General features: G+C 42.0%; 43 protein-coding genes and 1 tRNA gene (1 of these 44 running past the window's edge). 31 read left to right on the forward strand and 13 right to left on the reverse strand.

Annotated features, from left to right (window positions below; all coding sequences use genetic code 11):
• The 3 genes in view from sufD to MK127_03490 are tightly spaced (each overlapping or abutting the next) and all read left to right on the forward strand, a layout consistent with a single transcriptional unit that may run on beyond the window.
• Positions 1-920, forward strand: the 3' portion of a protein-coding gene (gene sufD / locus MK127_03480; GenBank protein ID MCH2531860.1) for a Fe-S cluster assembly protein SufD. The gene continues 439 nt to the left of window position 1, outside the view; only the last 920 of its 1,359 coding nucleotides appear in the window; its start codon lies beyond the left edge, outside the window; the stop codon is at positions 918-920.
• Positions 913-2,151 (forward strand): cysteine desulfurase, encoded by a 1,239-nt coding sequence (locus MK127_03485; protein ID MCH2531861.1) that lies wholly within the window; start codon positions 913-915, stop codon positions 2,149-2,151. Before sufD ends, MK127_03485 begins: the two co-directional genes overlap by 8 nt.
• Positions 2,138-2,605, forward strand: a complete 468-nt coding sequence (locus tag MK127_03490) for an SUF system NifU family Fe-S cluster assembly protein (protein MCH2531862.1) — start codon at positions 2,138-2,140, stop codon at positions 2,603-2,605. Before MK127_03485 ends, MK127_03490 begins: the two co-directional genes overlap by 14 nt.
• Here MK127_03490 and MK127_03495 read toward each other — a convergent pair.
• Positions 2,598-5,006 carry an endonuclease MutS2 gene (locus tag MK127_03495; GenBank protein ID MCH2531863.1) on the reverse strand — a complete coding sequence of 803 codons (2,409 nt, stop codon included), beginning with the start codon at positions 5,004-5,006 and terminating at the stop codon, positions 2,598-2,600. The genes MK127_03490 and MK127_03495 overlap by 8 nt on opposite strands.
• A gap of 104 nt (positions 5,007-5,110) precedes the next feature.
• Here MK127_03495 and coaE point away from each other — a divergent pair, with 104 nt between their 5' ends.
• The 17 genes from coaE (at position 5,111) to MK127_03580 (ending at position 25,420) form a co-directional block, all read left to right on the forward strand.
• Positions 5,111-5,725 carry a dephospho-CoA kinase gene (gene coaE, locus MK127_03500; GenBank protein MCH2531864.1) on the forward strand — a complete coding sequence of 205 codons (615 nt, stop codon included), beginning with the start codon at positions 5,111-5,113 and terminating at the stop codon, positions 5,723-5,725.
• 3 nt (positions 5,726-5,728) lie between these two features.
• Positions 5,729-6,598, forward strand: a complete 870-nt coding sequence (locus tag MK127_03505) for a CbbQ/NirQ/NorQ/GpvN family protein (protein MCH2531865.1) — start codon at positions 5,729-5,731, stop codon at positions 6,596-6,598.
• Between the two features lie 12 nt (positions 6,599-6,610).
• Positions 6,611-7,228 (forward strand): CoA pyrophosphatase, encoded by a 618-nt coding sequence (locus tag MK127_03510; protein ID MCH2531866.1) that lies wholly within the window; start codon positions 6,611-6,613, stop codon positions 7,226-7,228.
• A complete protein-coding gene (locus MK127_03515; GenBank protein MCH2531867.1) occupies positions 7,225-10,419 on the forward strand; it encodes a hypothetical protein in 3,195 nt (1,064 codons plus the stop codon). Before MK127_03510 ends, MK127_03515 begins: the two co-directional genes overlap by 4 nt.
• A gap of 20 nt (positions 10,420-10,439) precedes the next feature.
• Positions 10,440-11,675 (forward strand): acyl-CoA dehydrogenase family protein, encoded by a 1,236-nt coding sequence (locus MK127_03520; protein MCH2531868.1) that lies wholly within the window; start codon positions 10,440-10,442, stop codon positions 11,673-11,675.
• A gap of 1 nt (position 11,676) precedes the next feature.
• Complete coding sequence (locus tag MK127_03525) at positions 11,677-12,765, forward strand: acyl-CoA/acyl-ACP dehydrogenase (GenBank protein MCH2531869.1); 1,089 nt, start codon at positions 11,677-11,679, stop codon at positions 12,763-12,765.
• 11 nt (positions 12,766-12,776) lie between these two features.
• Positions 12,777-14,003: a CoA transferase gene (locus MK127_03530; protein ID MCH2531870.1), complete on the forward strand. Its 1,227-nt coding sequence runs from the start codon at positions 12,777-12,779 to the stop codon at positions 14,001-14,003.
• Positions 14,000-15,211 (forward strand): CoA transferase, encoded by a 1,212-nt coding sequence (locus tag MK127_03535; GenBank protein MCH2531871.1) that lies wholly within the window; start codon positions 14,000-14,002, stop codon positions 15,209-15,211. The genes MK127_03530 and MK127_03535 overlap by 4 nt, the downstream gene beginning before the upstream one ends.
• Before the next feature lie 54 nt (positions 15,212-15,265).
• The gene (locus tag MK127_03540; GenBank protein ID MCH2531872.1) at positions 15,266-16,105 is read left to right on the forward strand and encodes an SDR family oxidoreductase; all 840 of its coding nucleotides are present in this window, start codon (positions 15,266-15,268) and stop codon (positions 16,103-16,105) included.
• Positions 16,105-17,472 carry an aspartate aminotransferase family protein gene (locus MK127_03545; protein MCH2531873.1) on the forward strand — a complete coding sequence of 456 codons (1,368 nt, stop codon included), beginning with the start codon at positions 16,105-16,107 and terminating at the stop codon, positions 17,470-17,472. The genes MK127_03540 and MK127_03545 overlap by 1 nt, the downstream gene beginning before the upstream one ends.
• A gap of 89 nt (positions 17,473-17,561) precedes the next feature.
• The gene (locus tag MK127_03550) at positions 17,562-18,665 is read left to right on the forward strand and encodes an amidohydrolase (GenBank protein MCH2531874.1); all 1,104 of its coding nucleotides are present in this window, start codon (positions 17,562-17,564) and stop codon (positions 18,663-18,665) included.
• Between the two features lie 17 nt (positions 18,666-18,682).
• Positions 18,683-19,960: an aromatic ring-hydroxylating dioxygenase subunit alpha gene (locus MK127_03555; protein ID MCH2531875.1), complete on the forward strand. Its 1,278-nt coding sequence runs from the start codon at positions 18,683-18,685 to the stop codon at positions 19,958-19,960.
• A 24-nt stretch (positions 19,961-19,984) separates the two neighbouring features.
• Positions 19,985-20,773, forward strand: coding sequence for a class II aldolase/adducin family protein (locus MK127_03560; GenBank protein MCH2531876.1), 789 nt, complete (start codon positions 19,985-19,987; stop codon positions 20,771-20,773).
• An 80-nt stretch (positions 20,774-20,853) separates the two neighbouring features.
• Positions 20,854-21,888: a glycosyltransferase family 1 protein gene (locus MK127_03565; protein MCH2531877.1), complete on the forward strand. Its 1,035-nt coding sequence runs from the start codon at positions 20,854-20,856 to the stop codon at positions 21,886-21,888.
• Positions 21,889-22,055: 167 nt separating this feature from the next.
• Positions 22,056-23,867 carry a nitrite/sulfite reductase gene (locus MK127_03570; GenBank protein ID MCH2531878.1) on the forward strand — a complete coding sequence of 604 codons (1,812 nt, stop codon included), beginning with the start codon at positions 22,056-22,058 and terminating at the stop codon, positions 23,865-23,867.
• A gap of 84 nt (positions 23,868-23,951) precedes the next feature.
• Positions 23,952-24,326 carry a hypothetical protein gene (locus MK127_03575; GenBank protein MCH2531879.1) on the forward strand — a complete coding sequence of 125 codons (375 nt, stop codon included), beginning with the start codon at positions 23,952-23,954 and terminating at the stop codon, positions 24,324-24,326.
• Positions 24,327-24,361: 35 nt separating this feature from the next.
• Positions 24,362-25,420, forward strand: coding sequence for a hypothetical protein (locus MK127_03580; GenBank protein ID MCH2531880.1), 1,059 nt, complete (start codon positions 24,362-24,364; stop codon positions 25,418-25,420).
• On the opposite strand, the gene MK127_03585 is transcribed toward MK127_03580, so the two are convergent.
• Positions 25,417-26,664, reverse strand: coding sequence for an MFS transporter (locus tag MK127_03585; protein MCH2531881.1), 1,248 nt, complete (start codon positions 26,662-26,664; stop codon positions 25,417-25,419). The genes MK127_03580 and MK127_03585 overlap by 4 nt on opposite strands.
• Positions 26,665-26,747: 83 nt before the next feature.
• On the opposite strand from MK127_03585, the gene MK127_03590 reads away from it, so the two are divergent.
• The 4 genes from MK127_03590 to MK127_03605 all read left to right on the forward strand — a co-directional run bounded on the left by MK127_03590 (position 26,748) and on the right by MK127_03605 (position 29,865).
• Positions 26,748-28,046 (forward strand): MFS transporter, encoded by a 1,299-nt coding sequence (locus MK127_03590; GenBank protein MCH2531882.1) that lies wholly within the window; start codon positions 26,748-26,750, stop codon positions 28,044-28,046.
• Positions 28,047-28,166: 120 nt separating this feature from the next.
• Entirely contained in the window at positions 28,167-28,556 is a 390-nt protein-coding gene (locus MK127_03595) for a RidA family protein (GenBank protein ID MCH2531883.1), read from the forward strand.
• A gap of 11 nt (positions 28,557-28,567) precedes the next feature.
• Complete coding sequence (locus tag MK127_03600) at positions 28,568-29,221, forward strand: RraA family protein (protein ID MCH2531884.1); 654 nt, start codon at positions 28,568-28,570, stop codon at positions 29,219-29,221.
• Positions 29,222-29,232: 11 nt separating this feature from the next.
• On the forward strand, positions 29,233-29,865 hold the full coding sequence (locus MK127_03605) for a 4-carboxy-4-hydroxy-2-oxoadipate aldolase/oxaloacetate decarboxylase (GenBank protein MCH2531885.1): 633 nt from the start codon (positions 29,233-29,235) through the stop codon (positions 29,863-29,865).
• A gap of 34 nt (positions 29,866-29,899) precedes the next feature.
• Here MK127_03605 and MK127_03610 read toward each other — a convergent pair whose 3' ends face one another.
• Entirely contained in the window at positions 29,900-30,427 is a 528-nt protein-coding gene (locus MK127_03610) for a ribonuclease H-like domain-containing protein (GenBank protein ID MCH2531886.1), read from the reverse strand.
• A gap of 80 nt (positions 30,428-30,507) precedes the next feature.
• On the opposite strand from MK127_03610, the gene MK127_03615 reads away from it, so the two are divergent.
• Together MK127_03615 and MK127_03620 are read left to right on the forward strand one after the other, a co-directional pair.
• Positions 30,508-31,287, forward strand: a complete 780-nt coding sequence (locus MK127_03615) for a hypothetical protein (GenBank protein MCH2531887.1) — start codon at positions 30,508-30,510, stop codon at positions 31,285-31,287.
• A gap of 4 nt (positions 31,288-31,291) precedes the next feature.
• Positions 31,292-31,747, forward strand: coding sequence for a hypothetical protein (locus tag MK127_03620; protein MCH2531888.1), 456 nt, complete (start codon positions 31,292-31,294; stop codon positions 31,745-31,747).
• A gap of 56 nt (positions 31,748-31,803) precedes the next feature.
• Here the strand turns inward: MK127_03620 and MK127_03625 are convergent, their stop codons facing one another.
• From MK127_03625 to MK127_03640, 4 genes are read right to left on the reverse strand one after another with little or no spacing between them, the layout of a single operon-like run.
• On the reverse strand, positions 31,804-32,913 hold the full coding sequence (locus MK127_03625; protein ID MCH2531889.1) for an AI-2E family transporter: 1,110 nt from the start codon (positions 32,911-32,913) through the stop codon (positions 31,804-31,806).
• A gap of 36 nt (positions 32,914-32,949) precedes the next feature.
• Positions 32,950-34,998 carry a thioredoxin domain-containing protein gene (locus MK127_03630; protein MCH2531890.1) on the reverse strand — a complete coding sequence of 683 codons (2,049 nt, stop codon included), beginning with the start codon at positions 34,996-34,998 and terminating at the stop codon, positions 32,950-32,952.
• 6 nt (positions 34,999-35,004) lie between these two features.
• Complete coding sequence (speB, locus tag MK127_03635; GenBank protein ID MCH2531891.1) at positions 35,005-35,871, reverse strand: agmatinase; 867 nt, start codon at positions 35,869-35,871, stop codon at positions 35,005-35,007.
• A 16-nt stretch (positions 35,872-35,887) separates the two neighbouring features.
• Complete coding sequence (locus MK127_03640) at positions 35,888-36,307, reverse strand: S-adenosylmethionine decarboxylase (GenBank protein MCH2531892.1); 420 nt, start codon at positions 36,305-36,307, stop codon at positions 35,888-35,890.
• A 149-nt stretch (positions 36,308-36,456) separates the two neighbouring features.
• On the opposite strand from MK127_03640, the gene MK127_03645 reads away from it, so the two are divergent.
• Positions 36,457-37,686 (forward strand): competence/damage-inducible protein A, encoded by a 1,230-nt coding sequence (locus MK127_03645; GenBank protein ID MCH2531893.1) that lies wholly within the window; start codon positions 36,457-36,459, stop codon positions 37,684-37,686.
• A gap of 16 nt (positions 37,687-37,702) precedes the next feature.
• On the opposite strand, the gene MK127_03650 is transcribed toward MK127_03645, so the two are convergent.
• Together MK127_03650 and lepB are read right to left on the reverse strand one after the other, a co-directional pair.
• Positions 37,703-37,777: transfer RNA gene (locus tag MK127_03650), tRNA-Lys, on the reverse strand.
• Positions 37,778-37,794: 17 nt separating this feature from the next.
• Positions 37,795-38,379: a signal peptidase I gene (gene lepB, locus MK127_03655; protein MCH2531894.1), complete on the reverse strand. Its 585-nt coding sequence runs from the start codon at positions 38,377-38,379 to the stop codon at positions 37,795-37,797.
• Positions 38,380-38,433: 54 nt separating this feature from the next.
• Here lepB and MK127_03660 point away from each other — a divergent pair, with 54 nt between their 5' ends.
• On the forward strand, positions 38,434-39,273 hold the full coding sequence (locus MK127_03660) for an SIMPL domain-containing protein (protein ID MCH2531895.1): 840 nt from the start codon (positions 38,434-38,436) through the stop codon (positions 39,271-39,273).
• 128 nt (positions 39,274-39,401) lie between these two features.
• Here MK127_03660 and MK127_03665 read toward each other — a convergent pair whose 3' ends face one another.
• The 3 genes from MK127_03665 to MK127_03675 all read right to left on the reverse strand — a co-directional run bounded on the left by MK127_03665 (position 39,402) and on the right by MK127_03675 (position 42,626).
• Positions 39,402-40,097, reverse strand: a complete 696-nt coding sequence (locus tag MK127_03665) for a hypothetical protein (GenBank protein ID MCH2531896.1) — start codon at positions 40,095-40,097, stop codon at positions 39,402-39,404.
• A 55-nt stretch (positions 40,098-40,152) separates the two neighbouring features.
• Positions 40,153-41,310 carry an MFS transporter gene (locus MK127_03670; protein MCH2531897.1) on the reverse strand — a complete coding sequence of 386 codons (1,158 nt, stop codon included), beginning with the start codon at positions 41,308-41,310 and terminating at the stop codon, positions 40,153-40,155.
• 89 nt (positions 41,311-41,399) lie between these two features.
• Complete coding sequence (locus MK127_03675) at positions 41,400-42,626, reverse strand: MFS transporter (protein MCH2531898.1); 1,227 nt, start codon at positions 42,624-42,626, stop codon at positions 41,400-41,402.
• Between the two features lie 108 nt (positions 42,627-42,734).
• Here MK127_03675 and MK127_03680 point away from each other — a divergent pair, with 108 nt between their 5' ends.
• The 3 genes from MK127_03680 (at position 42,735) to MK127_03690 (ending at position 46,749) form a co-directional block, all read left to right on the forward strand.
• The gene (locus MK127_03680; GenBank protein ID MCH2531899.1) at positions 42,735-44,072 is read left to right on the forward strand and encodes a glycine--tRNA ligase; all 1,338 of its coding nucleotides are present in this window, start codon (positions 42,735-42,737) and stop codon (positions 44,070-44,072) included.
• A 34-nt stretch (positions 44,073-44,106) separates the two neighbouring features.
• Positions 44,107-45,408, forward strand: a complete 1,302-nt coding sequence (locus MK127_03685; protein ID MCH2531900.1) for an exonuclease SbcCD subunit D — start codon at positions 44,107-44,109, stop codon at positions 45,406-45,408.
• A gap of 63 nt (positions 45,409-45,471) precedes the next feature.
• The gene (locus tag MK127_03690) at positions 45,472-46,749 is read left to right on the forward strand and encodes a Gfo/Idh/MocA family oxidoreductase (GenBank protein MCH2531901.1); all 1,278 of its coding nucleotides are present in this window, start codon (positions 45,472-45,474) and stop codon (positions 46,747-46,749) included.
• A gap of 42 nt (positions 46,750-46,791) precedes the next feature.
• Here the strand turns inward: MK127_03690 and mutS are convergent.
• A partial coding sequence (gene mutS / locus MK127_03695) for a DNA mismatch repair protein MutS (GenBank protein MCH2531902.1) occupies positions 46,792-48,130 on the reverse strand: 1,339 nt, incomplete at its 5' end.

Below are 48,130 nucleotides of genomic sequence, written 5' to 3' on the forward strand. Positions count from 1 at the left end.
GGCAGCCTTCGTCGATGGAAATGAAGCACTTTGTCGCACTAAACGCATCATTCCTAGACGATGGCGCATTCGTCTACATCCCAAATAATACTCATGTCGCAGAGCCCATTTATTTACTATTCATATCCACAGGCACTGGTGAAACTGCTTCTTATCCTCGGACTCTAGTTGTAACAGGGGAGAACAGCAGTGCTACGGTTCTACAGAGCTTCGAAGGATTAGGAAATCAATCTTACTTCACTAATGCAGTTACAGAAGTAATCGCTGGCCAGAATTCTTATCTGTCACTTTATAATTTCCAAAGAGAGAATAACCTCTCTTCACACGTATCTTCTACTTACATCGAGCAATACAGAGGAAGCCAAGTAGATTCAATAAGTATTGATATTGGCGGGCATTTAACGAGAAGAGATATCAAGTCAAAATTACTAGAGCCAGATAGTAAAATTAAGCTATATGGACTCTACTACGGGAGTGCAAATCAACACATTGATAATCACACATACGTTGAGCATATGGTCCCCTACACTTCTTCAGAAGAAGTGTATAAAGGTATCCTTGCTCAGAATTCTACTGGCGTCTTTGTAGGAGATGTATACGTACATCCTAAAGCGCAAAAAATAACTGCTAATCAAATCAATAAAAATATACTACTGTCCCAGTCTTCAAAAGTTTATACACAGCCAAAACTTCAAATATTTGCAGATGATGTGGTCTGTACTCATGGGGCGGCTGTAGGGCAATTGGACCTTGATGCAATTTTTTATATGAAAAGCCGAGGAATAAACGAACTGTTAGCAAAGCAGCTACTACTCAAAGGATTCACTTCTGATATTTTGCAGGCCGTAATTCACGATGCATTACGGCAGTACCTTGAGCAAGCAACACTAAATGCACTTGGGGAGGAAATTTATGTATGACATCAATTCTGTTCGTAAAGACTTCCCTATACTTCATCAAAAAATAAACGGCCATGATCTTGTTTACCTTGATAACGCGGCAACATCACAAAAACCTAAATCCGTAATCGATGAACTTGTAAATTATTATTCGAGCTATAATGCGAATGTGCACAGAGGTGCTCATACTTTAGCAGTTAAGGCAACGGTTGCTTACGAAGAAGCTCGGGAAAAAATCGCAGCTTTCATAAACGCCCCTTCTCCCGAAAATATCATATTTGTCAGGAACACTACTGAAGCCATTAACTTAATTGCACATACTTGGGCAATGGATAATATCCGAGAAGGTGATCGTATTGTTTCCACTGAAATTGAGCATCATTCCAATCTTGTTCCCTGGCAACACGTTGCAAATACTCAAAACGCTACATTAGAACTCATCAAGATAGACTCAAATTACGAGCTGGATTTAAGCGAACTTGACCAAATAATTAATTCAAAAACCCGGCTTGTAGCTCTTACTCATATGTCTAACGTGCTAGGAACAATTGTCCCGGTCAAAACAGTCGTGGAGGCAGCTAAAAAAGTTGATGCCAAAGTATTAATTGATGGTGCACAGAGCGTTCCTCACATGCGTGTTGATGTTCAGGATATAGGATGTGACTTCTTTACGTTTTCTGGACATAAAATGTTAGGGCCGACTGGCATTGGGGTTCTGTATGTTTCCACAACTATCTTAAAAGAACTCAATCCATTTCTTAGAGGCGGGGAGATGGTACTTGAAGTGACTTACGATCGCGCTAGCTGGGCGCCTCCCCCGATGAAATTTGAAGCAGGCACACCCAATATTGCTGATGCTATAGGCTTAGGAGTAGCAGTAGATTACCTAAATGAAATAGGTATAGACATGGTCCGACAGCACGAAGTATCGATCACTAACTATGCTTTAGAACGCTTTCATGAATTGGAAGAAATCACGACCTATGGTCCAAATGATACTAATATCAGAGGAGGTGTGATTTCATTCTATATTGACGATGTACATCCGCATGATATAAGCCAAGTTCTTGATAGTTTAGGGATTGCGATTCGAGCCGGCCATCACTGCGCCATGCCTCTGGTAAAAAGCAAGCTGCATGTACCTGCAACTGCAAGGGCAAGCTTCTACCTTTACAATACTGAAAGAGAAGTTGATCTATTAATTGATGGGCTCAAAAAAACGATGGAGTATTTCAGTAATGCAAATTCCTGAGGGCTTGGATGACTTGTATCAAGAAGTAATTCTTGATCATTACAAAAAACCTCGACATAAAGGATCTCTTGTTGCTCCTGATCTGAAATCAGAAGGTTTTAATCCTTTTTGCGGTGATCAAGTCATACTGTCTATAAAGCTATCAGATACTGGAAGTGTCAGTGAGATTGCTTTTGACGGTGAAGGTTGTTCAATAAGCCAAGCATCCGCTTCAATGCTTGTTAGTAACATCTATGGCAAACACTTGAGTCATGCAGAGACATTGATTACAGATTTTAAAAATATTATGCAAGGTGCAGATTTAACCACAGACCAAGAAGAAAATATGGGAGAGTTACTAGCTCTTCAGGGAGTAAGAGAATTCCCAATTCGAATAAAATGCGCCCTCTTAGGATGGACAACTTTACAAGATGCAATTTCTGAGTACAAAGCTCAAAGAAATTTCATTATTTAGAAGATGGAAGCGTAATTTCTGTAACTCCTTCACCTCCTTGCGGCCTAGAAGCAAATCGATAATCATCAACAAGCTCGCTTTGAGCTAAATATTCCCAAAGAATTCTTCTGAGAGTACCGCTTCCTTTACCGTGAATAACTCTAATCTGAACAAGTCCATCAGTGATTGCGTGACTCAGGAACCCTAAAAATGCCTCCAGTGCCTCATTAGAGTCCATACCGCGTACATCCAATTCGGTTTCTACGGAATTACCTGAGTAAAAATCTTTGCCTCTAGAGGTTACTAATTTCTGATTAGGCAGAGGTTTTTTCTCTGTCAATTTCAAATTGCTCATATGCAATTTCAGTTTTGCAGAGCCAACCAAAACCAAAGTGTTTCCGTGTTCATCAGGTTCCTCAAGTAACTCACCCACAAAACCCAAAGGCTCAATTTGTACAAAATCCCCAGTCTTTATCTCAGGTATGACATAGGCCGCACTAGGTTGTTTTTCGAGCCATTTTTTAGACTTCAGAGCTCGTTTTGTTTGGTCTAATTCTGCAAATGCATCATCAATTAGATCATTATCAAATCTTGAGCCAGACAATTTTAACCATTCGGCAAACGACGATGCCTTTTTCAGCTTAATCGTGACAGCTCGAACCTGTTCTATTAGTTGTTTCTTTGTTTCTAAAATCAAAGTTTCTTCTGACTTACTTATCTGCTCAATTTTGCGCCTGAGTTCATCTTCCAAATGCGCTGCCGCAATCCTTTGATTCTCTGCTTCTTCTAACTTCTTGCGCGTTGCAAAGCGTTCATTCTGAATATCTAGAAGAAGTTTCTCTGTCTCCTGATGTACGGGTGATAAAAATCTCAAAGCGTAATTGATTATCTGAAGGGGTAAACCTACCCTCTTAGCAGTTTCAATCGCATAACTTCGACCAGGAATACCTTGCGTTAGTTTATAAGTAGGCTCTAGCGTTGCGGGATTTAATTCAACACTAGAATTCTCAATTCTCTTGTGCTCTGTAACGTAAGAGGCAACCGAGCGATGATGTGTGGTAATTACAGAAAATGCCCCAATAACGTCAACTAAGTGCGACAGCACTGCAATTGCTAAAGCCGATCCTTCTTCTGGGTCCGTTGAACTGCCCAGTTCATCAAGCAATACGATCGAAGATGAAGTTGCAGATGAAATAATTTCTTTTATCGATAATAAATGAGAACTAAATGTAGAAATCGACTTCTCTAAATCTTGCTGATCCCCGATATCAGCAAAAACACCATCAACTATAGGTAGGCGTGAATTTCGATCACAAGGAATCATCAGCCCAGCCTGGCGCATCAAAATTAGTAGCCCCAATGTCTTCAGTGATGCAGTTTTACCTCCCGTGTTCGGTCCAGTTATCGCGATAGACATAATTTGCCCAGAAAATCTAAACGAAACTGGTATCGCGGAGCTCCCTAGTAGTGGATGACGTGCTTCAAGTAGCTCAATGCAATCAGATGCTTCAGTCAAGCCAACACCTTGATAAGTCATTGCGTAGCGTGATTTTGACAATGCCAAATCTAAACGCCCCGCAATATTTAACGCGGCAAGGCACTTAGATGCAGTACGAGCAATTTCCGTTGTTAAGTTCCGTAGTATGTGTTGAACTTCATCTTGTTCTGCCGCGTGCTTCTCTTTCCAATTATTCGTGGAATTAACAGCAGTAAACGGCTCCACAAATAATGTAGCACCAGAATCAGATACCGCATGAATAATTCCAGGAATTTGACCTTTATACTCAGCTTTTATTGGGAGTACCAACCTATCTGAGCGAAGAGTGACGATGTCATCTTGTAATGCTGTTCTAGCTTGCTCAGAATTAATCATTGATTCAAGTTTTTTCTCAGCTGCCTTGAACGCAGCTCTGCTTTCAAAACGTAACTGCGACAAACGAGGAGTTGCTTGATCAAGCAACTCTCCGTGGGAAGAAAGGCAATTCCTTAATTTTTGTTCGATAGCTTTGAAATCAGCGATGTTTCTCGTGAGGTCATACAACAAGGGAGTGTCAGTTCGAAGTTTTGATCCGAGGGATTTTGCTTGGCGTACATGCGAATATCCATCAGCCACTATTATCAGTTCCTCACCGGAAAGAATTCCTCCTTTAAGAGAACGTAAAAGTGCCGGCCTAGGATCTCGTGAGAGCGAAAAATTTTGAGCAAACTCAAGTATCCTATTTGCTTCTAAAGTTTCTCTCTGCAAATATAGAACTTGATCTGTATCAAATCTTGGCAAAAGGCTATAAGCAAGCTCGCATGACACAGGCGATCTAGTATGGGTACTCAACATTTCAATTACGCGAGGAAACTCAAGCGCCAATATTGATTTTTCTTGGACACTTAAATTTTCTCGGGCTGTAGGTTGGTTTGTCTGTTCCATAGGGGAATTTTACTAGTTTAATGCAATGATGGTACACCTGAACTACGCATGCTAGAATATTGCATTGGCCAGAGCATCTGAAATTGAAAATGAACGGAGTTTTCATGTTGGTCATAGGCCTTACAGGTGGTATAGGAGTTGGGAAAAGCGAAGTTGCGAATGTACTTTCAAGCTTCGGTGTACCGATAATTAATGCTGATAAAGAAGGGCATAAAACTTACGAGCACGGAACCATTGGCTGGCGAAGAATTGTAGAGCTCTTTAGCAGCGAGATACTTGGAGAGGATGGTGAGGTCGATAGAAAAAAACTTGCAGCACTTGTATTTAACGATTCAGATGCTCGCGCTTGGCTTAATGCTGCCATTCATCCGTTAATTCGAGAACAAGTAAGTAACGTTATTGGCTTCTACGAAAAGGTAGAAAAAAAGAAAATAGTAATTCTTGATGCAGCGCTTTTGTACCAAGCAAACTGGCATGATTTATGTGATGAGGTATGGTTAATTACCGCAAATCCTGTAGATTTGATATACAAGAGACTTGCCAAGAGAGGGCTCACATCTGAAGAAATCAAAAAACGACTCGATTCTCAGGGCGACTATGAAGCACTCATTGACCGCGCAGATGTTCATATAGAAAATTCTTTTTCTGTTAGAAATTTACATAAGACTGTGCACTCAATCTGGGCTGACAAAATCCAAGCATTACAGAAGGAAGATTAATCCATGGCAGAAAAAACTAAAGATTTGTACCAGCAACACAACATAGAAGAATATTTCGTCGAAGATGAACCTTATTATTTGCCTGTCGGTGATGAAATAGAAATCTTTGAAGCAGCTTATGCTCAGCGCGTTCCCATCCTTTTAAAGGGACCAACCGGCTCCGGTAAAACAAGGTTCGTAGAGCATATGTCCTGGCGCCTCAATGATACTCGCAAAAAAAATGATAAAGGCGTTCCAATCTCTCCACTAGTAACAGTTGCGTGCCATGAAGATCTCACTGCAAGCGATTTAGTCGGTAGGTATTTATTAGAACCTGAAGGAACAAGATGGATTGATGGTCCTTTAACTAGAGCCGTAAAGCATGGGGGTATTTGCTATTTAGATGAGGTAGTAGAAGCTAGAAAAGATACAACAGTATTAATCCATCCACTTGCTGACCATCGAAGGCTTCTCCATATCGAAAAAATTGGTGAGGTACTTGAATCACATCCTAATTTCCTTTTAGTTATCTCCTATAACCCCGGATACCAAAGTGCGCTAAAGGATCTAAAACATTCCACTCGTCAAAGATTTGTAGCAATAGAATTCGATTTTCCTCCTAGAGAGCTTGAAGGCCCCATTATTGAACATGAAAGTTCAATTGAATCATCTATTGCTAGTCAATTAGCGCTACTAGGCGAAAAAATCAGGAACCTTGTTGGTCAAGGATTGCAAGAAGGAGTAAGTACTCGACTATTAATTTATGCAGGGAAATTGATACAACAAGGCATTTCTCCCAGACGGGCGTGTGAAGTTGCCGTGGTATGGGGTTTAACCGATGACCATGAAACTCAGGCGAGCGTAATGGAAGTAGTTACCTCAATATTTCCATAAAAGATAAATTTCATGTCCATAAGTACTGAATCAGAAATTTTTATTGCATCATTGAAACATGCTCTTGCCAACAGGGAGTCCATTTTTGATGCAATCGATGGAGCAAAGCTAGCTTCAATTTTGATTCCGCTGCAATTCCATGACAACAAATGGCATGTAATTCTCAACGTACGATCGCAGAATGTAAGCCTCCATCAAGGTGAAATTGCTTTCCCTGGAGGAAAATTAGAAGACGATGATGAAAATATGTTTTCATGTGCACTAAGGGAAACTTGGGAAGAAATGGGAATCTCACCAAATACAGTTGATGTCTTAGGGAATTTAGATGGAGTTTTGACAAGAACGAACTATCTCGTGTTCCCTGTAGTAGGAGTTATTCCTCACCCTTATGAGTTTGATACTAAATCAAAGGAAGTAGAGGAAATCATAGAAATCCCCTTACATTCTTTAATGGATGACGAGGTTCTTCGTTATGAAGCGCGCCTTAATCCAGACGGAAGCTTGCTCAAGCGAGTGGCTTTCGCGCATGAAAAGTATTTGGTGTTTGGTGCAACAGCTTGGATTCTCAGTCAATTTGTAGAAATTGTTAAATCTATGAACTATATTCGACCATTACAGGAGATTAAGTGACGAACGACCACGGTCAATTAATTAGTGAGCTTAAAAAGCACCCTTCTGCATTAATATCTGCATATGAAGGTGCAGTAGATTCAGTTTCCAAAACTCTAGGACCAGCACCGACCATGCGTTGGGCCCAAGACGGTGTCCGTATTGCCCAGCAGGGTCCTCGTGCGTGGGAAGCAGCTACAGAATATTTCAGAGCATCTTCCGACGTTGTAAAGTTAATCGGCTTTCCTCAATTTGAACGGTGGGTTGAGAGCGGGATTGAACTAACCGTCGAAGCTCCAGTTATAGCGGCTGCATTTTTCAGAGCCAGTCCAAACGTACTTCCAGTATTAGCTCCCAGGCATATCTCTGGTTGGGCTTCGTTAGGGCGAGGTCTTTCGAGAGGTACATGGAAATCTTCAAGTCTGGCTGCCAGGTTTTTTGATATAAGTGATGAGTTAGTCCAAAACGTCAATTTCCATGAAATGCAGCTTTTCGTCGCACTGGTACAAAAGCTTGCCTCACGTTCCTATGACCTTGCTGCTGAAGCTTTAGTGCTTGGGCAAAGAGTGTTGCCCAACGTCACAGAAAAAGAAGAAGTTATTTCATTAGCAACAGTACTTGCCGAGACTAGTTGGCGCGAGGTCAGGGGCTCATTTGAAGCAGCTAGTCGAGTTACCCTGTCGATTGAAAAGCGTCTGCGGCCGAGGTATTTTGCATTGGCAGAAAGATTAGCGCAGAACGGGCTAGTTAACGTCGCCGGATTCATGGTAGATAGTTCCCAATCATTAGCTAAATTACCGCAAGACGAGCAATCTCAAGTACTAGAGCGAGCTGAAGTGCTAGCCGATTCATCCGCAGAAGCTGTAAGTGCATTTCTAAGAACCGCACCTCATGTGCTAGACCGAATTAGCCTCGCGCAGTTGGAAATATGGTTCAATCGAGGCCTTGAATATTTAATCGACAATCCTGATGCTGGAGTAGCTTATTTCAAATTAGAGTCGGCGCGCGCTGAAAATCTTATAGACCAGCTATCTTCAAGCATCGAATTCGAGAAGGTGCAAAGTTTACTTCGCATGTATTCAAATGCTTTAGCGGGCACTGAAGTTGAACTGAATACCACTGCAGATATTACTCATCGAAATATCGGCTGGCTTTCTGTGGAACTTGCCACTACAGATGGAAAAAGCGTTTTTCTACCACCAGTAGTGGATTCTTACGAATCGAAAAAGGAAAATTTTGCTTGGCTTAAAGTGGTAACGACCCATCAAATTGGGCATTTGGAATTTGATAGTTTCAAGTTTAATTTTGAAGTTCCGTCATCCAATTTCAATGATTACCGTCAAGGATTGGCAGAAGGTATTGGGGTTGTACCAAGTTCAACTGACATGTCTTCATTTTTTGATTTATTTCCTGAGCGAGCGCTAGCAGCAGATATTTTATCCATCGTAGAAGGTACTCGAGTTGATACGCGCTTAATTTCTCAGTATCAAGGACTAGCGTCTGACTATAGACGTGTTCAAAATGAAACACTTGGAAAGCGCCAGCCCATTCAAAATATGCCAGCTAAGCAAGCTCTCGTTGAAATGCTTATTCGGCTAAGTTTGAATGAAAATGAACCTATTCGCGTTCCCAAAAAATATTTATACGAAGCAGCCCAATTGGCAGGGTTAATGCAAGCAATAAAAGACCAATCTTCTAAAGTTGAAGACTCCGCTGAAGCAGTTATTCGTATGTATCATTCACTTTCAAAAGTTGCAAATGAATTAATCCCTCCAGACGACTGGGAATTATTAGACCCATCTAATGCTAGTTATGAAGAACCTACCCTCGAGGAAATAATTAAACAACTTCTTTCAGATTCAGAGCAGTCACAAGAAGAAGCCTCAGGTGATGACTATGAATCGCCTGATGATGTTGATTATAGGGGGGATTTCAAGCCTGAAATGGTTCAATTATTATCACAAATGCGGGGTCAACCAGAGGCCGGTGATGAGGATGGCAGCGAAAATACCCAAGGGATTTCACAAGCTGAGATTGAACAGGCATTAAGGGACTCCACTGAGATAGATTTTGATGACGATGCTGAAGTCACCACCGTAGCAGCAAACATGATGAAGGAAATGGGCACTGATATGCCCCAAAACCCAGCAGGGTCTGGGTACAATCAGATTCCGCATGTAGACGAAGAAGGTGGTCCATTAGAGGCATTGGAGCCTCGCTCTTTTGCGTACGATGAATGGGATTTTCGAGCTAATGACTATAGGCCCAGATGGTGCATCGTACAGGAACGTTTAGGGGTATCGGGAGAAACCTCTTTCTACAATGACACTCTTCATTCTTATGCAGGCTTGGTCGATCAAATAAAACGCCAATTTGAATCAGTACGACCAGAAATGTATAGAAAGGTGAAAAGGCTTCCTGAAGGAGAAGATGTCGATATTGATGCTGGAATCGAAGCATTAATCGACCTTAGAAATCGAATGACTCCAGATGAACGAATTTATTGGCGCAGAAACAAAGATGAACGTGATGTAGGTGTTGTTTTTCTACTAGATATGAGTGCATCGACTGCAGAGGCTGTAGAAGAAAGCACTAAAGAATCTGAATGGAATGCTCCAGGTGATCCCGTTGCTTACACTGCTTGGTTGAGAGCAAGAAGGGGTGAAACCGCACGTCGTCCTTACAAGAGAATCATCGACGTAGAGAAAGAGTCAATGGTTTTGCTTATGAATGCCTTAGAAGCAATTGGTGACCGCTACGGTGTTTATGGGTTCTCTGGTTTCGGAAGAGAAAATGTGGAATTTTATGTAATAAAAGAAGTTGATGAGCAACTTACAGATCGCGTCAAACGCAGGTTGGATAAAGTCGCACCTTTACATGCAACCAGAATGGGACCCGCAATAAGGCATGCCACTACAAAATTAAGCAAAATAGATGCAAAAACAAAATTCATGTTTGTCATAAGTGATGGTAGACCACAAGATAGAGGTTATTCGCGTGAGGGTGTGGAAAAAGAATATGCGGTACAAGACACTAGAATGGCCCTTATGGAAGCAAGGCAAATGGATATAACCCCGTTTTGTCTAACTGTAGATCGTAATGGACATGATTATCTACGCACAATGACAGGAGATTTGAACTACGAAGTGCTTCCCGACATAATGGAACTCCCTCGACGTTTACCCCAGTTATACAAAAAAATCACCCTGTAACATTTATTGGAGAAAATTTAATGGACTTCGAGCTTGAGTGGACAAAAGACCAGGAAGCTTTCAGGAAAGAAGTTCGTATGTGGCTTCAAGATAATGCTCCTACCATATTTGAACACCCCGATCCTGCCAATTTAACTGAGGAAGAATATTTACTCCAACGATCGTTTGGCAAAGCTCTAGGATCCAAGGGATGGTTATATCCCACTATGCCAATTGAATATGGAGGCGGCGGCCTCCCAATGGATCTTGCCATGATCCTTGAAGAAGAATTGGATCTTTACAATCTTGCGCTCCCACCGTATTACGACACAGGCGGAAAGCTTGGATCTATGGCTATATTAGTCTGGGGGGAGCACCAGCAAAAATCTTATTTCTTACCCAAAATATTAAGCGGAGAAATTAGAACATGGCAATTGTTAACAGAACCGGAGTCAGGCTCAGATTTAGCTAGCGTGAAAACGACTGCAATTCTTGATGGTGACGAATACGTAGTCAATGGAACAAAAATTTATGTTGGAAGCAACCATGGGGCTGAGTATTCCTGGACAATAGTAGTAACCGACCCAGGCGGTGAACGACATAAAAACCTTGGATGGCTAATGATTCCAATGAATTTGCCAGGGATCACTGTAGAACCGATGGATCTATTATTTGTCGGTGGGGAAAGAGGAGCTGCTAGCGGCATAAAAAATACAGTTTTTTTTGATGATGTTAGGGTTCCTGCCTTTAATTTGATTGGAGGAGAAAATAATGGTTGGAAAGTAGCGAGTACGCATCTAGAAATTGAGCATGGCCTGCTCCGTAGTGCGGTACGTGGAGATCCTTTAACTGAAAGAATTGTCGAATATGCCAGAGAGAACAAAAATGGTGGGCATTTTTATATTGAAGACCCTTATGTAAAGGAACGATTAGTCGATTTCTTTATCGATACCGAAGTTACTAGGCTACTACATTTCAGAAATTACGCTTGGCGATCCCAAGGCAAGCAATTAACTTATGAAGGCGCTCAAGCATACTTATTTCAAAAGCGCTCTCAACTAACAAGAGCACGTGCAGTTCTCGATATTTTTGGCTCTCAAGCTTTGATTGCAGACCCTGACCCCGAAGCCATAGGTGGTGGTCATATAGAAATTCACCAGCGATCTTCAATTGTTGATCAACACCCTGGAGGAACTGCGGAGATTCAAAGAGTAATTATCGCGAGACGTTTGGGAATTGGCAGATCCGAGAGGGAAGAGCCAGGGAAGCTTAATTAACATGGATCTATTACTTAACGAACAACAATTAATGCTTCAATCCACTGTTCAGGATTTATTAAAAAGAGATTTCACTAAAGAACGGCTTGCTGAGTTTGATAGTGGGAAGGCAGACTTAAAAGATCAATGGGATTCGGTTTGTTCAACAGGTATTTTAGGGAGTCTTATACCTGAGAAATATGGAGGTATTGGAGGGTCTTTTTCCGACACTGGGGTAGTTTTTCAAGAGCTCGGAAAAGGTCCTTTACCGGGGCCCCATTTTACATCGTCTGTTCTAGCCGCGAACTTAATTATCCAATGCGGAACTGAATCACAGAAGCATAATTATCTACCTAGAATTGCAGAGGGGAAATTTATTTTTTCCGTAGCAATTTCTAATTTGAATCAAAGCGTCAATACTATCTTTGAAGATTTTCGTTTAGCACAAAACGGAGTAAGCGGTGTCAGACTCAACATTCCTGAGCTCCGCTTAGCAACGCACGTTATAGTGCCGTTTACTAGCGAGCCCGGTATCCAAGGATTGGCTGTAATACCTACCAATACTTACGGACTGTCTATTAGGCCTCTAACTGGGATGTCCACCGAGCAATATGAACTGAAAACCGAGAATGCAGAAATTGAGGAAATTCTAACTGGCTTCAAACTTAGTGCTTTCTCCAGCGCGCTTATACAATCCACTGCCCTTTTATGCTCATTTCAGGTTGGAGGATTAGAGCGTGTTCTTGAAATGTGCTTAACCTACAGCAAGACCCGTCACCAATTTGGTCAACCAATCGGACGCTTTCAGCGCGTCCAAGATCACATCATAGATATAGTAAATTATCTCGATAGTGCAAAATGGGCTACTTATGAGGCGCTGTGGAAATTAGATACTGCCCAAGAATCTAAAGTAGGAATCCATATGGCTGGATCACTAGCGTCTGAAGGATACTATTTAGGCTGTAATGCTGCCCATGATGTACATGCAGGTGTGGGGATTATCAGGGAATATGGGCTAACTTTGCATACCAAAATGTCACGAACTTTATATAGCTATCTTGGAAATCCTAGGTACCATCGCAATGAAATTGCTAAGGCTCTTTATTTTTAATAGGACATATTTTGCTTAAGCCGTACCGTGTAATCGACTTAGCTGATGACAGAGGTATTTTTTGTGGGAAAATACTTGCGGATTTGGGTGCCGAGGTCATAAAAATCGAACCGACCACTGGCGATCCTGCGCGGCGTTTAGGTCCATTTATAAATAATGATCCCGGAATTGAAAACAGCCTTTACTGGCAATTGTATTCTGCAAATAAAAAAAGCTTCGCTCTAGATATTCATTCACCAATGGGTAAGGAAATATTATTAAAACTTATACCCTCCTGCGATATTTTGATTGAATCTTTTGCTCCCGGAACGTTGGGTAAATTAGGACTAGGATGGGATACATTAAAATCAATCAATAGCCAATTAATTCAAGTCTCAATTACTCCGTTTGGGCAAACAGGTCCTTACAAGAATCACCTAGCAACAGACATCATTGGCTCAGCCCTTAGCGGATTTGCCCATCTTACTGGGGACTCTGACAGACCACCTGTACGAGTGAGTATTCCTCAGTTTTGGTTACTTGGTGGAGCCACAGGAGCTACGGGTGCAATGATTGCGCTTCAAAGCAGAGTTCGAAATAAGGTAGGACAATTGGTAGATGTTTCGTGCCTAGAATCTTTGACGCGTACACTTTCGCATGCCCCTCAATTTTGGGATATGAATGAGGTAATTCTCAAACGTTCCGGTCCATTCAGGCCTGTGGGCGAAAAAAATGCACTTAGAGTAAATTTCGAGTGCCAAGACGGCTACGTCAATTACATTCAACCAGGAGGAGCTACTGGGGGTAGAGCAATGGCCGCGTTAAGCACATGGATGGAAGAAGAGGGAGAAGGACATCCATTGCTATCATCCACAGATTTCGGTGAATATGGTTTTGGGCAAATCCCAACTGATCTCCTTAATATTATGAATTCAACTTTAGAATTATTTTTCAAAACAAGATCAAAAATATACCTATCTGAAGAAGCAATCAAACGCCGAGTCCTTCTATTTCCAGTCAATAATCCTTCGGATATATACACTTATCCCCAATTACTTGCGAGAGGTTTTTTCCGGGAAGTCACAATGCAAAACAGTCAGAAAATTTTTACATTGGGTCCCTGGATTCAATCCTCTGATTATGCGATTCCAGTCAAAACGGCTCCTTCACTTGGAGAACACACTGATCAAATTCTAGAAGAACTGGGTCTAAGCAGGAGTGAAATACAATCCTTAATTGATAACAGGATTGCTAAATGAAACATCCATTTGAAGGCTTAAAAGTATTAGATTTTTGCTGGGTAGTAATAGGACCTATGACAACTCGGTATTTTAGCGACTATGGAGCTACCGTTATAAGGGTAGAGTCTGGTTTAAGACCCGATGTAATCAGGCATGGCTTACCTTTCGCCGGAAATAAACCAGGAGTAAACAGAAGTGGTTACTGGGCAAATTATAATAGCGGCAAGCTTGGGTTAAGCCTTAATATGTCTGATCATAGAGCTCGTGAAATCGCCTTTAAACTTGCAACTGAATGGGCTGACGTCATAACCGAAAATTTCACGCCAGGAACCATTGAAAAATGGGGGTTGAGTTACGATAAGATAAAAAATAAAAACCCAGGCGTGGTTATGTTTAGTGCTTCAATGCTGGGGCGTGGCGGACCTTATGACGCCCAACCTGGGTTTGGACCAGTACTGACAGCATTGTCCGGGCATACCAATTTCACTGGCTGGCCGGACAGAGTCCCAGTTAGTCCTTATGGGGCTTATACTGATTTCCTAGTCCCCTATTTAGCTTTTTCTGCAATATGCGCTGCTCTAGACGAAAAAAGAAGAACTGGAATTGGCCAATACCTTGATCTTTCTCAATTAGAGGCCTCTTTGTATTTTTTGGGAACTCCAGTAATGGATTTTTTAGCCAATAATAATATCCAAGAACGATCAGGTAATCAGGATCCAGGAATGGCTCCTCACGGAATATATAAATGCTTTGGAAATGATCGATGGTGCGCCATTGCGTGTGAATCTGACCAGCAATGGCGTTCACTAGCAAAGTTGATTGGTCAGCCGCAACTCGAAAAAGATGTACGTTTTTCATCATTAGCAGCTCGTAAAGCAAATTCAGGTGAATTAGATAAGATTGTGGAGCAATGGACGATCCTTCACTGCCCAGACGAGGTCATGAATATTTGCCAATCGGAAGGTGTACCAGCAGGTTCAGTAAGAGACTCCAAGGATTTGTTTGATGACCCTCAGCATATCCATCGAAAGCATTTTATCTACATGGAGCACGCGGAAATGGGTACCTATGCCTCAGACTCCAGCGGATTAATCATGTCTGAAACACAGCCAAATTATCGTCCTGCTCCATTACTAGGAGAGCATACTCATAAGGTGATTACAGAAATGCTTGGGATGTCTAATGAAGAATTTTCCTTACTTCTATCTGAAGGTGTATTCGACTAATCGGCCCATAAGTTTTACCATCCACTAACTCGCGATTTTATGTCAGGAGTTTTAATGTCTGGATTTCTTGAAGGAAAAGTTGCTTTAATCACAGGGGCTGGTAGCTCAATTGGTATGGGCAAAGAAATGTCTCTTGCACTTATAGAAGAAGGCGCAAAAGTAGCGATGATGGACATCAATCGTGAATCTTTAGCGCTAAGTGTTAATGAAGCCCTTGAAATAGGAGGCGAATCGTCTGCAATCGGTATCGTTGGCAGTATTGATACATGGAGTGACGCCTCAGAGGCTGTTTCCCAAACAGAGAGCCAATTAGGTGGTATCCATATATTAATCAACAATGCTGGTGTTAGAACTCACGCTAAAACCCCTACTGGAGACTCGCCCTTTTGGAATCTTACGCCAGAAGAATGGCAACGTGTTATATCAGTAAATGTAAATGGAACCTTCATGATGACACGTGCCGCGATCGAACCAATGCTTCGCCAAAAATGGGGCAGGATTATCGGGGTAACTACAAGCTTAGACACGATGATAAGGGGTGGTAATCTTCCTTATGGGCCATCAAAAGCAGCAATTGAGGCTTTCGTAGCATCTATTGCGCAAGATCTTGAAGGGACTGGTGTCACAGCTAATGTCTTAATTCCTGGTGGTGCCACCAATACCAACTTCATTCCTGAGGATACTAGTTATATACGTGACCAATTGATTCAGCCAAATGTGATGCGCGACCCTATAAAATGGCTAGCTTCTGATGAAGCCGATGATTTCAGCGGTAATAGAGTAATCGCTTCAAACTGGAATAATGCACTTTCGCTGGAGGAACGACTATCAGTTGCAGCCGCGCCTGCGGCTTGGCCTCAGCTTGGTAGAAAACTCAATCAGGGGGACCGTTAATGGAAATCGATCATTCAAAACTTGAAGAAACGGCGCTCTCTTACTTATGGATGCCCACTCAAGATTGGACAGAATTGGCTGAAGATGGCATTACTGTTATGACTGAAGCAAAAGGCGTACATATCAAAGACTCTAAAGGCAATTGGGGCTTTGATGGAGTAGCAGGTCTTATGCTGGTTAACGTGGGTCATGGAAGGCAAGAAATTGTCGATGCAATTAGTGCGCAACTCAGCACCCTACATTATGCAAATACTTTCAAATTCCCCGCCGCGCCAACCATAAAATTTGCTGAGAAAATTGCTTCCCTTACGCCAGGAAATCTCAATCGAACTTACTTTACAAGTGGTGGTTCTGAAGCAGTTGAAACTGCTTTAAAAATTGCATATCGCTATCATTACAATCGGAATGAGCCTCAACGGAAAAAATTCATCGGTCGAGAAGGTTCTTACCACGGAACGACACGTGGGGCACTTAGCGTATCCACTTCATCCTATCTGGATCGTCCAAGTTACTCAGAAATCCTGCCTGACAATTTCATAATGGCGCCGCAGCCTTACTATTACCGCAGGAATAATGCTGCGTTAACACATTCGGAATTTAGCATAGATTGTGCAAAGGCAATCGAAAACATAATACTTGAAGAAGGCCCGGAAACGATTGCAGGGGTGATAGCAGAACCAGTTTCATTTTCCGCAGGAGTTGCAGTCCCTAGTAACGACTACTGGCCAATGTTGCGCGAAATCTGTGACCGCTACGGTGTTCTTTTAATTGCTGACGAAGTCATAACTGGTTGGGGCCGTACAGGGAAGTGGTTCGCAGTGGATCATTGGGAGGTTACACCGGACATAATGACTATGGCAAAAGGCATAACTAGTGGATATTTCCCTGTAGGTGCATGCGTCGTAACTGATTCGGTTTTTGAATATTTTAAAGGCGATACAGATAAAACTTACAGGCATGGTATTACGTACGGAGGGCATCCAGGCGGTGCAGCAGCAGGTCTAGCTAATGTAGCAATCATGGAGCGTGAAGGATTAATTGAAAATTCAGCAAAAATGGGGCAATTAATGCTAGACCAATTGAATGCTCTTGTAGATCATCCGACTGTAGGTGATATCAGAGGATTAGGTTTGATGTGTGCTGTCGAGCTAGTTAGCGACAAAGAGACCAAAGAACCTCTATCAGACAATTCAAAAGCAATAAAACTGTTGAATCAAAAAATGACAGAAGGAGGTCTCTACACAAGAGCAAATCGCCAAGTATTCTTCGCGCCTCCATTGAGTGTTACTGAGTCTGACATCACTCAAATGGTACAAATATTTGCCGAATCTTTGTCTGCAACAGAGCACAGTTTGGGCTTAGGGTAATTCCAGTTTGTTTTTACTAAGTTGATCATTTTGCTAGAATCCGTATTAATTGAATAATAAGCGCATATTGCGCGTGATAAGAGGACGACATGACTACAGAGCAGTCTATAGACTTAGAAATAATAGTAGACGGGGATGGGCATATTATGGAAGACATGGAATCCATGATGAAGTTCCTCCCTCCAAAATTTCGAGACAACCCAGCGCTGGGATTAAATGCTACTATTTTCCCTGCTATCGACACTCATCATTCAGGACACTTTGTAGAAACCCCAGGTCGTCGTGACCGTGGAGGCGCTTTTGTTGGTCCCGATGGCTGGGAAGTCTTTCTCGACGAAGTCGGAATTGACGCGACTGTTCTCTATCCAACTAGGGGCCTTGCATATGGCAGGATTGTGAGCAGAGATTGGGCAATTGCAGCCGCGCAGGCATACAACAATTGGCTCTACGATACTTATACAAATCGCAGTTCCAGGTTCAAAGGCGTTGGATTAATTCCAATGCAAGAGCCTATGGAAGCTGTCAAAGAGCTTCGGCGTTGTGTTGAAGAGCTCGGATTTGTAGGTGCAATGCTTCCATCAATGGGGCTACCTGACCAATTGGGTTCAAAAATTTATTGGCCAGTATATGAAGAAGCAAATCGTCTAGGCTGTGCAATAGCTATTCATGGCGGTTCGCATTCAGGCCTGGGACTGGACCATTTAAATGTATATGCTCCTATCCATGCACTTGGTCATCCAGCAGGGCAGGCAATTGCTTTTGCGGGAATGGTTTTTAACGGTGTTTTCGAAAGATTCCCAAACGCTCGTTTCGGATTCCTTGAAGGCGGTATTGGTTGGTTTATCATGTGCCTCGAACGATTCGATCGATCACATGCGACGCATATGGAATACCAATTGCGTGATGATGACATGCTTGGTCCCAAAATTGGTGATAGCGTAACCGAATACATACAAAAACAAATTGACCTTGGTCGTTTGTTTATTGGATGTGAAGGAGAAGAACCTGCTATTGCATTCGCTGTCAGCCAAGTAGGTAATAAACCTTTCTTCTTTTCCACAGATTTTCCTCACGAAGTGACGACAGAGACATGCAAGCACGAGTTAGGGGAATTGCTAGAGAATGAAGGGTTGACAGATGAAGATAAAGAAGCAATTCTTCACAAAAATGCCCGAAGGTTTTACAAGATTTAAAGTCAGGAGAAGCATCAATGCTGTCTATTGAGAAAAACGAATTACTAACTAAAGTTGGACCTGGGACTCCTACTGGAGAGCTCATGCGACGCTACTGGCACCCTATTGCGGCGGCAGGGGAATTGCTAGAAAAGCCCACTAAGCCAGTAAGATTACTAGGGGAAGATCTTGTTCTTTATAAGGACAAATCAGGCACTTTAGGTCTAATTGATCGCTTCTGTCCGCATCGTCGGGTTGATCTCACTTATGGAATTCCAGAAGAAAATGGATTGAGATGCATGTACCATGGCTGGATGATGGATGAAACCGGCCAATGTATAGAACAACCATTTGAAGAAACTGTTAGACCTGATGGTCGGTTTAAAGAAAAAGTGAAAATTGCAGGCTACCCAGTAGAAGAGCTGGGAGGGCTAATCTTTGCGTATATGGGGCCACAGCCTGCACCTTTACTCCCGCGATGGGAGCAGCTTACATACGACAACGCAATACGTGATATTGCTATTACGGAACTGCCTTGTAATTGGTTGCAGGCTCAAGAAAATTCTGTGGATCCCGTTCATACAGAATGGCTACATTTCTACTATGGAAACTATGTAAGGCGCGGCTTGGCTATGGCTCCAGAAAGCCAACCAAAAACTATCAAAATTGCATTTGATGCATTTGAATATGGGATCGTCAAACGTCGACTGCAACAAGGCTTCCCTGAAGATGGAGAAGATTGGGCCAAGGGACATCCAATCATGTTTCCAAATATTTTGTTCGTTGGTGACCAAGTCAGAACTACCACTCAGTGGCGTGTTCCTATTGATGATGAGAATACCTACCATGTGTCTTACTATGTGTATCGACCTGCTCCAGGCCATCAGGCCCCTCATCAAGAGGTCGCAGCCTATCGATACACTCCTTTGTACGAACCAGATGGACGCTTCTTTACCGGAATTACATTTAACCAGGACTACATGTGCTGGGTTACACAAGGAGCAATAGCCCAACGAGATAAGGAAATGCTAGGAGAATCTGATGTAGGGCTGATTCTTTTCCGTAAAATGGTCGAACAGCAAGCTCAGATTGTTGAGGATGGAGGAGACCCGATAAATACCTTCAGAGATCCTGCCATCGCGGGTTATATTGAACTTCCAATGGAAAGCGTTAAGCACGGTATAAAGCCGGACGGTAAATATAGGCCAGGCGAAGGTGGCGATAGCCCTATAGTTCCTGACATAGAAAAAGTATTACAAACTTGGGTAGAAAATATTCCCGTCGAGGCAAGGCCTCAAAACGAGTATTTATTCTAAAAACAAAACCGGATTGGAGCTTATATGTCTAGAGAAATTGATGAAATCAAGTACGAAGTTGCTATGGCTACGAGAATACTTTCGCACATGGGACTTGCGACTGGTGTCACTGCTGCATTAGGACATGTCAGCATGAGGGTACCAAACCAGCCTGATAAGTTTGTAGTCAAGGGTAGAGGGTATGCAATAGACGCCCTAGAGGAAATGCAGTACTACGACATGATTGTTTGTGATCTTGAGGGCTATAAAATTGACGGTCCAGCAAGATCGACTCAATGCTCTGAAGTCAAAATCCATTCCTCGATCTATAAATCCAGGCCTGATGTTCATTCAGTAGTTCACGTCCATCCTAGAAATGTCGTATTGATGACTGTTCTTGGAGAACCTATCAAGCCGATGGCACAAGAAGGGGCTCCAATGGTGCAGGCACAGCCACATCCTCTTTATCCGCACACAAAGACCGTATGGAGTGATGAAGAAGGAACTGACTTAGCTAAAACTCTCGGTGATAGCAAATTTGTACTTATGCAAGGTCATGGCGCATCTATGACCGGCAAAACTCCCGAAGATTCGGTCATCAGCATGCTTCAGCTTGAAGAGCAGGCTAGAATGAATTACTGGGCCCTGGTAGCCAAAGGAAGTGATCATCCTTTTATCCCAGACACTCTAGTTAATGAGATAACCGATAGGCCTCCTCAGCATGAATACCCGCATTTTAAAGAGCTCATGCGTGCTATAGGAGGAAATCCTCCTAGAGACGGTGTTTGGAATTCGTATAAAAAGAAAGTTTCTGGCGGAATGGTAGCTCCATAAGAACCTATTTATTCGCATCATAGAATTATTCTGCCCGGCATATCATGGAGCCACATCTTGCAAAATAAGAACGAGTCTTTATGAAAATTATGCTCGTAACTGACGCTTGGCGTCCTCAAGTTAATGGCGTGGTGCGTACCTATGAAAATGTAATTTCTCATATAGAGCGTAACGGTACTCACAAATTCGAAATTATCGAACCTTCCTTGTTTGCCACAGCACCCCTTCCCGCTTACCCGGAAGTTAAGATGGTTCTACAACCTTGGAAAGTAGGAGGAATGCTGAAAGACGCGGCATTTGATGCAATACATATTGCTACAGAAGGCCCACTAGGGGTAGCCGCTAGGATTTGGTGCAATCGAAAAAAAATCCCCTACACCACTGCATACCACACTAGGTTCCCGGAGTATTTCCATGAATACCACGGGGTCCCAACAAGAATTGGATATCGATATATCGACTGGTTTCACAAAAAATCAGAGAGAATTTTTGTACCTACAGAAACAATGAAGAACGAGCTTGAGAAAAATAATATCAAACCAGAAAAAATCATATGGCCAAGGGGAGTGAATAAATCAATTTTCAATCCTCAAAGACGGCGTGCTTTTGCTGAGTATGAGCGCCCAATTTGGCTATATGCAGGGCGCGTAAGCGTAGAAAAAAGCATTGAAGATTTCCTTAAGCTTCCTGCCGCAGGAACAAAAATAGTAGTAGGAGATGGGCCTAGCAAAGCAACGTTGCAATCCAAATATCCTAATGTAGTGTTCACTGGTTACAAATACGCTGAAGAATTAGCTGAATATTACGCTTCCGCAGACGTTTTCGTATTCCCAAGTAAAACAGATACATTTGGAGTCGTTATTCTAGAAGCAATGTCCTGTGGTACACCTGTAATAGCCTATGATGTCACGGGGCCACGGGATATTCTAACTTCAGGCGTTTCTGGGTATTGTTCAGAGAAATTAAGTGAATTATGCGAACCTGCATTATTACTAGATAGGCAGGCAGTTTATGACGATAGCACGCAATGGACTTGGGAAAGAGTAGCCGAAATTTTTTTGGATAATATAGTTCTGCACCCGGGAACTCGAGATTTACGTAGCATGGATGAGTGATGTGTGCTAATATCCGCCTATGAAATTTGGATTCAATTTCACCATATTGACATGTTGCTGTTGCCGTAAAATGTAAGGCCGCAGGCTAACACGCTTTAATTTACACTGCGCCCTTCTCAGCTAATCAATGAGAAGGGCGCGGCTTTTTGAATAACAGGGAGGCTTTTATGACTACACGTGCACCAGTGCCAATTGTTCGAGGTGTGAAAACTATAGAAGAAAAACTCAAAATGGATTATTCCAAAGGAGTTCTTCCGTATATCCCAGAAGAGGTTGATGATTTTGAAACTGAAGCTACCAGGTATTTGAATGGTGAATGGCCGTCAGAAGCTGAATTCATCATGTACCGGCTAGTACGCGGGGTGTACGGTCAGCGGCAACCAGACGTGCAAATGATGCGTATCAAGGTACCAGGTGGCGCAATGACCGCAGATCAAATGGACGCTTTTGGCGAACTGGTTTCGAAATATGCGCCTCTTAAGAAAGGGCACGTAACTACTCGTGAAAATATACAAGTTCATTTCGTAAAACTTGATGATACGCCACATGTAATGAGAATCCTCGGTGAAGCAGGCCTTGTCACTCGTGAGGCTTGTGGGAATACGGTACGAAACGTTGCGGGCGATCCTTTGTCTGGTGTAAAGCCAGAAGAACCTTTTTATGTAGCTCCTTACCTGACCGCCTATGCAAGATATTTTGTCAGGCATGAATATACTCAAGTGTTGCCAAGGAAATGGAAAACCGCCTTCTGTAGTGGAGGAGATGATGAAGTCGTTGCTGATATACACGATTTAGCTTTCATTCCTAAAATTAAAGACGGAGAGAAAGGGTTTGAGATCAGAATTGGGGGCGGGACTTCAATTATGCCTCGGACGGCTTGGGTATTATCTGAATTTACGCCTGTTTCTGAATATTTAAAAATTGCAGAAGCCGCAATACGAGTCTTTCATCGAACTGATGAGTTGCGAAAAAACAAAATGAGAGCTCGAATTAAGTTCTACGTAGATAGAATCGGTATCGAAGCTTTTAAAGAAGAAGTGAATAAAGAGCTAAAAGGTGATTGGGCAAAAGCAGATTTCGATCCAACTCCATGGATGGAACTTCCTCCAGAGATGATTGATGAGCCGCCTGCGCTAGTTGATGTCGACTCGTCACGCATTGAACCAGATTTCCTTAAATGGAAAAAAACAAATACTTTGGCTCAGCAACAAGAGGGTTACTACGTCGTGTACGTCACTCTTCCGCTTGGCGACATTAGTGAGGCACAATTCCCTCTACTTTCAGATGCTGCACGAAAATATGCAGGTGGTCGAATCCGCTTAACAACTGAGCAAAATTTAGTATATCGGTGGGTGCCTGAAGGTCATTTACATGCATTTTGGAGTGACTTAAAGAAAATGGGCCTCTCTGAAGACGGAGCTAATCAAATTACTGATGTTGTTTCCTGCCCAGGCACTGACAGTTGCAAAATGGGAATCACTTCTTCAATGGGTGTCGCTAGCGCGCTACGCGAAACACTGAGACAAAGCGCCTTTGAAGATCCTATGGTCAACAGCTTACATGTAAAAGTAAGTGGATGTCCTAATGGTTGCTCACGCCATCACATAGCTAACATTGGATTTCACGGGGCAGCTACGAAAGGTGATGGGAATCAAGTACCTGCCTACGAAGTATTTCTCGCAGGTAATTATGGCAACCAAGATCCAGTAAGATTTGGACATCGCGTCAAAGCAAAGGTTCCGGCTAAAAGAGTTCCATTATTCATGAATGAGATTATTTCTTTTTACCAAGATAATCGCTCAAAAGAAGAGCCTTTCAACGATTTTGTTGATCGAGTTGGAACTGAGCCTTTTGAGAAGCTTGCTGATCAATTTAGAGACGTAGGCTCCTTAAATAAAGAAAACCTAGATACTTATATGGATTGGGGTAAAACCATTCTGTATAAACTTGAACGCGGCGAAGGCGAATGTGCAGTATAGAACCTGTACTTGCTTGATAGAAACATCTTTAAAAATCCAAAAGGGTTCCTAAAAAGAATCTTTTTGGGTTTTTGGGAGATCTAAATGTCCATCTCTCGGCTAAAAGCATTAGACCATGCAGAGTCAATTATTAATCGACCTAGAGGTGAAACTAACCTCGTATTGCGGTGCAACAAAAATGGGTTTTCTCTCTTACATAATGGACGTGTCCTCACAAAAACCCATGCATCCAAAGTAGGTCAGCTCCAGGCAAACGCCTTAGCAATGGTACTTGGAATTGAATTACCTCAAAAAATTGGCGACGAGATCACCGCAAGTGTTGCTACTGGAGTGCTCTATCGAGCCATCAGCGCTTCGTGCCTAGACTTAAGGAAAAATGAAGCCTTGATTGTATTAAATCAATTGCTTTCCACCGCTGCTTTACAACGAGGCATATTCAAAACTTTAGAAATTAACTAACCTTACGAAAAACAAAACCTGTGTAAGGGGGCCTAATGACGCTTGATATGTCTTTCGCCATAACAGCATATGATCGTGTTTTACCATTAATAACTGGTGAAATAAAACCTGACGGAATTGAATTAGATTATCAGGGAATGCCTGGTGCAGTACCGAGGGTTTTTTACGAGCAGATCAAATTCAATAGGTACGATGTATCCGAAATGTCCATGTCCTCCTATTTGAGAATGCGCCCGCTAGGGTTCCCTTATCGAATGCTCCCCATTTTTCACAATCGCACTTTTTCCTATACAAACGTTTATACCCGCAAGGCATCTGGAATTCGGCAGGATCATCCGGAAGATTTGAAAGGCAAGCGCTTTGGAATTGGAGACTACCAGCAATCAGTAGGGCTATGGACGCGGGGGATATTAAAATTGGAATGGGGTATTGAGCCTGAGGACATGACATGGTTCATGGAACGGAGCGAGCATTTCAGCCATACGGGCGCTTCAAAAGAAGCAGGTCTCAGTCTTCCAAAAGATTTAGATCTTCGTTACGCTCCCACTGATTTCAGTTCCATGTACCTCAACGACGAGCTAGATGCCTCCATAGGAATTGGGCAGATGCGAGGGTCTGGAATTGATCGACAGCAAAGCGTCAATCTGCTCCAAAACCCTGATTTTCCAACCCTCTTTTCAGATCCTAAATCTGAGGCTATTAGGTTTTTTCAAAAGCATGGCGTCTTCCCCCCGCATCACGTCACAGTAGTACGGGAGAGCATTTTAAATCAAAATCCATGGGTTGCCGTAAGTCTTATGGAAGCTTTCGAAACATCAAAACGTCTTGCGATTGAAAGAATTCGTACTTTGCCCCCTACCCTCTATGTTTTTGGCTCTCAATACCAAAGAGAATTAGACGCAGTTTTTGGAAACGATCCTTTTGCATATGGAATAAGTGCAAACGCAAAAGCATTAGATATGGCTCAAAATTTCTCGCTGGAACAAGGGCTAACTAGTGAAAAACTAGATTGGGCAGAAATATTCCCCGAAGAACTATTTTACCGAGAAGAACGAAACGACAGCCCTGAGCCAACAAAGCCGCTTACGCACTAAGATGTTGATTTCCGTGGTGTTACGAAAAGTAGCACCGCGGCCATCATCCATAGAACAGTAAGCACCATCAGAGTAAGAGAATAATCTTCTGTAGAATCGTAATAGAATCCAGCAATTAGTGGCATTACCAGAGTCCCAACAGATTGCACTGCCATCATGTAGCCACGAATGGTTGAATATGATTTTCTTCCGAATAACTCCCCCACTATTGACCATGTTAGTGGATACAGGCAGCTAGAAGCAGATAAAACTGCTACGGCAATCCATAACGATATCCCTGTCCCGCCTAATCTCAAAATGAAAATAGCTATTCCCAAAAATATGCAAGCGATAGATGCTATTAATAGCCGTCCATACCGATCTGCAAGGGTGCCAACAAAAATTACAGTGAATGCAGAACCCAGTGCCAAAAAGGTAAGCATCATAGCACCTTGGACTTCCGTTAAGCCTTTCCAAACCATAATTGGGACAAAATGGATACCTAGTGTGGCTATCGCTCCACCAAAAATTGTAGAAGAAATTGCTAACATCCAGAACCGTATTGTTTTCATAGCTTGCATACTATCCATACCCTCTAAAACAATTAGATATCCCTTAGCTTTTCTGATAGGGAGCTCTTGACTTCCAGATACTGATTTATTGGTACCATCTGGTTGTAATCCCAATTCTTCAGGGGTGTTCCTAGATGCGTATGCTGTGGGGAGTCCGATAGCCAGGACCAGCAAACCAGCTATTCCGGAAGCAGTACGCCACCCCCAGCTGTCTATCGAGTAAGCCAACACAGTAATAATTATTAGGGATCCAAGCCCCGACCCACCTTGCATTAATGAAAAAGCTGTAGATTTATATCTATCGAACCAGTTGTTAATTATTCCTGACGACGCGTTAAAAGCAACATTCAACATTACCAAGCTAATAGGACCTAGAAAAATTAAAAATAATATTAGGATATTGGGGGCAAGTCCTAATAAAAAATAGCCTATGCATCCAATAAGCACACTAATTATTAAAACTCTACGTGGTCCCCATCGATCCATTAATATACCGCTTACAGGCGCCGAAATCCCTCCAATTACGCCGCCCAAAGCAAACATTAAAGAAGAGACGCTTCTACCGAGCCCTAAAGATTCTTCCAAAGGGATGACAAATAAAGTGTTACCCAAGATATATACCCCATTTCCAGCGGAACGGGGACCTATCATCAAGGCCACAATCTTCCAACCGTAAAATTCTACTTTAGGCATAGCGGATTATTTTTAATAAAAATCATTACTATTAGTCGTTAGCTTGGGTTAAATGGAACCTAACATAAGAGTAACTTAGATTAATGCAAACTGCAGTGAGAAAGCGTTTAGAGTTTTTATCAGTTCTAAAGCAACACAACTACCGTCGTTACTGGATAGGTCTTGTAACAAGCGTTACGTCACATCAGGCATTAATCACTGCTCAAGGATGGCTTGTATATGACATTACTGGTGAAGAACTAGCTTTAGGATTAGTTGCTGCAGCTCAAGCCATACCTGCAATTGCTTTTAATTTATTCGGTGGGGCTTTGGCAGACCGTTATGATCCTCGGAAACTGATTATGATGGGATCCGGTTCCGCGTTTTTGGTAATTTTCTTACTGGCTGTGCTGGTACTAACCGGATTGGTAGAAATATGGCATATCATCATCTCCGCATTTTTCATTGGCATCGCAACTTCATTAGATCAGCCCGCTAGAAGGGTGGTTTGGCCTGCTTTAATTCGACGCGATCAATTTCTTTACGCAAGTGCCCTCAACCAAGCAGTTTGGAATGGAACGCGAATATTCGCACCTATGGTAGCTGCGGGACCAATAGCAATAATTGGTGCATTGACGGGTAATTACCAAATAGGAGCATCCGTAGCTTTATTCTTCATCGCAACAGGCTTTGCTGCAATGGCAATAATTATACAAACGATTAAGTTACCAGACTTAAAGCGTGCGTCAGGAGAAACCGTGATACACGATATCGTTGACGGCCTACGATTTGTAGCAACTCACAATATCTTTTTTATTCTGCTGGGTATGAGTTTTGCCATAGGATATTTTGGGCTTTCATATCAATGGCTTCTTCCCGCATTTGCAGCAGATGTACTTAATTTAGGCCCCGAAGGCTTAGGGCTTCTCTACACTGTGAATGGAGCTGGAGGGTTAATTGGTATTTTTCTTGCAGCTTCCTATGGACAATACCAAAGTAAAGCAATGATGCTGGGTCTTGGATCAGGGTTTTTAGGTGTTTCAGTCTTAGCATTCGGCATCAATGGTATTATGCAATGGTATTGGCTTGCCCTTGCGTCTGCTGCAATTAGTGGCTGTCTGTACTCCATCTTTCAAACAGCTTCGAATACCCTGCTCAACCTTCTTGTTCCTACGGAATATCGTGGAAGAGTTATGGGTCTAAGAGGAGTTATGTGGAGCCTTGCTCCACTAGGTGCACTACAAGCCGGTCTAGTCGCATCCCTTACTAATGTTTCTGTTGCCATTTCAATAGGAGGCGCTGTAGTTATTCTTATGACTATTCTAGTGTTCTTCTTAAGTCAGCAGATACGCTCAATTCACACTCTTGTTGAGAAGGCAAATATAAGGGAAAGCCAAAGCTAATTCCCTTGAATTTTCTTTTGACACTCGACTCTTACCAACAATATACTTGCGACGCCCATGCGTCGTCAGTTTGAGCCGACGCACAGATGGGAAGCAAATTATAAGTGTAAGGAGTAAGACATGGCGCGAAAAGTAATTCACATACCCGGGAATTGGCATGCTGGACAACCTATTCCACCTGCTACAAAGACTGGCCCATTAGTCACTTCAGGTGGTGTTAGCGGATTAAATCCTGATACTAATGAAATGCCCTCAGATTTGGCAGAACAAGCAAAATGGGCTTTTGAGCATGTTCGACGCATTGTTACTGAGGCGGGTGGAACCGTAGAAGACATTGCTCACATGAATGTTTATGTCAAAAGTAAGGACATCAGGCCTCTTGTAAATGAGCAGTGGGTAGCAATGTTTCCAGACGAAGAAAATCGTCCTACTCGACATACAATTCAGTACGACGCTTTAGCCGGTGGAATGGAAATGCAAATCCAATTCACTGCATACGTTGAAAATTAGGTGGAAGAATAATGGCTACAGACGAATGGGTAGAAAGACTACGTAAGTTAGACACTTGCGCCGTATCTGACGCTCAGGACAAGTTAGGAATTAATGGTACTGTCGTAGGCATATTACCGCTCTATGAAACTGAGCGAATTGCAGGCAGAGCAGTCACATTTAAACTAAAAACAAAAGGAAATGAAACTTCCACTCACCACCTTGGAACTTCAGCTGTAGAAGCCGCAGACCCCGGAGATATTATTGTCTGTGACCATAGAGGCCGAGTTGATGTAGCAGGTTGGGGAGGAATCCTATCAACTGCAGCAAAAACAAAAGGCGTAGCAGGTGTAATTATTGACGGCGCATCAAGAGATGTCGATGAAGCAAAAGGTTTAGGCTTACCTTTATTTGCAAGAGCTGCTGTCCCTCTTACGGCCAGAGGCAGGATCATCGAAGAGTCAACCAACCAAAGGATTGAGATTGGTAAGGTCTCTCTCCTTCCTGGCGACTACATAATTGCTGACAATAGTGGGATAGTCGTAATTCCTCAAGACAGGGTGCATGACGTGGTTCCTGAGGCCGAAAATATAGTCGCGCGCGAGCAAGCGATGGCAGCAGATGTGATGGCGGGGAAGTCCGTAGTTGAAGTAATGGGTATAAATTACGAGCAAATGCTCACTTAGTAGGAGAAAAAATGACTGATTCAATAACTAGGCCAGACCAGTCTTTAGTAGAGGCAATAAATGGTATTGGCACAGCAACAATCCATGAAGCTGGTGGTCAAATTGGAGCGCTACCTTCATATATAAAGCCCGTCTCAGATAATTGGTATGTTTGTGGTGTAGCCACCACTGTTTTATCTCCGCCAAAAGATAACCTTTGGTTGCACCGTGGGATATATCAAACCCAACCGGGTGATGTAATGATCGTAGACACGGGGGGATTCCATGAAGCTGGGTATTGGGGCGAAATAATGACTCACGCTGCTCAGCAAGTTGGGATGGCAGGGTTAGTTATAGACGGGTGCGTAAGAGATGGTTCCATATTAGAAGAGTTAGGCATGCCAGTGTTTTCAGCAGGACTGTGCATTCGAGGCACAACAAAAAATAAAGATGCCTACGGTGCTATTAATGAGCCTATCCGAATTGGAGAAATATGGATTTTCCCTGGTGATTTAATTGTCGCTGATCGTGATGGAGTAGTAGTAGTTCCTCAATCACGTATTGCAGAAATTACGGAAAAATCAAAAGCCCGTGAGGATAAAGAATCCGTAACTATTTCTAAGCTTAAAGCTGGGGAACGAACCGTAGACATGTATGGTTTCTAAATAATTAAAAGGGGCCTTAAGGGCCCCTTTTAACTTAAAGACTCAAAACCACTGAAGTGTCGCCCAAAAATAAATGTTGGCCATTTAGCACTCTTAAGTACAAATCATAAGTCAGATCTAAATCGATTTTATTGTAGGCAATTATTTCCTCAGGCGCTTCGCGCCATACACGTAGATTCTTACGATGATCCCAAGGTAATTTCTGCGCTCCGATCGTGTAATTACTAAGGTTATCTAAACTTATTCTTCTACCTGTTGCTTTGTGTATCTCAGCGAGTAAATCATAATGAAAATTAATTTTTAAGGTATCTCCCAAAATTTCTTCAACAAATTTTTCCAGCAAAGGAATATCAAAGCGAGCTCCATTGAAGGTCACTATCTTCCCTTTAAAATCAGCTAAATCGGATCTCATTAGCTCTAAGCTAGCAGGCTCTGATGTATACATTGTGTAACCAAAGCATGTTCTAATCCCAACAAGAAGAAGCTCAAATCCTTGAGGGAAAGTCGAAAATGACCCTCCAAAAGTCTCAATGTCTAAAACTAGAAAATTATTGGTCTTCACAATAGGAACATAATACACATCCAATTAATTCTATATATATCATTTAACATTTGAGTAATGTACAATTTTTCCGATTAGTAATGCATGCTTCAATAGCATCCATGAAGACGGTCAAATTCCGTCACTGGCACGCAACGGTAGGCCTCCTAGTAGGTAAGTCCGATCTGGAGCATTACGAATCCTTCTGCGAGGCACGGGAGGACAATATTCCCCTGCTTGCAGGGGATTTTTTTATGGGAGAAATACATATGTACCAAGCTAGCACCTACAAATTACCTCCAAAATTTATTCCTTCAGCACTTTATCGTGAGATTTTATTACCTGCTGTTTTTGTAGCTCTAATATTAGTATCTAACTACCTTCTTTCTTCATTACCAAACATTAAGCTGTTTGATCTTATGGTCTTTCTTGCTGGATACACACTAGGAATCCGACGAGGTATCACTGTAGGTATAGTTGCTTGGTTTTTTTACGGTCAAATCAATCCATGGGGAATAGCAAGTGCCCCTCTTCTTATTACCTTAATGGCATCTGAATCAGTTTATGCAATAGCTGGATCAGTAGTATCTATGGTAATGAGTAACAAGAAAGTATCAGTAAAACCCGGAGTTACTTACCTTCTATTTCTTTCTGCAGCGGTTATAGCCACTCCAACCTACGATATATTAACTAATATTTCGACTGGCTATTTCTGGGCGACCATTGCAGGTAGTTCAGAATATGGTGCCTGGATTAAATCTGCTTTGCTAAACCCCGGAGCCTTATTCTTTATGCTCGTACATACTGGGGCAAATGTTGCCTTTTTCGTCACTCTAGGGCCAACGCTAGCAAAATTTATAGAAAGAAAGGTCTCTAATTAGTTATATGTTTCTGAAATCCATCATCACACTCTGTATCGTTTTTATCGCTGCAATCAGTATCTCGTTTATTGGCTGCAATAATAACGAAAAAGATCAACCCACAGAAAACATTCAAGCAAGTATTTTAATAGAATCGCCTGAATCCTTTGAATGGATAAACCAAGTAACCATTCCTAAAGGGACTGATGGGTACGAATTACTTAAAGCAGCGGTAAATGATGAACTCGTATCCGTATGGTACCCGGAGTATCGATCTCATTTTGTTAATCAGATTAAGGGGATAGCTCCTAATGAAGGACAATTTTGGAGCGTTTTCCTATGGAACGAGAACTCTCTTAAATGGGAACCTCTCAATGTAGGGGCAGATCTTTTCTCAGTAAAAAGCGGGCACATCATGGCGTGGTCTTTAGTCAAATATGATCCAGCAAACCCGCAAACTCCTAAACAATTGCCCAAATAAAGTTACCGTTCTATAAGTCGGTGAGTTTATTTTATTGTGGCGATGCGAATCTTGGGTTATTTTTCTTGATTGGTACTGTCTCTTAATTCGTGATCTCGAGCCTCTCGTCGCTCCCGAATACCTGTACCATAATGAACAGCAAGGCCGTATAGCACTCCCATCGTAGGAACTGCAAGTAAAGCTCCTGCTACGCCTGCCAGCCTCACACCGAGGACGACAGAAATAATAACTAACATAGCGGGCATACGTACGGCCTTGCCCAAAATTTTGGGTGTCAAAAGATTTAACATAACTTGTTGAATAAATAATAAGACGGTTAACACGATAATAAATGTCGCAAAGTCACCGGCAACGGCAGCCACAACAAGGGGCAAACCTAGTGCTAACCAATCTCCAACAAAAGGAATGGCCAATAAAATACTTGCGACTAAGGCAACAGGTAATGGGCTTGGCAATCCAGTAGCAATCATTACACCTGCAGTGGAAACCCCATAAATTAAAGAGATAAGAAACATTCCACGAAGGTATCCGTGAAATGTTTCATCTATCGATAAAAGAATAAATAATGTTTCTTTTTCTGCTTTAGGAGGAAGAACTTTCAGTCCTTCTACAAGGCGTCTACCTCCATCTAAGACAATATAAAACGAAATAACTAGAACCAAAATTACACCAATCAGTAATGAAACAACGTTCTGGAGTATTCCTAGCGCATTATTTGTAATTGAGGTAGCCGCAGTTCTAGCAAAATCATTGAGTGAATCAACTTGGATCTGATCAGTAAGGTCAATTTCTAATCCTGCTCGCGCAATTGTATTTTCCAAGCCATTGACATAACTAGGAACCTGCTCAACATACCTTGGAACTAAATCAGCCAATTCGACGACTTGATTGACAGTAACTGGAATTACTAAAAATCCAAATGTAGCAAGCAAGGAAATGAAAGCCATATATATCAAAAAAATAGCTAAGGGCCTGGTCATATATGGAATTCTTACAAGACCATTCACGACATGTATAAATAAAGAACCTACCAAATAAGAGAGGAAAAACAAAAGAATGAGGTCGCCAATAAATGACCATAAGTTACCCAAAGCGCCTACGAGGAAAACGAATGCGCTAATTGTTACTAGGATTATTGCAGTTTTAAACCAAAAACCATTTTGCATAACTGTGACCTGATTCTAACCTTATATGCAGTAGGTTTACAGACCTAATAATTCCTGCAACTGACTAGGGTCATTTGTAGGCAACTCGCACGTAAAATTATTACATAGGTAAGCCATTGGAGCATCTGCATTAGCTCTATCTTCTGATAATGGGGATTGGAAAATTTGATTTTCATCAGGGTTAATTCCATATAATGTCAGAAATGGCAAAAATTTACTGCTTACCACTTGAATCAATTCTTGGGTGTTCAGGTCTTCAGGCCTTCCAACGATTACTAGTTCCGTAGATTTCGCCATATACAATTCTAATATTTTCAACCAATTTCCAAATCCCAAGGGATACCTTGAAATCAAGGGGATTACCTCTTGTAATATCGCTTCTAATTTTTGAAAATACTCCGTCGAATTAGTAATTTTATACATCCGCAATAACGCTTCAGCTGCAGATGAACTGCCAGAAGGAATAGCATTATCAAATACGGTATACGGTCGAGTAATTAACTGTTCGTGATCAACACCAACGTCATAAAATCGATTAGACTCATCATCCCAAAATAATTCAATCATTTCATCCGTTAAGCGCTCAGCTGTAGCAATCCATTCAGAGGAAAATGTCGAAGCATGCAGCGATAGCAAAGCATTAATTAAGAATGCATAGTCCTCCAAGTATCCAAGTAAATGTGCTTCCCCATTTTTCCATGTCCGTAACAATCGATTATTTATGTACAGGTTCTCTAATAGAAATTTCGCATTATTTTCTGCAGATTCAATATAATCTTTGCGCCCTAAAGATAAGCCCGCTTCTGCAAAAACACGAAGTATCAAAGCATTCCAAGAAGTGAGCACTTTATCGTCAGTTGCAGGAGGTATCCGTTTCGTCCTTTGATTTAATAATTTTTGATTTGAATCTCTCAATATCCTCCTAAGATTTTCTATTTCCAAATTCAATACGTTTGAAGAGGATGCAATGCTTCCTTGAATATTTAATATATTCGCCCCTTCAAAATTCCCATTTTGTGTCACTCCATAATGATAGGCATACACATCTGCATCATCACCTAGTATTAATTGAATTTCACTTAGGGTCCAAACGTAATATTTCCCTTCAACACCCTCGCTGTCAGCGTCCTGAGAAGAAAAGTACCCTCCTTGGTCATGCCTAAGATTGCGGTTTATGTAATCAAGAATCTCTTGTACAAGAATGCTGTACTGAGGGTCCCCAGATAATGTGAAAAACTGTGCACATAATGAAGCTAGCAGCGCATTGTCATACAACATTTTTTCAAAATGTGGGATCAGCCATTGATCATCAGTTGCGTAACGAGAAAAACCTCCGCCAAGTTGGTCGTAAATTCCCCCTTTAGCCATTTTGCTCAAAGTTACCTCTACCATCTCTTTTGCCCGTTGATCACCTGTGCGGAAGTAATATCTCAATAAAAATTCCTGAGGCATCGACTGAGGAAATTTGGGCGCATTACCAAAACCACCATTCTCATGGTCAAAAACAGATAAAAGAGTTTGGAACGCATTATCCGTAATAGTACTGTTTATAGACTCTTGAGGATGTTCTTTGGAGACATGGGCAATTAAAGCGTTTGTGAGCACATTGGCATTCTCTTCAACCATGTTCCTTTGGGTTTTATATGCCTCCGAAACAGCGTCGATAACTTTAGGCCACGAAGGCATACCTCTAAAATCAGAAGGTGGGAAGTAGGTCCCACCGTAAAATGGTCTGCCGTCAGGCAGTAAAAAAACGTTAAGTGGCCATCCACCATGTCCATGCATTTGCTGCACTGCGTTCATATATATACTGTCTATATCTGGTCTTTCTTCACGATCAACCTTTATGCAAACTAATAACTCGTTCATTTTGCTTGCAATTTCCACGTTCTCAAATGATTCTCTCTCCATCACGTGGCACCAGTGACAGGCGGAATACCCTATAGAGACAAGTACAGGCTTATCTTCTTCATATGCCTTTAGAAAAGCTTCTTCACCCCACGGAAACCATTCGACAGGGTTATGTGCGTGCTGTAGTAAGTATGGAGATGTTTCGTGTATTAACCGATTTGAAAATTCAGGCATATTTTTTCATTTTTGCTCTGTAGCATATGCTATAAGTTTATAAACTAATTTTGCGGCAGTATAAGAGCAGGTTTCAGGGCCTTCATTTGGCGATAGCTCTACAACATCAAACCCTACAATTTTCCGATTATGGGATACATGCCTGATTATCCGCAGCGCTTCCCACCAGCCTAGGCCCCCAGGCTCAGGAGTCCCTACCGCAGCCATCAAGGAAGGATCAAAAGCATCAAGATCAAACGATATGTAGACATTTTGGGATAATGTTGCCGTAATAGACTCTAAATCGGTAATTTCTTCAGCAAAACGCTGAATTACGGGAGTTTTGCTTGTCTTTGCAAATATTGATTCCTCTTTAGTAAGGCTCCTTACTCCAACAATAGTTACAGGCGCATAATCGAGCATTCTCCGTGACGCACATGCATGGCTGTAAGAGTTACCTTGATATTCATCGCGAAGATCTGCCTGCGCATCAAATACCAAAATACTTAAATCTTCATATTTGAGCGACATCGCTTTCACTACCCCTGCTGAAACCGAGTGCTCTCCCCCCAAAACTCCAACCAATTTTTCTTTGTTGATATAGCTAGTTACAGCATCTGCAATTGTCAGTGTCATAGCCTCTGAGCTTGATAGATTCGACGCCAAAGCTTCTGCAGTATGGATTCCAATTTGGCATGGTTCGATGCCTAATTCCGAGTCAAAATCTTCCATTTCAGCAGAAGCTCGGATAATTGCAGCAGGTCCCGAATTTGTACCTTTTTTGTAACTAGTGGTGGATTCAAAAGGAACCGGTAATATGACACATTTAGAATTCTCTAAGGAATGTTCAGTTTGATCTAAAGCCAGAAATGAGTTAGGAGTAGTTTGCCACATTGAAGATGCCTAAGCCTTAGATTTTTGTCCTTCGTTGCAATTCGTAACGCTCAGACTCAACCACTCTTGAGGCCGTTTCAGGTACAAGATGCTCTAGACCTCTATCCAAAATCCAGCATTCGAGTTTGTCGATCTGAAACATTGACTTAACTTCTTTCTTAGCGTTTTCTATATCAAATTCTTTGCATGAGAAGACATCAACATTCAAGTAGTTACGATCGGGGAAAGTATGAACACTTATATGGCTCTCAGCTATAATTACAAAACCTGATACTCCCCAGTCTTCTTCCACAGGTCCACGGTAAATTTGGACCGATGGCTCAGAAATTTTGGTCATAGCTATTCGCTCTGGGAATTTGTCTAAAAATTCTAGGACGATTTCTGAGCTAGCGAGTAATCCTGAAGGGCTTCCGTATCCATCAATTGCTAAGTGCATAAATCTCCGTAACTATCTATGTATTTACCTTCATTCAGGCTAGCATCGCTCGGGCCCTACTACAACTGTAAGAAAAAAACGAATCCCAAATGCTATACTCGCATGACTTGTATGTCGCAAAGTTGATCTCGCTTTCGATCGGATAATCAATGGACGCAGAAATTATTGCAGTAGGCACTGAATTGCTCATGGGAGAAACGCAAGATACCAATTCTTCATGGATTGGTCAGCGGCTACCTGAATTCGGAGTAGAACTGAAACATGTCACCATCGTAGGTGATGATCTCCAAAGGCTCACTTCAACTGTAAATCTTGCGTGGGAACGGTCAAATTTGATAATAATCATGGGAGGCTTGGGGCCAACATTAGATGATTTAACCCGAGAAGCAATTGCCAACATGCTCGGAGAAGAACTTACAACTGACCCTGACCTTGCAAAGTGGCTAGAGGATAGCTTTGCTCGTAGGAACATAAACCCAATGCCTGTGCAAAATCTTCGGCAGGCAGGTGTAATTCCTTCTTCAAAGCCGATCCGTAATTCAATGGGCACAGCTCCAAGTTGGTGGATAGAAAAAGACAATCGAATCTTAATTACTCTTCCTGGCCCTCCAAGAGAACTGACTACCATGTGGAGTACCGAAATAGCCTACCGCCTGAAAGAGAAATTACCTGGGCAAAAAATTTTATCAAAGACATTTAAGACTATTGGGTTAAGTGAAGCTGCAGTCGATGAAGCAGTAAACGAAGTGTATAAGATTGAAGGGCTCGACTTCGGAGTATATGCAAAGCAAGATGGTATCTATGTACGAGCAATCGCTAAAGCCTCAACAGAGAAAGAAGCAAGCAAAACTTTACTAAAAGCTGAATCCATAATCCTGCAATCTTTAAATGATTATATCTGGGGTACAGGAGAGGATTATCCTCCGGAGAAAGCAGGGGAACTGCTGGCTCAACAGAGCCTTACGCTTGCAGTTCTCGAGTCGTGTACAGGTGGCCTACTTGGTGCAGCATTGACTGAAATACCTGGATCTTCGAAATATTTCATGGGAGGAATGATCACTTACACGAATGATATGAAAATTGCATCAGGTGTTTCATCAGAATTATTAAATAACTTTGGGGCAGTCAGTGAAGAGGTAGCCAAAGAAATGTCCGTAGCTGCATGTAAAAGATTCAACACTGACTGCGGTATTGGGATCACTGGAATCGCTGGGCCTGGTGACCATGAAGGTATAAAGGCGGGTACAGTTTTCATAGGTGTAAACACGCCGCGCTCATTAACCGTAACTAAGCACGAATTCCCTTCAAGGAGGCCTCTAGTAAGAAATCGAGCGGTAACTGCTGCGCTATTACAGCTTATAAAAGCACTGAACTCTTAAAAACCCTGCACGATTTTGGTACCCCCGGACGGACTCGAACCGTCAACGCTTGGATTAAAAGTCCAACGCTCTGCCTTTGAGCTACGGGGGCCTATTTATTCATTATGGCTATCGAAACAAAAATTTGTTATCAATTTTTGGTAACGGCCAGTAATTTAACCACACTTCACCAATAATATTCTCTTCCGGTACCCAGCCCCAGTGCCGAGAATCATCACTTTCGGACCTATTATCACCCATCACAATATATTTACCCAACGGTATGACACGATCGACCAAGCTTTCATTGGAGTTATGTACCACATAGGGCTCTTTTAAAACTACCCCATTTCGAATAACTCTTCCGTTTTCTATTTCTATTGTATCCCCTGGAACACCTATCACGCGCTTCACCAGTATTTGTCGTTCATTCCTAGGCCACCGAAACACAACAATGTCCCCAAAAGAAGGTCTACCTAAAGGGTACCAACGAGCGGTTTCTGGTCTATCGAAGGTAGGAATAATATTTGCAACTTTATTTTTCTCAATGCTCAAATAAGCCAATTTATTAACTATCACTCTATCGTAATCGGCATAAGTAGGGTTCATACTCGGGCCCTCAACCCTAAAATTTTGGATTGTGGCTTGCAGTAATAAAACAAAAAAAATCGCTAGTGCGACAGTTTGTATTGATTCTCTAAACGCTACTCGCATCACCCATATACCAATCGATTATAATATTATACAGCCTGAGAGTAATATGGTCTTATGGGTAACATACATAACAACATAATTTATGCAGTACTTGTACTTCTCCTAGTCATGATTGCTACTGGATGCAACGATAATGGCTCCAGTAACAGCGTACCAATGGAACCCTCGACAAGTAATACCTCTGAGCAGATCAATAGTATTTCTCGAACCACTACTGATGGCCAAGGGCTTATTTCTTCTTCTAATATTAATCATGACGTAGGAATACATGTGACTGGCGCAGGAGTGATTACAGTAGAGCCTGATATCGCAGTTTTGTCCGTCTCAATTGAAACTACGAATAAATCGCTGTCAATTTCCTCAATTAAAAATGCGAAATCTACCGAGCTGGTTTTGAAGGTATTGAAGGCCAACGATGTCAATGAAGAAGATATTAAAACACAGCGATATTCCACACAGCCGGTATACAAATACACACAAGAAGAAGGTCAGAAACTACAGGGTTACAAGGTAACTAACTCGTTACAAATTACCTTGCGGACAATCAGCAACAATATAGGCCCCATCATTGATGAATTAGTCAGTTCTGCAGGAAACGATATTAGAATCAATCAAATCAATTTCCGGAAAGAAGACACTAGCAGTGCTCTACGCCAAGCCAGAATCCTAGCAGCCCAAAATGCAATTGAGATAGCAGAATTGTACGCCTTAGAAATGGGAGTAACGAGAGGGAAATTACTTTACGTAGTAGACCAGAATTCCTCGCGATATCCTGAAAAGGATTCATTTGCAATGGCTGAAGCTGGACTAACTGCGCGATCTACTCCAACCACAATCATTCCAGGTGGCTATGACATCACTGCTACCATACGTGTGGTTTTTGCAATCAATTAAAGCATTCACTCTAGGGGAGTGTCGTCTCGGTTAGCCCATTCTCCCATTGAGCCATCATACATACATACGTCAGAGTAACCCAATAACGCCAGTACAAAAGCAGCGTGCGCCGCACGCACCCCACCCTGTCAGTAAATATGAATCCGTTTTTCTGAACTTATACCTACGCTAATTAATAAAGATTCCAAATCCTTTGTAGATTTAAAAGTTTGATCTTCATTAACAAGATTGGTCCATTCCAGGTGCACAGCACCGGGAATGTGGCCAACACGATTATTCCCTCTTGAATTAGCTCCGCTATATTCATCATCCGATCGAACATCCCAGATGAGGGAATCATCGTTCCCTATCGCTAATTTTAATTTTTCTACATCGGATTGAATTGCTTGATTTACATAATCGGTAGTAAATAAAGAGCTTTTGTATGGAAATGGTGGACCCGACTCTATAGGCAAATTCAAAGAAGACCACTCACTCCAGCCACCATCAAGGATTTTTACATTTGAATGGCCATAGTAGTTCAAAACCCACCACAGTCGTGCAGCATCCCTACTCGAAAATCGATCATAAGCTATCACCAATGTGTCATCACCAATTCCTATTGACTCGAACCATTCTTTTGCTTCAGTAGGAGGCGCGACTAGTCGCTTATTTTCACTTCCTTTTATCTGCCATGATGGAGATAGAACTGCGCCAGGTATGTGACCTTCAAGAAATTGTTCTTGGTCTTGGGCCATTTCAACAATCCTAATTCCATCTTCGCTAAGATGACCTGCAAGCCAATTTGCACTTACCAATAACTGATCTCTTGGACTTGCTGCCATACTACCTCCTAGTTTCCCAACAATAGTGAAATCGTTCTACGGAAAAGTCACAGTATCATTTTCTTGGAGGTCTAGCTAAGTAAGAACAGGCTCCACCTACAAGCAATACCACGGCAAAGAATAACAAGGCTATAGAATAATCGCCATTCGTGTCAAAAACATATCCAGCCAAAATAGGACCCACAGCGTTTGAGGCAATGACAAACGGATGAGTTATTCCTCGGATCATCCCTATAGAGTATCGGCCAAAATAATCTGCATACACTACTGGCAACATTGAAAAAATTCCTCCAAAAGCCGCAGATTCAAAAAAAGTAAAGAAGAGCATTGGCAACCCTGGAGGAAGCTGAATTGCGATAAGCATTGCTATCGCACCAGCCACTATAAAAATACTCACTGCAATACGCCCTTCTAAATACTCCATGACCCATGCAGCAAAAAATCCACCAATTAGCATACCCACTGCGTGTACTATAAGTACCGGACCAATCATTCCTTCAGAAAGACCCTGATCCAAAAATAATGGAATTCTATGAAGCCCAAACCCTCCACCTGCAATCATTGCGCTCATATGAGTAAACATAAGAAACCAAAAGACTTTTGTTTTTACGGCATCCCGGGAAGACCACAATATTTCCTGTGAAGGAAAGGACGGATTTTCAATTCCAGACTCATGGAGTGCATTCCCGTCAGGTGATAATCCAATTTCTTCAGGCCTACGAGCAAGAATAAGAATCCATGGAAATACTGAACAAAGTGCGACAATAGAACCTAAAACCCAAAGAGCCTCTCGCCATCCCCAAAAATTGATAATAATCGCAGCAATCAAAGGCCACATACCAAGGCCAATGCGGCTGCCATTGATTGCCACAGCCGTCGCTAAAGCCCGTCGTCTAATAAACCAGTTTGCAATGACTGTATGGCCTGCAAGGTTCTGAATATTCATCATTGCCATCCGGCCAATCGAAAATGCAACGTATAGAGCGATAAGATTTTCTGCAAAGCCCATAGCAATTAAGGAAAAACCCATGAGTAGCGCTCCAACTGTCATCACAGAACGCCCTCCATAGGCATCAAGTAATTTCCCTATTAATGGGCCCACTAGAGCTGCAAGTATGGTAGCGAAACTAAACACACCTGAGACAGCAGTCCTTGACCAGCCAAATTCCTCTGTCCACGAAGGAATAAATACGCTAAAAAGTGGAGCTGCCAAGGAGCCACTTAATACCATTGTTATTGATACTGCTCCAGCAACTACCCAGCCATAATAAAATTTATTGTTATTTGCGAAGTTTTTAATTTCTAGCTCTCAATCAATTTTGCTGGCTTTACTAACGTTTCTTTAGCTACAAACATCAGCAAAGCTGCAGCAATCAAAAGCACCGGAGCATAAACGAAAAATGTTATTCCTGCTCCATAATTTACTGCTAAAACTCCTCCCAATAATGGACCTGTTATCGCGCCCACCTCAGAAAAAGTTCTACGCGCTGCCTGTAACCTAGCTCGTGCTGAATCAGGCACGACGTCATATGTTGATGTGGCGACCGATCCCAATGAAAGCCCGTTGGCAAATCCCATTGCAACGGCAATAACAATTAAAGGATTAAAAGACCCCAAGAAAGGAATCACAAGAAAAGCCAATCCTGGAAGCATAGTACTTGGTACTGTTGCCCATTTCCTCCCAACTTTATCGACAATAAAACCTGCAGGGATGATCATTATTAATGAACCGAAAGTCATAAGGAAAAACAGGAACCCTATTCGGCTGGCAGACATACCAATTTCATCCGCATACAGAGGGAACATACTCTGAAATGACATCCGGTACAGCATCATGCTAGCAGTAGCAAAAACCAAGACTAGGTACGTTGAACGTAATGCAGGGTCTATTTGGAAGAAAAGGCCTTTAATTCGATTAATAAAATTGCCATTTAATCCTAATTCTTCCGTATTTACATCTCGATTGAGTGGCTTTGAGTTAGGCGCAAAATAACCTACTATAAAAACTAGTAACGATAGGAATGTATACAAAGCAAATACTGATCGGAACCCAGAAGCATCGGCTAAAACACCACCTGCTAGTCCACCAAGTCCCATTCCTACTGCATGAAACCCCATAAACCCGCTCATTAACCGACCTCTTTGGGTAGCTTTTACCAAATCAACACCAGCTACTTCTCTACCCAGCATCCAGCTACTATCCGCAATACCCGCAATGAACAATGCGATAAGTAAAGGCCAAAAAAACGGGGAAATTGACGCAACGAACACAGACAAACCTATAATTAAAGGACCCACAGTTATGGCAATGCGGGTACCAAATCTATCGATTAAAACCCCTCCAATCGGTTGTCCCACAAACCTTCCTAAAGCAAAAGCTGTAACAATTTGCGCCGCGATACCCCCTGTTATTTCAAAATGACCAGCAATCATAGGAATAATTGGCATGATCATGCCATGCCCTAATCCCAAAAATATCGTAGTCGAGTACAGCACTATTAATCCGCGAACTACTGAAACTGCAGGCATTAATACTCCATAGAAAAATTGTAAATGTACGCCACAGAAGGATACGAGTATCTCAGGTATACTATAACCGGATAAAGCCACTTATACATTCACGGAGGGGGAATATCTGTGGTAGAGCTTAGTAAGATTGTGTCCCTTGCCAAAAGGCGAGGTTTTGTTTTTCCATCTAGCGAGATCTATGGAGGGATAGGTTCAAGCTGGGATTACGGTCCACTTGGTGTTGAATTAAAACGAAATGTTAAAGAGGCTTGGTGGCGTTCAATGGTATACCAGCGAAATGACGTCGTTGGTCTTGATAGTGCCATCATTCAAAATCCTCAAGTATGGGTTTCTAGTGGACACTCAACAAATTTTACTGATCCTTTAGTCGAATGCCCTGATTGTCATAAAAGATTTCGTGCAGATCAGCTCGATGACCCACTCAAATGCCCTGAAGACGGGGGTACATTATCAGATCCCAAAATGTTCAACTTAATGTTTAAAACTTTCGTCGGTCCTGTAGAAGACTCAGCAAATCAAGTATGGCTAAGGCCAGAAACTGCACAGGGAATATTCATTAATTTTGAAAACGTGGTCACTTCTACAAGATCAAAGCTTCCTTTTGGGATTGCTCAAATAGGGAAATCTTTTCGTAACGAGATCACTCCGGGTAATTTCATATTTCGAACGCGTGAATTTGAACAAATGGAAATGGAATACTTTGTAAAACCTGGTGACGATGATGCGTGGCACGAGTACTGGATAAAAGCTCGATATGATTGGTACAAATCTCTGGGGATAAAAGAAGAGAATCTGCGCCTACGCGTACATGAAGGTAATGAACTCGCACACTATGCGAAAGCGACCTCAGATGTTGAATACGCCTTCCCTTGGGGATGGGGCGAACTAGAAGGCATAGCAAATAGGACTGATTTTGATTTAAGTCAGCATGAATCTGTCTCAGGGAGAAATCTCAAATTCTTTGATCAGGAGCTGAATGAACATTACTTTCCTTATGTGATAGAACCTGCGGCAGGGGTCGATCGTGCAGCATTAACGTTTATGTTCGATGCTTACGAAGAAGAACTTATTTCGTCAGTTGATGGTAAATCTGAGACCCGTACGCTAATGCATTTTCATCCTGACATAGCCCCTGTGCAAATAGCAGTGCTTCCATTAAGTCGCAATGAGAAACTTACTCCTATATCAAGAGAGGTCGAATCCAAGCTCTTAAAATACTCCTTCAGATGTCAATACGATGATTCACAATCGATAGGTAGGCGATATAGGAGGCAAGATGAAATAGGAACGCCCCTGTGCGTTACTATAGATTTTCAAACTGCAGAAGATGACAAGGCCGTAACTATTCGTAATCGCGATTCAATGAAACAAATTCGCGTACCTATTGAAAATTTAATTGAAGAAGTGAATGTACAACTTGCATCAATGGGTAGTCTGTCAAGCTAGAAAAATACCTCTAAAATATGGTTTGCACTAATTCGTGAAATTATTACACATATCTGACATTCATATAGGAGTTGAATCCTACGGTAGAGCTGCAACTGAAGAAGACGTCGTTTCACTCCCAGCGCATTTTGCCCCAGGCGAAGATCGATCCCAATTCATTGGCATAAATACGCGATTAATAGATTTCCTTTCAGCTATGGACGAGGCTGTTTCTTACGCCATAGAAAACAATATTCACTTAGTGTTATTTGCAGGAGATGCCTATAAATCTCGGGATCCATCACAAACTCATCAGCGAGAATTTGCGAAGCGGATAAATCGGCTTTCCGATGCGAATATTCCTGTATTTCTTACAGTCGGTAATCACGATTTGCCTCATATAGCAAATCGTGCAACCTCGTTAGAAATCTTTCCCACTTTAAACGTAAAGAACGTCACTGTTGCCCAAAGTTTGGAAACCCATCTTATACATACGGAAGCTGGTGATATTCAAATTGTAGGGCTACCTTGGATACGAATAGGGCAATTCATGGCGCTGGAAGAAACTCGAAATATGACCATGGAAGAAATTAAACAATCGGTTGAAAATCGGTTGACTGAGATGCTTGAGCAAGAAGTTGCATCACTAGATTCTTCTCTACCGTCGGTGCTGTGCGCCCATGTCAATATTTCAGGTGCAAAAACTGCGTCAGAGCGTTCGATGATGCTCGGTAATGATCATTTACTCAGTCTTGGGACAGTTGCTATACCTGAATTTGACTACGTTGCTCTTGGCAATATCCATAAGTACCAAGTCTTAACACATACCCCTCCAGTCGTTTATGCAGGTAGTATCGAAAGAGTTGATTTCAGCGAAGAGAAAGAGGATAAGGGTTTTGTTATTGTAGAAATTGATCCTTCTTTGCCAAGCGGACAAAAAACTCTAAGTCATTCTTTTGTACCTATTAATGCACGGCCTATGATCACATTTAATATCTCGCCGAAGTTAGATCAAGACCCCACTCAAGTCGCACTTGATGCAATAGGTCAAAAGCAGCAAGAATTACGCAAGGCTATTGTCAGGTTCCGAATAAGTATGAGCACTGAGCAAGAGCATCTTTTCAACGAACCTGCAATCAGGCAAGCTCTTAACGAATGCTTCCATCTTGCAGGTATTGAGAAGATTATTAATAGAGATAGAAGAACAAGAATTGACGTAAATGAAGCAGAGAAAATATCTCCTACAGAAGCCGTTCGTAAATACTTTGAGGCAAAATCATTACCTAAAACCCGAGAGGATGAACTAATGAAGTATGTACAGCTTTTGCTTAACGAAGAACTAGAAGATACTCATTAAAGGCTGGTTGTTTGACACATTCATTAAGCAGTGATAGACCGACATAGAAAGATAGAGGTAATTATGGCAAAAAAGACACTGGGTGTTGCGATGGTAGGAATAGGTGTTGGTGGCACTGAAATGCTTCCAGCATTTGAACAAATGGAAGAAATCGATCTTATTGCTGGAGCAGATACCAACCCTCTTACCAGAGAGCGATTTCAAGCAAGATATGAAGCGACTGCCTATTCAAACTTAGAAGAGCTTTGTGAAGACCCTAATGTAGAAGCTGTTTGGATTTCAACACCAAATCGCTTCCATGCACCAATGGCAATCTATGCTCTCGAGCATGGCAAACACGTGGTAGTTGAGAAGCCTATGGCTCTTGATTTGAAAGAAGCCCAAGCAATGTGTGATGCGGCAAAGCGTACCGGAAATGTTTTAATCGCGGGCCATACAAGATCATTTATACCTCCTTTCAGGAAGATGTACAGCATCATCAATTCTGGTCAACTTGGTGCAGTAAAATCGATTAATTTTATGGCCTATACAGACTGGCTTTTGCGTCCACGTGTATCAGAAGAATTAGATTTGAATCAAGGAGGAGGCCTTGTTTATCGACAGGGCCCTCATCAAATTGATACTGTCCGTCTTCTCGGAGGGGGTATGGTTAAAAACGTTCGTGGAGTTGTTGGGCAATGGATGCCAGAAAGATCGATACCAGGGTACTACTCTGCCATTTTTGAATTTGAAAATGGTGCCTTCTCCACAATTGTCCATAATGCTCATGGCTATTTCATGGGAGCCCAAATGGTTCCATGGGGCCATGATCGACAGCGATATGACGAACCCGAAAGAGTTTTAGTCAGGAATGGAATGATCAACGGCACTCGAGATGAAGAATCTGACAAGCAAGCCATTCGTATTGGTGGAGAGCGCGAGGTCGAAATTTTCAAACGAGAAGGCCAAAACCGTGAGATTGGTGGAGAACCGTGGGTTCCTGCTGAACCAGGGTTTGTAGTTGTTTCATGCGAAAGAGGAGACATCACTCGTTCAGCGTATGGAATCACTGTTTACGATAACAAAGGTCATCACACAATTGATCTTAAGCCCCCTGCGGGTTGGGCAATGAATCGGCGAGCAGAACTAAAAGAACTCTATGAAGCCGTTGTAAATGGTGCACCTGTATATCACACTGCTGAGTGGGGTATGGCTACGTTAGAAGCCACACTTGCAGTAATTGAATCAGCTAAAACGGGTAAGCTTATTGATTTAAAGCATCAAATCCCTGTTCATTCCGATTATTCAAATGCCAAAATATTTGACCAAGATCCATTGGATGCAGGCGTAATTACTGAATAATAAGAGAATGGATAGGTCCATCTGGAATTAACTCAGATGGACCTATCCATTCTTTGCTTCGCTTATAATTTGCGCAAGCTTGTCCAATGCCTGCCTTGGGGTAATATCGTCTAGATCAATTTCTTTTATTGATTCAAAAAGCTTTTCTATTTCGGGTGGATAATCTACGTGGAAATTAAATTGACCTTGCGCAGGGCCACCAGGTAAATTTTTACTTTTTACAGTTTTTGATCTTCCATTCAATGTTTCATGTTCTTGTAATAGCTCTTTTGCTCTTTCAATTACTGAGAATGGTAATCCCGCTAGCTGCGCTACTTGTACACCATAACTTTTGTCTGTACCTCCGCTAACAATCCTATGGAAGAAAGCAATTCTACCATTACTTTCCGATACCAATATGCTTAAATTGGTAACTCTCGGTAATCGTTCTGCCAGAGTGGTTAATTCATGATAATGAGTTGCGAACAATGTGCGGCAGCCTAAAGATGCTTCATTATGAATATGCTCTGCAACAGCCTGAGCAATTGAAAGCCCATCAAATGTAGAAGTGCCTCTTCCAAGCTCATCCAAAATAAGCAACGACCTTTTAGTTGCATGGTTAAGTATTGACGCTGTTTCCACCATTTCAATCATAAAAGTTGATTGCCCTGAAGTTAGGTCATCCTGCAATCCTACACGGGTGAAAATCCTATCTACTAAACCCACGTGAGCTTGTTCTGCAGGTACAAATGAGCCTATTTGTGCCATCAATACGACAAGGGCTACTTGGCGTAAATAAGTAGATTTACCTGCCATGTTAGGCCCCGTAAGTATTACGAGCTGTGAAGCTTCTGTAGACATGATTGTATCGTTAGATACAAAAGTCCCTGGGGGCAAAAATCTTTCGACGACAGGGTGTCTAGCACTTACCAGATTGAGATTCTCATCGTTCGATAAGGAAGGCCGTACATAACCGTAACGAGACGCGGCTTCACCAAGAGAAAGTAATGCGTCAATTCGAGCTATAGCTAATGCAGCGCCAAGTATTCGAGTCGAAAATGATAAAACTTGAGAGCAAACATTCTTGTAAATTTGAGTCTCTAATTCTTGAAGCTTCTCGCTCGCGTTAAGAACTTTATTCTCATACTGCTTCAACTCTTCAGTGAAAAATCGCTCAGCATTTACTAAAGTCTGTTTTCTTATGTAATCATCAGGAACATTATTCAAATGAGAATTGGATACTTCGAAAAAATAACCGAAAACTCTGTTATACCCAATCTTTAAATTTCCAATTCCAGTACGAGATTTTTCTTGCTGCTCTAATGCCGATATGTATTTACGAGCGTCACGTGTTGCTGAAATTAAATCATCAATCTCTGAAAAATAACCTTCCCGGATTATT

Source organism: Dehalococcoidia bacterium, assembly GCA_022449765.1.
Classification (GTDB): Bacteria; Chloroflexota; Dehalococcoidia; order Lucifugimonadales; family Australimonadaceae; genus UBA2963.

Bases quoted from the DNA above. Each gene is read 5' to 3' on its own strand.
- MK127_03640 (MCH2531892.1), bottom strand. From the start codon at position 36,307: ATGCACTTAGCAATTGATGGATACGGAAGCCCTTCAGGATTACTCGCT.
- MK127_03600 (MCH2531884.1), top strand. From the start codon at position 28,568: ATGGCTACAGACGAATGGGTAGAAAGACTACGTAAGTTAGACACTTGC.
- MK127_03660 (MCH2531895.1), top strand. From the start codon at position 38,434: ATGGGTAACATACATAACAACATAATTTATGCAGTACTTGTACTTCTC.
- MK127_03585 (MCH2531881.1), bottom strand. From the start codon at position 26,664: ATGCCTAAAGTAGAATTTTACGGTTGGAAGATTGTGGCCTTGATGATA.
- MK127_03555 (MCH2531875.1), top strand. From the start codon at position 18,683: ATGCTGTCTATTGAGAAAAACGAATTACTAACTAAAGTTGGACCTGGG.
- lepB (MCH2531894.1), bottom strand. From the start codon at position 38,379: ATGCGAGTAGCGTTTAGAGAATCAATACAAACTGTCGCACTAGCGATT.
- MK127_03615 (MCH2531887.1), top strand. From the start codon at position 30,508: ATGCATGCTTCAATAGCATCCATGAAGACGGTCAAATTCCGTCACTGG.
- MK127_03570 (MCH2531878.1), top strand. From the start codon at position 22,056: ATGACTACACGTGCACCAGTGCCAATTGTTCGAGGTGTGAAAACTATA.
- speB (MCH2531891.1), bottom strand. From the start codon at position 35,871: ATGTGGCAAACTACTCCTAACTCATTTCTGGCTTTAGATCAAACTGAA.
- coaE (MCH2531864.1), top strand. From the start codon at position 5,111: ATGTTGGTCATAGGCCTTACAGGTGGTATAGGAGTTGGGAAAAGCGAA.
- MK127_03510 (MCH2531866.1), top strand. From the start codon at position 6,611: ATGTCCATAAGTACTGAATCAGAAATTTTTATTGCATCATTGAAACAT.
- MK127_03620 (MCH2531888.1), top strand. From the start codon at position 31,292: ATGTTTCTGAAATCCATCATCACACTCTGTATCGTTTTTATCGCTGCA.
- MK127_03675 (MCH2531898.1), bottom strand. From the start codon at position 42,626: ATGCCTGCAGTTTCAGTAGTTCGCGGATTAATAGTGCTGTACTCGACT.
- MK127_03590 (MCH2531882.1), top strand. From the start codon at position 26,748: ATGCAAACTGCAGTGAGAAAGCGTTTAGAGTTTTTATCAGTTCTAAAG.
- MK127_03545 (MCH2531873.1), top strand. From the start codon at position 16,105: ATGGAAATCGATCATTCAAAACTTGAAGAAACGGCGCTCTCTTACTTA.
- MK127_03565 (MCH2531877.1), top strand. From the start codon at position 20,854: ATGAAAATTATGCTCGTAACTGACGCTTGGCGTCCTCAAGTTAATGGC.
- MK127_03505 (MCH2531865.1), top strand. From the start codon at position 5,729: ATGGCAGAAAAAACTAAAGATTTGTACCAGCAACACAACATAGAAGAA.
- MK127_03605 (MCH2531885.1), top strand. From the start codon at position 29,233: ATGACTGATTCAATAACTAGGCCAGACCAGTCTTTAGTAGAGGCAATA.
- MK127_03630 (MCH2531890.1), bottom strand. From the start codon at position 34,998: ATGCCTGAATTTTCAAATCGGTTAATACACGAAACATCTCCATACTTA.
- MK127_03550 (MCH2531874.1), top strand. From the start codon at position 17,562: ATGACTACAGAGCAGTCTATAGACTTAGAAATAATAGTAGACGGGGAT.
- MK127_03495 (MCH2531863.1), bottom strand. From the start codon at position 5,006: ATGGAACAGACAAACCAACCTACAGCCCGAGAAAATTTAAGTGTCCAA.
- MK127_03485 (MCH2531861.1), top strand. From the start codon at position 913: ATGTATGACATCAATTCTGTTCGTAAAGACTTCCCTATACTTCATCAA.
- MK127_03625 (MCH2531889.1), bottom strand. From the start codon at position 32,913: ATGCAAAATGGTTTTTGGTTTAAAACTGCAATAATCCTAGTAACAATT.
- MK127_03595 (MCH2531883.1), top strand. From the start codon at position 28,167: ATGGCGCGAAAAGTAATTCACATACCCGGGAATTGGCATGCTGGACAA.
- MK127_03645 (MCH2531893.1), top strand. From the start codon at position 36,457: ATGGACGCAGAAATTATTGCAGTAGGCACTGAATTGCTCATGGGAGAA.
- MK127_03535 (MCH2531871.1), top strand. From the start codon at position 14,000: ATGAAACATCCATTTGAAGGCTTAAAAGTATTAGATTTTTGCTGGGTA.
- MK127_03525 (MCH2531869.1), top strand. From the start codon at position 11,677: ATGGATCTATTACTTAACGAACAACAATTAATGCTTCAATCCACTGTT.
- MK127_03560 (MCH2531876.1), top strand. From the start codon at position 19,985: ATGTCTAGAGAAATTGATGAAATCAAGTACGAAGTTGCTATGGCTACG.
- MK127_03540 (MCH2531872.1), top strand. From the start codon at position 15,266: ATGTCTGGATTTCTTGAAGGAAAAGTTGCTTTAATCACAGGGGCTGGT.
- MK127_03520 (MCH2531868.1), top strand. From the start codon at position 10,440: ATGGACTTCGAGCTTGAGTGGACAAAAGACCAGGAAGCTTTCAGGAAA.
- MK127_03575 (MCH2531879.1), top strand. From the start codon at position 23,952: ATGTCCATCTCTCGGCTAAAAGCATTAGACCATGCAGAGTCAATTATT.
- MK127_03580 (MCH2531880.1), top strand. From the start codon at position 24,362: ATGACGCTTGATATGTCTTTCGCCATAACAGCATATGATCGTGTTTTA.
- MK127_03665 (MCH2531896.1), bottom strand. From the start codon at position 40,097: ATGGCAGCAAGTCCAAGAGATCAGTTATTGGTAAGTGCAAATTGGCTT.
- MK127_03690 (MCH2531901.1), top strand. From the start codon at position 45,472: ATGGCAAAAAAGACACTGGGTGTTGCGATGGTAGGAATAGGTGTTGGT.
- MK127_03490 (MCH2531862.1), top strand. From the start codon at position 2,138: ATGCAAATTCCTGAGGGCTTGGATGACTTGTATCAAGAAGTAATTCTT.